We start from the raw sequence: 57671 nt of genomic DNA on the forward strand, positions 1-57671 counted from the left end.
GTATTTGGCATTTGACATTGTGCACGCTGTTGAGTTCTCAAGGATCGGATACACCAGAACCAGACCGTTAGGCCGCCGCTCTGGGCAACTTCTCTACCCTAGCACTCCGGCGCAGCTTGTCAAATCGACACGCTGCGGTTCCGAAGAGGAAGGGCTTAATCCTACGCTCCGATTCGACGGCGCTCAAGAAGAGAACCTGAAATTGGAGGAGGATCGATGTCCCGCTTGAGGCCGGGAAGCTCTTCGGCTTTCCCGCACCTGTGGGGTGACGAGGGATTACATTACGCGGAGGTTTCCGACCGGGCCAAATCCACCTCGCAGCCCGGGCGTGTCGCCGCGTGCTACTGCGGAACGGTGACGCCGGCGAGGGTTTTCTTGCCGCGCCGGAGCACGGCGATCCCGCCGGGGAGCAGGTGGTCCCCGACCAGGGCGGTGTCGGAGACCACCTTGGCGTTGTTCACGTAGACACCGCCCTGGGCGATCGCGCGACGTGCCTCGCTGAGGCTCGCGACCAGCCCGGTCGCGACCAGGGCCTCCACCACGGGGGTGTCGGCAGCGGCGGTCGTCGACGGCAGCTCGCCGATCGCGGCCGCCAGCGTCGCCGCATCCAGAGTCGCGAGGTCTCCCTGACCGAACAGGGCGCCGGCCGCGGCGATGGCCGCCTCGGTCGCGGCCACTCCGTGGACCAGTGCGGTCACCTCGAAGGCGAGGGTGCGCTGCGCCTCCCGCCGGAACGGGGACTCCGCGACCTCGTGCTCGAGCCGCTCGAGCTCGGTGCGCGGCAGGAAGGTGAAGATCTTGAGGCGCTGGATCACATCCGCGTCGTCGGTGTTAAGCCAGAACTGGTAGAACGCGTAGGGGCTCGTCAGCGCGGGATCGAGCCAGACGGCGTTGCCCTCGCTCTTGCCGAACTTCGTGCCGTCCGAGTTCGTGATGAGCGGGGTGCCGATCGCGTGCACGCTCGCGTGCTCGGCGCGATGCACCAGATCGGTGCCGCTGGTGAGGTTGCCCCACTGATCGCTGCCCCCGGTCTGCAGCACGCAGCCGTACGAGCGGTAGAGCTCGAGGAAGTCCATGCCCTGGAGGATCTGGTAGCTGAACTCGGTGTAGCTGATGCCGGCATCGGAGTTGAGCCGCGCCGAGACCGCATCCTTCTTCAGCATCGTGCCGACCCGGAAGTATTTGCCGATGTCGCGGAGGAAGTCGATCGCCGACAGCGGCGCCGTCCAGTCGAGGTTGTTCACCATCCGCGCCGCGTTCTCGCCCTCGAAACTCAAAAAGCGCGCGACCTGGTCCGAGAGGTAGCCCACCCACTCGGCGACCGTCTCCTTGGTGTTCAAGGTGCGTTCGGCGGTCGGCCTCGGGTCGCCGATCAGGCCCGTCGACCCGCCGACCAGCCCGAGGGGCTTGTGGCCGGCCAGTTGCAGGCGGCGCATCACGAGGATCTGCACCAGGTTGCCGAGGTGCAGGCTCGGCGCGGTCGGGTCGAAGCCGCAGTAGAAGGTGACGGGCGGGCCGGCCAGCAGCGTCTTGAGCGCCGCCTCATCCGTCGACACGTGCACCAGACCCCGATAGGTCAGCTCGTCCCAGACATCGTCGAACGAGGGGTCGTTCTGGGGGACGGTGACGCTTCTGCTCGGGGAGTCTGACACGAGTACGGATCTTATCAGTCCGCATTTTACCTGACACGTCAGAAGTGGTGCTAGAGTAACTGACATGTCAGAGAAAATGACCGAGCTCGAACTGGGCACGTGGGAACAGCTGCACGGGGTCGTCGAGATCCTGAAGCGCGAGGTGGGCCGCGACCTGTGGGCCGACGCCGGGCTGTCGGACACGGAGTTCACGGTGCTGGCCCACCTGCGCCTGGCCGCGAACGGGATGCGCCCGGGTGCCTGCGCCCAGGCGATCGGTTGGGACTCGAGCCGGCTCGCGCATCAGCTCGGCCGGCTCGAGAAGCGCGGACTCGTGCGACGCGACCCCGACCCGGAGGACGGCCGCGCATCCGTCGTCGCCGTGACCGAGGCCGGGCTCGAGGCGTACCGCCGGGCCATCGGGCCCCACCTGCGGTCGGCCCAGAAGTGGTTCGCCGCCGCACTCACCCCCACGCAGCTGGAGGGGCTGGCCGACGCGCTCGGAGCGCTCGAGGCCCATATCCGGCACCTATCGAAGGACGAGAAATGACCATCGCATCGGAAGCCATCAGCTGGACCGAGCCCCGCACCGACCTCACCGGGCGCACCGTCGTCGTGATCGGAGGCGGTGGCGGCGTGGGCGAGGGCGTCGTGCGCACGCTGCTGGCCTCGGGCTCCACGGTCATCGCGACCGGACGCGACGAACGACGACTGGAGGAGTTCGCGGAACGGATCGGGCACGAATCGCTGCACGTCGCCGTGATCGACGGACTCGGAGCCGACCTGGACCGGAGGGCGAAAGAGCTCGCGGAGCGCTTCGGGCCCTTCGACGGGGTCGTGGTCGCCATCGCCTCCTGGGGAGACCAGGGGCCCAAGCCCCTCCTCGGCCTCACCGACCACGAGTGGTCGACCCTGGTCGAGGACAACCTGACGGCCGTGTTCCGGGTGTACCGCGCCTTCACGCCCACCCTCGCACCCGGCGGCATCCTGCTGCAGCTCAACGGGCTGAGCGCCGACATCCCCTTCCCCGGCAACGCCGTGGTCGCCCTGGGCGCCGCGGCGGGCAAGTCGATGACCCGCACGCTCGCGGCCGAGCTGCGCGGCAGCGGGCTGCGCGCCTACGAGCTCATCCTCGGCGTCGTACGCACCCGGGCCCGGCAGCTCGCCGGCATCGACGACCGGCGCTGGATCGACGGCACGGCGATCGGGTCGCACATCGCCGCCCTGGTCGCCGGCACCTCGCCCCTCACGGGCGAGACCCTCCACTACTTCATCGACAAGGCCACCGGGCCGGTCGCCACCCCCCCACAGCTCTGAGGACACGCTCATGCTCGACATCGTCCACGCCGGCGATCGCGATTACCCCCTTCTCCAGCACGTCTACAGCTCCACGGGCGCGCCCGCGGAGCTCATCCGCCCCCGCAGCGCCGAGGAGGTCGCCGAGGCGCTCGCCCATGCGCGCCGCACCGGGGGCGAGCTCGCCATCCGCAGCGGCGGCCACGGCATCAGCAGCATCTCGACCAACGTCGGCGGCACCGTGATCGACCTCGGCCGGCTCGCGGGGATCGAGCGCACCGGCGACACCGCCGTGCGCCTCGGGCCCGGCGCGCACTGGGGGCACGTCGCGCGAGCGCTCCTGCCCTGGGGGCTCGCGATCAGTTCGGGCGACTCCGGCGACGTCGGGGTCGGCGGGCTCGCCACCACCGGCGGCATCGGTCTGATGGGCCGGTCGCAGGGTCTGACGATCGACCGCATCCGCTCGGCGGAGCTGGTGACCGCGGACGGCACCATCCATCACGTCTCGGCCGAGAAGGAGCCCGAGTTGTTCTGGGCCCTGCGCGGAGCGGGGGCGAACCTCGGGATCGTGACCTCGTTCGACCTCGAGGCGGCGACGACGCCCGTCGTCGCGCAGGCCACCTTCGCCTACCGGCTGGACGACCCCGCCGACTTCCTCGAGCGCTGGGGCGCCACGGTCGAGGCCGCACCCCGCGAGATCTCGGCCTTCCTCTACCTGGGCGGCGGCGCGGAACCCTTCGCGCAGGCCACGGTCGTGCACGCCTCCGACGACCCCGACGCGGCGATCGCCGCGCTCGGCCCCTTCGCCGCCCTGCCGGGGCTCGCCGGGCAGCGGGCCGAGATCGTGCCCTACGCCGCGGTTCCCCTCACGACGGATGCGCGGCACTCCGGTCAGCAGCGGGCGTTCACCCACACGGGGCTCGCCGACCACCTCGACGCCGATCTCTCCCGGCGGCTCGGTCGGCTGCTCGCCGAGGGCAGCACGCAGATGCTGCAGATCAGGTCGGCCGGCGGCGCGATCAACGACGTGCCCGAGGAGGCGACCGCTTACGCGCACCGGCACCAGAACTTCTCGGTGACGGCGATCGCGGCGGCCGACACCCCGCGGTTCGCCGCGGCCTGGGAGCCGGTGCACGAGCGGATGACGGGCATGTACCTGAGCTTCGAGTCCGGACACGACCCGCGGAGGATCGAGGAGGCCTTCCCGCCGGCGACGCTGCAGCGCCTTCGGGCCGTGAAGGCGGAATGGGACCCGGACGGCGTGTTCTCGCAGAACTTCGACGTGAGGGTTGTCGGCGGGCGGGCGGTCGACGGTCGGGCCGTCGGCGGGCGGGCCGTCGACGGGCGGGCGGTCGGCAGCGGAGTGGCCGGCTGAGGGCGGCTGCGGCGCGGGGCCGGTCGGCGGCGCGGGGCGGCGCGGCGCGGGTCAGGCGACCAGGGTGCGGAGACCGGTGGCGATCGCGAAGATCGCGACGCCCGCGATCGCCCCGACCACGGTGCCGTTGATGCGGATGAACTGGAGGTCGCGGCCCACCTGCAGCTCGATCTTCTGGGTGGTCTCCCGCGCATCCCACCGCTGCACCGTGTCGCTGATGATCGAGGCGAGGTCGTGCCGGTACTTCTGCACGGCGTAGCCGGCCGCATCGGTGATCCAGACGTCGATCTTGGCCGCGAGCACGCGGTCGCCCGAGAGCCGCACGCCGACGTCGACGAGGGCCGCGGTCGCGGCCGAGCGGAGCCCGCCGGCCGGGTCCGCGAGCGACTCCGTGAGCCGGGACCGGACCGCCTCCCACAGCTGAGCGGCGAAGGACCGCAGGCGCGGGCTCTCGAGGAACTCGGTCTTGATGGCCTCGACCCGCTCGGCCATCGCGGGGTCGTGCTCGAGCCGGTCGGTGAGATCGGTGAGGTAGCCGTCGATCGCCAGGCGCAGCGGATGCTCCGGATCCTCGCGCACCGCCTGCAGCAGGCCGAGCAGCTCGCGGTGGGCGCGATCGTCGGCGAGATCGCGGGCGAAACCGGGCACCCACCGGGGCAGGCGGGTGGAGACGACGTGACCCAGTGCATCCGGATGCTCGGTCAGCCAGGTCTTGGCCGCATCGACCAGGGCGTCGACCATCGCGCGCTGCTGGTCGGCGGCGACCAGCTCGCCGCCCAGGCGGCCGAGCGTCGGCGCCCACTCGCGGTCGAACAGGTACTCGCGGGCGAGTCGCTCGATCAGGTTCTCGACGTCGCTGTCGCTGAGGAAGCGCAGCACGCCCTGCGCCACCACCGCACCCTCGGCGCCGGCCCGCTCGGCGTTCGCGGGATCCGAGAGCCAGGAGCCCAGCCGGTCGGCCACGCTGAACGTGGCCAGCTTGCTGCGGACGACCTCGTCGGAGAGGAAGTTCTGCTCGACGAACTCGCCGAGGCTGACCCCGATCTCGTCTTTGCGGTTCGGGATGATCGCCGTGTGCGGGATGCGGAGGCCCAGCGGATGCCGGAACAGCGCGGTCACCGCGAACCAGTCGGCGAGCGCCCCCACCATCGCCCCCTCGGCGGCGGCGCGCACGTAACCCAGCCACGGGTAACGGTCTTCGAACGCGAACGCGAGGGCGAACACGATCGCCGAGAGCACCAGGAGGGCCGTGGCGATCAGCTTCATCCGCCGGAGGGCCGCCCGCCGCTCGAGGTCGGCCTCACCGAGCAGGGTGTCGCTCGTGCTGGTGGTCATCCTGTTCCTCCCGAGCCGCCCCAGTGACCACCGTAGGCCGGTTCTATGCTGGTGCGGTGGATGCAGCAGAGGAGACGGGCCCCTTCTATCACGGCACCGTCGCGGAACTCCAGGCGGGCGAGCTCCTGGCGCCCGGGTTCCCGTCGAACTACCGCCCCGAGGTGGTGATGAACCACATCTACTTCACGGCGCTGCGGGACGGCGCGGGGCTCGCGGCCGAGCTCGCCGCGGAGCTGCTGCCCGGCGATCGCGTGCCGCGGGTATACCTGGTCGAGCCGACCGGGCCGTTCGAGGACGACCCGAACGTCACGGACAAGAAGTTCCCGGGCAACCCGACCCGCTCGTTCCGGAGCGCCGCACCCCTGCGGATTCTCGAGGAGGTCGCGGACTGGACCAGGCTCACGCCGGAGGCGCTGGAGTTCTGGCGCGAGCGGATCGTCTCGCGTCCCTCCGAGGAGCGCGGCGAGATCATCAACTGACGGGTCTCCGGGACGGGCCTGCGGGACGGGTCTGCGGCGGGGGTCTCCGGCGGGAGGAGAGATCTGCGCAGGGGTGCAACAGTTGCTGTAGTACATTAGTTGCTTTGTCCGACGCAGGATACGCCGAACCGATCGCGGCCGCCTGTACCGGCGTCCGCTGGAGATGCCACCATGCCGCACGCCGAACATCCCACCCCCGAGTCCGAAGGACGCCCCAGCCGGAGCAGCCCGAAACGGATCCTGAACGAGGTCACCCATCCGGCGCTGATCCCGGGGATCGGGGTCGAGGACACCCCCCGATCCTTCGCCACGAACTGGGCCGTGTTCATCATCGCCGGAGCGCTCGTGCTCGCCGTGACCGTCTGGGGCTTCCTCGCGCCGGAGAGCATCAGCAGCGTGGGAGCGACCTCGCTCGACTGGGTCACGACCAACTTCGGCTGGCTGTTCTCGCTGCTGGCCGCGGCGACGATCGTCTTCATGCTCGTCGTGGGCTACGGGCGCACCGGGGGGATCCGTCTCGGCTCCGACGACGAGACCCCCGAGTTCTCGACCGTCTCCTGGATCGCGATGCTGTTCTCGGCGGGGATGGGCATCGGATTGCTGTTCTGGGGCCCCGCGGAGCCGCTCACCTACTTCAACGACGTGCCCTACGGTTTCACCTCCGAGGCCGGGAGCTCCGACGCGATGCTCGATGCCCTCGCGCAGTCGATCCTGCACTGGGGACCGATGGCCTGGGCCTTCTACGCCCTCGTCGGAGGGGCGATCGCCTACGCGGCGTACCGCCGGGGCCGCCCTCCACTGATCTCGGCGATCTTCAAGCCCATCTTCGGCGAACGGACCGAGGGGTGGCTGGGGTCGATCATCGACGTCTTCGCCATCATCGTCACCCTGTTCGGCACCGGCGTCACCCTGGGCATGGGCGCGCTGCAGATCGCCAGCGGTGTGGAGTACGTCGCCGGCATCGGCCCGCTGGGCAACGGCGCTCTGGTCGTGATCGTCACGGTGCTCACCGCGGCCTTCGTCGTGTCGGCGGTCTCGGGCATCAAGCGGGGCATCCGCATCCTGTCGAACATCAACCTGGTCCTCGCCGCGGTGATCGGGGTGTTCATCCTGATCGCCGGGCCGACGCTGTTCCTGTTCAACCTGATCCCTGCCAGCGTGTCGGCCTTCTTCGGCGACCTCTGGACGATGCTCATGCGGAACCCCGCGCAGGGTGAGGACGCAGCGACGTTCATGTCGAGCTGGACCAACTACTACTGGGCCTGGTGGATCTCGTGGACCCCGTTCGTCGGGATGTTCATCGCCAAGATCTCCCGCGGCCGCACGCTCCGGGAGTTCGTGACCGTCGTCATCGTCGTGCCCTCGGTGGTGTGCGTCGTGTGGTTCGGCATCCTCGGCGGCACCTCGATGCTCTTCGAGTCGCAGGGGCTGGGCATCAGCGAGGCGGGATCGAGCGAGGCGATGCTGTTCGCGCTGCTGGACAACCTCCCGTTCGGCGCGATCCTGTCGGTGTTCGCGATGCTCTCGATCGTGCTCTTCTTCGTCACCTCGGCCGACTCCGCCGCGATCGTCATGGGCTCGGTGAGCCAGCGCGGGAAGCCGGAGCCGAGCACCTGGGTGACGATCACCTGGGGCGTGCTGCTCGGCGCCGCGGCGCTCGCACTGCTGCTGGCGGGAGGAGAGACCGCCCTCTCGGGCCTCCAGTCGATCATGGTGGTGTCGGCGCTGCCGTTCGCTTTCGTGGTGATCGGCATCATGATCGCCTGGACGAAGGAGCTCAGGACCGACCCGTACCTGCTGCGGAGGCGGTTCGCCCGGGCGGCGATCGCGCAGGGGGTGCGCCGCGGCATCGCCGAGCACGGCGACGACTTCGTCTTCGGCGCCACCGGGGTCGAGGCGGCCGAGGGGGCCGGTGCGGACATCGACACGGACGACCCGGCGCTCAGCGACTGGTACGAGACCGCCACCGGGCAGATCACTCTGCCCGACGAGGCGGGCGCGGGCTCCCGGGCCACTCAGGCCTCCCGGCCCGAGTGACGGCCTCACACTGCGCGACGTCGCCCTCCGGGTAGAGGCGCCCCCTTCCCAGCCTTCACCGTCGCCGCCCTCGACGCGATCATCACCAAGGACCAACAGCACGGCAAGATGGTCAGAGTCGAAGGGCTCGGTAGAGACTACGACCGGGCACCGATCGAAAGCGGAGGAGGTGGGACGGATCATGTCACACGCACGACGACCGTCCCGGGCACGGAACCTCACCTGGTGGGCGACGTTCTCCGAGTCGGTGCAGTCGCGGCTCTGGCCGCTCCCCGTCGCAGCCGTCGTCGCCGCCGTCGCCGTGGGGATCGTGTTGCCTCGCGTCGACCTGGTGGTGGACAGCGCTCTGCCCACCGATGTGGACTCCCTCCTCTTCAGCGGCGGCGCGGAGACGGCGAGGTCCGTGCTCTCCTCCATCGCGGGTTCACTGATCACGGCGACATCGCTCACGTTCTCGCTGACCGTAGTGGCCTTGCAACTGGCGAGCAGTCAGGCGTCTCCCCGGGTGCTCCGCCTGTTCGCACGAGACCGCCAGGTGCACGCGACCCTCGCCCTCTTCCTGGGGACGTTCGCCTACTCCCTGACCGTCCTGCGCTCCGTCCGCGCGGAGACGGAGACGGTTCCCGAGTTCGTTCCTCGGATCTCGGTGACGACCGGCTTCGTGCTCACCCTGGTCAGTGTCGTGATGCTGGTCTTCTTCCTCGCGCACCTTGCCGCACAGCTGCGCGTGGAGACCATGCTGAAGGACATCCACGCCGACACGGACCGTGTCATCGACCGCGTCGGGCAGAGCAATGACGCCGCTCGAGGCCACTCCGGCGGGTACACGGTTCCCGAGAAGGTGGAGCTGGTCGAGGTGACCACGAACGGCTTCATCACCGGTCACGATCATGCAGGCCTGATCGAGGCGGCGGAACGACACTCGATCGTCATCCAGGAGAGACGGCGCATCGGCGAGAACGTCGTCGCCGGCACCCCGCTCGCCGCCTGGTGGCCCTCCGACATCTCGGGATCCGATCCCGACCGCGAATCGATCGAGAACGCCGTCCGGGCGGCCTACACGACAGGCTACGAGCGCACCGCGGCCCAGGACATCGGCTACGGCCTGCAACAGATCGTGGACATCGGAGTGCGCGCACTCTCCCCCGGCGTCAACGACCCGACGACCGCTGTCAACGCCCTCGGGCACCTCAGCGCCCTGCTCACCCGGGTCATCACCATGCCCGCGCTCCCGGCCGGCCTCGACGGGTCCGACGGTCACCTCCGCCTCATCCCCACTCCCGCCAGCCCGGCGGTCACGATAGACGAAGTGCTCTCGCCCGTGCGGCACCATGGAGCCGGCGACCCCGCCGTGGTCCGCCGGTTCCTGAACGTCGTCTCCGAAGTCCACTCGACATGTTCCGACGCTGCCGTCGACGACGCACTCCGCGGCCAGCTCGATGCGTTGGACGGTCAGCTGCGGGCGGAGACCGCCGATCCGTCGGCCGTCGCCGAGCAGACCGCCGCGGTGGCGCGCCTGAAAGCCCGCATCGACGGACGCTGAAGCGACGCCGAGTGCCGGCGCCCAGGCCCGCCCGGGGTCGGTGTGGCGCCTCGAGACACTTGTACGATGGCACGTGTTGTGCGGGCTTGGGCGCTGAGGAGGTGACGGAGGTGGGCGAGCGGACGGCTGGGGTGGCCCCTGCTGGTGCGGGTGCGGCTGGCGCGGCCTCTGCCGTCGACGCGGCTGCGGTCGAGGCGACGCTCGTGTCGTCCCGCGCGCTGCTCGGCGTGATCGCCCGCTCGGTCGCCGACGTGCTGCCCGATGTGACGCTGCCGCAGTTCCGGGTGCTGGTGGTTCTGGCGACGACCGGCACCCTGCGGATCGGTGCGCTGGCGGAGCGGATGAGCGCCAACGCGTCCACCTTCTCCCGAACGATCGACCGGATGGTGATCAACGGCTGGGTGGATCGGGCGACCAGCACCGACAGCCGTCGCGAGGTACTGATCCGGATCACGGAGAAGGGCCGCGCGCTCGTGGACCAGGTGACCGCGCGGCGCCGTCGTGACATCGCCGAGATCCTCGGCCGGCTCGCTCCCGAGGAGCAGCGCGCCGTGGCCGCCGCGCTCGCGTCGTTCGCCGAGGCGGCCGGCGAGCCGTCGAGCGGCGACCTCCTCGTCCTCGGCCTCTGAGACGAGGCGGCACCCCGGGGTTCGGGACACGCGGCTCGGCGCCGCCGTTCAGCGGCCGAGGAACTCGACCGCGCGGGGCGCGAAATCGCTGTGGTACTGGAAGATGCCGCCGTGGCCGGAGTCGGGGTAGACGATCAGTTCCGACCCGGCGATGCGCTGATGAAGGTCGGTCGACAGCACCGAGGGCACCATGCGGTCGTTGTCGCCGTTGGCGATCAAGGTGGGCATCGTGAACACCGAGAGGTCGGAGGGTGTCGAGCGGCCGTAGCGCTGGATCGCGCGCAGCTGGGTCTGGAACGCCTTCAGGCCGATCGACGCGTCGCGGTCGGTCGTGCGCTCCTTCAGCCGCTCGATGAACGCCTTGCCGGCGCGCTTGCCGACGGCGTCCCGGTTGAAGAACAGGAACTCCTTCACGTCGGAGCGCGTGAGCGACGCCCGGAGCAGGTCGTAGTAGGTGGTGCGAAGCACCTTGTCCATGTCCCTGCCGCCGCGCGGCCCGGTTCCGGTGAGCACGAGACGGCGTACGAGCCCGGGATGCGCGACGATCAGGTCCTGCGCGATCATCCCGCCCATCGAGAACGAGAACACGTCGATCTCGTCGTGGCCGAGGGCGGTGATGAAGCGGTACGCCGCTTCGGCGGCCTGCTCGATGGTGGGAGGCACCGTGCCCGACGAGCCGCCGACACCGACGTTGTCGAAGGCGATGACGTGCCGGTTCTTCGCGATCGGATCGATGATCCGCGGATCCCAGTTGTCGAGGGTCGCGGCGAGGTGCACGAAGAAGACGACCGGCACACCGCCCTTCGGCCCGAGCTCGCGGTAGGCGAAGGTGGTGCCGCCCGCGGTGACGGTGCGGTTCGGCGCGTCGGCGTAGGAGGTGATGACGGGTTCGCTGGTCATGGTGGATGCTCTCGAGCTTTCGGTTCGGAGGATAGAGGCGGGGCGGTCGTCCGGATCAGTCGAGGGTGATGACGACCTTGCCCCGCAGGCCGCCGCGGTCGAGGGCGGTGAGGGCCGCGGGCGTCTCGGCGAACGGGAACACCCGGCCGATCACGGGATGCAGCACTCCCGCATCCACGAGGGTCGCGATCTCGGCGAGCTGACCGCCGTCGGCCCGCACCCAGAGGAACGAGTAGTCGACGCCGAGCCGCTTGGCCTGGCGGCGGATCTTCGCGCTCAGGCCGGTGACCGCCAGGCGCACCGCGACGTTGGCCCCGATCGAGCGGGCGAACGCCGGATCCGGCGGCCCGGCGATGCCGATCGCCCGCCCGCCGGGCCGGAGCACGTGGAGGGACCGCTCGAGGTTCTCGCCGCCGATCCCGTCGACGACCACGTCGTAGCCGGAGAGCACGGTCTCGAACCGCTGCGAGCGATGGTCGATCACCTCGTCGGCGCCGAGCTCGCGGACGAACTCCGCGTTCGATCCGCTCGCGGTGGTGGCGACGTGGGCGCCGAGGTGCTTCGCGAGCTGGATGGCGATCGAGCCGAAGCCGCCGGCTCCGCCGTGGATCAGAACCCGCTGCCCGGGCCGCACGTCGGCCCGCTCGACCAGCGCCTGCCAGGCGGTGAGGGCGACCAGTGGCAGCGATGCCGCCTCGACCATGCTCGTGGTCGCGGGCTTCAGGGCGAGGTCGGCCTCGGCGAGGGCGATGCGCTCGGCGAAGGTGCCGATGCGGAGGTCGGCGGCCCGCGCGAACACCTCGTCGCCGACCGCGAACCGCGTGACGGAGGAACCGACGGCCTCGACCACGCCGGCCACGTCGTGACCGAGGGTGAGCGGCATCCGGTAGGGCAGCATTGCCTTGAACTCGCCCGCGGCCAGCTTGAGGTCGAGCTGGTTGACGCCGGCCGCGTGCACCCGGACGAGCACGTCGGCGTCGCCGGGCACCGGCTCGGCGACCTCCGTCTCGACGGGCTCGCCCTGGTAGCGGTCGATCCTGAATGCCTTCATCGGTCTGTCTCACTTCGGTGGGTCGGATGGGGGTGGGTTGCGGTCTTCTTTTACTGAGCGTAGTCATTTTTGACTCTGGTCGCAAATGATCGTCTAAGAAAAATGCGATAACGTGGCTAACCCATGACATCCAGTGACCCCTCCCCCGCCCCGCTCGGTCGCCGCGAGCGGAACAAGCAGCAGAAGCTCGACCGCATCACCGCCGCCGCCGCGGAGCTCTTCAGCCGGCACGGGGTCGACGAGGTGACCACGCAGCAGATCGCCGACGCCGCCGACATCGGCACCGGCACGCTCTTCCTGTACGCGAAGAACAAGGCCGAGCTGCTGCTGCTCGTGCAGAACTCGCACTACGCCGAGGCGATCGAGGTCGGTGCCCGCGCCGCGGCGTCGGCCTCGACCCCGCTCGACGCCATCATGGCGATGGTCGAGCCGATCGTGGCCTGCAACCGGCAGCAGATCGACAACGGGCGCGCCTATCTGCGCGAGCTCGTCTTCGGAGACCCCGAGGAGCCGCATCACCGCGCCGGCCTCGAGCTGATCGCTCAGGTCGATCGGGCCTTCGTGCAGATCCTCCGCGACGGGCCCCGGATCACCGCAGGCGACGCCGAGCTGCTGGCCCGGGTGATCTCGGCGAGCATGTTCGTCAGCCTCGCGTCGCCGATCCATCTGCGCTCCGACGACGCGACGATCTGCGCCGACATCCGCGCCCAGGTGGGCGTGCTCCTGCACGGCAGGTCGCGTGCCGATGCACCGGCGGAGGAGCCACGAGGGCACGAAAAAACCGCCAGGTCGCGGTGACGTGGCGGTTGCGGTGACGATGCGGTGGGTCTCGACGGACCTCGGGTGCGGAGACGGTGGGATTTGAACCCACGGTACCCTTGACGGGTACTCCACCTTAGCAGGGTGGTGCACTAGGCCGAACTATGCGACGTCTCCTTGGCTTTCGCCTTGGCCATCATAGCCGATCGTGGGATTCGTTCTCGACGCCGAGGAACGCGGCCACTGCATCCGCCGCTTCGATCAGATTCTGCAGGTGCGTGCGACCAGAGATCTTCAGCCGGGGCTTGAACTCGTGCTCGCCGTCACCGAGCCAGTGGATGCGGACGGCGGGCGACAGCGGGTAGGTCGCGACCTCGGCGCGCGTGCCGAACGGGTCGCGCTCGCCCTGGCAGATCAGCGTCGGGGTGGCCAGGTGTTCCAGGTGGGCGGTGCGGAGGTTCTCGGGCTTGCCGGGGGGATGGAAGGGGTAGCCCAGGCAGACCAGGGCGTCGATCTCGCCGGCCTCGTGCAGCTCGTCGGCGACGAGGCTCGCGACCCTGCCGCCCATCGACTTGCCGCCGATCGCGATCGGCCGCGCGACGGCCGCTCGGGCGGCGGCGACCGCGGCACGGTACTCGTCGGCCAGTGTCTCGGCCTTGGGCGGCGGCCTGCGCGATCCGGAGCGGCGGGCCGCCATGTAGGCGAACTCGAACCGGGCAGTGCGGATGCCGCGGTCGGCGAGCAGGGCGGCGAACCGGTTCATCCAGTCCGAGTCCATCGCGGCGCCGGCACCGTGGGCCAGGAGGAGGACGGGACCGGCGGGCGGGCCGGTCCAGAGCAGGTCGGTCGACATCGTCCCACGGTAGCGCGGCGGGTGGGCGCTGCTACTGCTCATTGCCCTTCGAGCAGGTGTACTCGGCCGCGGTCTGGCCCTTCACGGAGGGCGGGAGGGCGGTGACCGTCGAGCTCGGGCCGGTGCCGGTCGAGTCGGTGGCGGTCGAGTCGGCGCCGGTCTGGTCGGCGCCGGTCGGGTCGGTGCCGGTCTGGTCTGTACCGCTCGGGTCGCCGGCGGACGCGGTCGGCGCGGGGGATGCATCCGTCGTCCCGGCCGCGGCCGGTGCGTTCGGGTCGGCGACCGCACCGACTCCCGTGTTGCCGGGCTGGGCGGTGACGACGGGGCGATCGGCGGCGATCGCGTCGAAGAGCACCGCCGCGTCATCCGTCAGCGGCTGCACCTTCCCGGCGTAGACGCCCTCGCCGCCCGTCGTGCCGGGGTACGCGACGAAGCTCACGCGGTCGAGGTCGATGTCCTTCAGCGCGAGGGCGATCGAGACCAGGGTGTCGGGCGAGGCGAGGCTCTTGGAGAGCACCATGTTGCCCGAGGCCGCGCGGGCGAGCCCGTAGAGCTTGCCGAAGTCGCCGAGGGTGTCGCTGGACTTGATCGTGCGCACCAGCGACGACAGGAACACCTGTTGCGACGAGATCCGCCCGAGGTCGCTGCCGTCGCCGACGCCGTGCCGGGTGCGGAGGAAGCCGAGCGCATCCGCCCCCTGGAGGGTGTGCGTGCCGCTGTCGAGCACGACACCCGTGTAGGCGTCGTCGATCGGATCGATGACGCAGACCGGCACGCCGCCGACCGCGTTCGACATCTCGATCACGCCGTTGAACTGGATCTCGGCCGCGTACGGGATGTGCAGACCGGTCAGCGCCTCGACCGTGAGCACCGTGCAGGGCAGGCCGCCGTAACTGAGGGTGACGTTGATCGGCTGCGCGCTCATGGCGTCGAAGCTGCCGCCGTCGGGGTCGGGGCACGACGGGATCGGCACGACCATGTCGCGCGGGAAGCTGACGACCGTGGCGCTGGAGTGGTCTTGAGCGATGTGCAGGAGCATCGTCACGTCGTTGAGGTTGCCCTCGGTCTCGCCGTAGGCGTCGCCCTGACCCTCCCGGCTGTCGCTGCCGACCAGGAGCAGGTTGACCCCGCCGTCGATCGCCGAGACCTCGGGTACGGATGCGGCGGCGAGCGACCCGTCGGCGGTGTCGCCCGCGAGATCGACGGTGCGCACCTCGCTCGAGACGCTCCAGGTCGCGAAGCCCGCGAAGGCTGCCCCGCTGACCGTGAGCACCGCGGCCGCGAGTGCGACGGATCGGCCGACGAGCCCCCAGCGCGAGGGGGTCTTCAGCCGGCCGTGACGGGCGACGGGGTGGAGGGAGGCCATGACAACCATCCATTCTCACGAATGAAACTGTGAGTCTCATCGGCATTGCTGGCGGGATGCGGGTTGACGTGCGTGCGGGTCGGTCCTATATTCAACTCACTGATTGATTAACTGATTGGTTGAACATGGACGACGCTGAGCTCGACCGGGCTTTCCTGGCCCTGGCGGATCCGGTGCGGCGCACGATCATCGCGCGTCTGAGCACCGGGCCGGCGGGGGTCACCGAGCTCGCCGAGCCGTTCGCGATCACCGTGCAGGCGGTCTCGAAGCACATCGCCGTGCTCGAGGCCGCCGGGCTCGTGACGCGCACCCGGGAGGGCCAACGCCGACCGGTGCACCTGGCACCCGCCGCGCTCGAGCAGCTCACCGGCTGGATCGACCGCTACCGGCTGCTGCACGAGCAGCGGTTCCGGCGGCTCGACGGCGTCCTCGACCGGGCGACCAGCAGCACACCGCATCCGACACACGACAACGAAGACGAGAAGGAGAAGGACCGATGACCAACCCCGTCACCATCACCGCCCCCGAGGGGCTTCCGTTCGCCGAGATCTCCCGGGAGTTCGAGGCCCCCGTCGACGCCCTGTTCGAGGCGTACCGCGACCCGGACCTGGTGCGCCAATGGCTGGGGCCGGACGGCTACGACATGGAGATCGAGGAGTACACGCTCGAGACCGGCGGGAGCTACCGGTACGTGCACGTGAACCCGGCGGGCGACCGCTTCGGTTTCCGCGGCGTCTTCCACACCGTCCGGCCCGGCGAGCTCATCGTGCAGACCTTCGAGTGGGACGGCATGCCGGATTCGGTCTCGCTGAGTCGGTGCGCTTCGAGGCCCTGCCCGGCGGGCGCAGCCGGGTCGCCGGGCACAGCGTGTTCCCGCGCGTCGAGTGGCGCGACGGGATGCTCGAGAACGGGATGGAGCGCGGCGTCACCGAGGGCTACGCCCGCCTCGACACCCTCCTCGCCTGACCGCCCTCGCCGGGCCGCCGCGGGTGGCCCCACCTGTCGCCGATCCGTCAGTTGTTGCCGCTATCGGCCCGGAATAGCGACAACAAGTGACGGGTCGCGGACAGTCGGCGGGGCGGGACGGGGGCGGGGGCGGGGACGGACGGGGGCGCCGGCTAGCGGAGGCCTCGGGTGAGGGCGATGAGGCGGCCGAGGAGGGCGGCGCCGTCGGTGCGGAGGCCGTTGTGCAGGTGCTCGTTCGAGAGCCAGGGGCGGAGGCCCGGCAGGAGTTCTGCGGTCTCGAGCGAGAACTCCCGGTCGACGAACGGGTCGTCGGCGTAGATCGCTGCGGCGGCCGGGACATCGCCGGCCGACAGCACCGCCGGATCGTAGAGCCGCGGCCAGTCCGTCTGGGCCAAGAGCTCTGCGACGGGCGCGAACGGCCGGAGCGACGGGATCTCGTCGAACTCCCGCCGGAAGAGGTGCTCCCCGGTGAACAGCTCCGTGTCGCCGCGGAAGTCCTCCGGCGCCACCCGCTCCGCGGCCCAGCCTGTGACCCCGCCGTCGGCGTAGCTCGACTCGTGCAGCACCGCGTACAGCGGGTTGCGGCCCGAGAACGGCACCAGCGCCTGGAGGTCGTAGGCGAGGGAGGCCGACCCGGGGTCGCGCTCGAGCAGGAAGTGGATCAGCTCGGCCCCGCCGTCCATCCCGAGGTGCTGGCCGATCGAGCGCACCAGCGTGGGGCCGATCGAGCTGCCGTCGGGCGCCCGCACGTCCCCCGCCGCCGCGGCCGCCAGTAGTCGCGCGAGCCGCTCGCGGTCGCCCGGAAACCGGGCGTGGTGCCGGCGGTTCAGGATGCGCATGGCGTCGTAGGTCGCCGCATAGACCTCGTCGACCGGCCGGCCCACCGGAGGCAGCCCGCCCGTGAAGAAGACCTCGCGCAGGCTGTCCGGCGCGACCGACAGGTAGTTGAGCGACGTGAACCCGCCGAACGACTGACCCAGCAGGCTCCAGCGTCGCGCACCGAGGTGCTCGCGCAGCAGCTCCGCATCCTGCACGATCGCATCGGCCCGGAAATGCCGGAGCCGCTCGGCGTCGGCCACGGGATCGGATCCCGCCCGGTCGTACGGCGTCGAGAGCCCGGTGCCGCGCTGATCCAGCAGCACGACCCGGAAGTCCTGCAGCGCCCGGCCCAACCAGCTCGGCCCGAGCGGCGAGGTGGGGCGCGGCGACTCCTGACCCGGGCCGCCCTGGAGGAACAGCAGGAACGGCCGGTCGAGGCCGTCGGGCGCGGCCACCTCGCGCGCGAAGACCTCGATCGTCTCGCCCTGCGGCTCGGCGTGGTTCAACGGCACCCGGATGCGGTGGTCGGTCAGCCGGGCACCCGGCAGGAAGACGGATGCGCTGGTACTCATGCGGAGGGCGCGAGATTCGAACTCGCGAGACATTTCTGCCCACCAGTTTTCAAGACTGGCTCCATCGGCCGCTCGGACAGCCCTCCCGATCGCCGGAGCGATCGGGGTCGAGATTACCAGGGACCGGCCGGGAGCGCGGGTCAGAGCGTGGCGAGGGTGACCGCGACGCCGTCGTCGTAGACCGAGGCGGTGGTCTCGGTAGCCGCCTCGATCACGTCCTCCGGCGCCTGGGCCATCGCGACCGCGCGCCCCTCGGCACCGGCCCAGCGGAACATCTCGATGTCGTTGCGGCCGTCGCCGATCGCCATCACCCGGGTGCGCGGGATGTCGAGCTCGGCGCGGACGCGCTCGAGGCCGGTCGCCTTGTTCACGCCGTCCGGCGCGATGTCGAGCCACGCGGTCCAGCCGATCGAGTAGGAGACCCGGTGCAGCCCCATCCGCTCGACGACCTTGAGGAAGTCCTCCATGTCGTGGTCGGGCGAGACGACGACCACGCGGGTCGCATCCAGGCCCAGCAGGCTCTCGAACGGCACCTTCTCGCTGCCGTCGCCGAGCACCGAGTCGGGGAACTCGCCGGTGTAGAGGAAATGGCCCTCGTCGTCCTCGACCGCGAACAGGGCCTCGGCAAGGTGGGCGCGGATCGTGGTCAGCACGGGCCCGGGGTCGAAGATCTCGACGTGCTCCTGGCGGTAGCCGAGCGGCGCCGAGGGGTCGCGGCGCAGGGTGACCGCGCCGTTGGCGCAGACCACGTACTCCGGGGCGATGTCCAGCAGCGCGAGCACCGGCAGGGTGTGCGCGGCCGACCGGCCCGTGGCGAGCATCACCTGATGGCCCTCGGCGGTCAGCCGGCGCACCTCCGCGCCGACCGCCTCGCTGAGCGAGCCGTCTTCGTGGAGCACCGTGCCGTCGATGTCGAGCGCGACGAGCCAGGGGGTCGGGGTCACGGGGCGACGATCCGCTCGAGGCCGCCGAGGTAGGGCCGGAGCACCTCGGGGACCACGACGGAGCCGTCGGCCTGCTGGTGGGTCTCGAGCAGCGCCACGATCCACCGCGTGGTCGCGAGGGTGCCGTTGAGGGTCGCCACCGGGGCGGTCTTGCCCGACTCGGTGCGGTAGCGCGTGTCGAGCCGGCGCGCCTGGTAGGTCGTGCAGTTCGAGGTGGAGGTGAGCTCCCGGTAGGTCTCCTGCGACGGCACCCAGGCCTCGGTGTCGAACTTGCGGGCGGCGCTGGACCCGAGGTCGCCGGCGGCCACGTCGATCACCCGGTAGGTCAGGCCCAGGTCGGTGAGCATGCCCTCCTGGTACGACAGCAGCGCCTCGTGCTCGGCCTCGGCGTTCTCGGGCAGCACGTAGCTGAACATCTCGAGCTTGTTGAACTGATGCACCCGCAGGATGCCGCGGGTGTCTTTTCCGTGCGAGCCCGCCTCGCGGCGGTAGCAGGTCGACCAGCCGGCGTAGCGCATCGAGGTCGGAGCGGTCGCGGAGGCCGCAGTGCCCCCCTCCGGCGCGATGTCGAGGATCTCGCCCATGTGGAACCCGGCGAGCGCGACCTCGCTCGTGCCGGTGAGGAACAGGTCGTCGGCCGGGAGGTAGTAGACCTCGTCGGCGTGCTCACCGAGGAAGCCCGTGCCGTCCATCGTCTCGGGGCGCACCAGCGTCGGGGTGATCAGCGGCGTGAACCCCGCGGCGAGCGCGCGGTCGAGCGCCAGGTTCATCAGCGCGATCTCGAGCCGCGCGCCGACCCCGGTGAGGAAGTAGAAGCGGGCGCCCGAGACCTTCGCGCCACGGGCCAGGTCGAACAACTTCAGGCTCTCGCCGAGCTCGACGTGGTCGCGGGGCTCGAAGTCGAAGACGGGCTTCTCGCCCACCTCGCGGAGGGTGACGAAGTTCTCCTCGCCCCCGGCAGGAACCCCGTCGATCACGATGTTCTGGATCTGGCGGGCGGTCTCGAGGAAGGCGTTCTCCGCATCCGTCGCCCGCTGGTTCGCGGCCTTCACCCGCGCGGCGAGCTCCTGGGCCTGGGCCACGAGCGCCTTCTTCTCGTCTTTCGGCGCGGCCGCGACCTGCTTGCCGAAGGCGTTCTGCTCGGCGCGCAGGTTCTCGAACTCGAGGATGGCGGCACGGCGCTCGAGGTCGGCCGCGATGGCCACGTCGACGAGTTCGACCGAGGACCCGCGGGCGCGCTGCGAGTTGCGGACGACGTCGGGGGATTCACGCAGGAGCACTGGATCGATCACGGGTCCATCCTACTTAGGCGCTACGGTGAACCCGTGGGAGACCGAACGGGTGCGGGGGCGCCGCCTTTCGCGGCCATCGTCGTGAATCCGATCAAGGTGGATGCGGCACGGTTGCGCGGAATCGTGGCCGCCGCCGAGAAGGCGGCCGGCTGGGGCGAGACGCTGTGGTTCGAGACGACGGCGGAGGACGGCGGCGGCGGCGCGACCCGCACGGCTCTCGAGCAAGGAGCGGCTGTGGTCATGGCGGCCGGCGGCGACGGAACCGTGCGCGCGGTGGCCGAGGCGCTCCGCGACACCGGAGTGCCGATCGGCCTGCTGCCTGTGGGCACCGGCAACCTGCTCGCCCGCAACCTCTCGATGACGCTGACGAACGTCGAGCAGGCGGTCTCGATCGTGTTCAGCGGCACGGATCGGGCCATCGACCTGGGTCTGGTGACGATCACGCGATCGGATGAGAGCACCGAGGAGCGCGTCTTCCTGGTGATGGCGGGCCTCGGCCTCGACGCCAAGATGATCGCCAAGACCAACGCGAGGCTGAAGCGCGCCGTCGGCTGGCTCGCCTACGTCGACGGCATCGGTCGCGCACTCCCGACCCTGAAGCCGGTGCGGCTCCGGTTCCGGCTCGACGGCTCGTCGTGGAAGAGCACGAGCGTGCACACCGTCATCGTCGGCAACTGCGGGCTACTGCCCGGCGGCTTCCTGCTGATCCCGGATGCGCGGCCGGACGACGGCCGTCTGGACATCGTCGCGCTGCGACCCGAGGGACCCTTCGGCTGGCTCAAGGTCTGGAACAAGATCGCCTTCGAGAACGGCGTGCTGCGCAAGTCGGCCGCCGGTCGCAAGATCATCGACCTCAACAACGACGTGCGCTCGGTCTCGTACAGCACCGGTCAGGATTTCGAGCTGCGGCTGGACGGCGAGCAGGAGATCCAGCTCGACGGCGACGAGTGGGGGATGGCGACGGCCGTGCACTGCTGGGTCGACCCGGGCGCCCTGCTCGTGCGGGTGCCGGCCTAGCGCGGCTTCCTGGTGCGGCGCGGCACGAAGGTGATCGCCTTCTTCTTGGTGGGCTGCTTCTTCTTCGCCGCCGCCTCCCGGGCCTCGCGGGCCTTGGCCTTCGCAGCGGCCGTGGCCTTCGCCTTGGGCGCGTGCGGGTCGGTGTCGGCGCGGGAGCTGTTGGCGGTGCGTCCGCGCACGATCCCGATGAACTCCTCGACCAGCGCCTGGCGCTCCTCGTCGAGGTCGGTGCGCCAGACGACGGCGATGCGGGTCTCCTCGGCCCCGGTCAGCGGGCGCGACTCGACGTCGCGGCGGCTCCAGAGGCGGGCGAGCGACTTCGGCAGCATCAGGGCGCCGACCCCGGCCGAGACCAGCTCGACCGCGTCGGGGCCGCCGGTCGGCGTCGCGGCGACCTCGAGCATCCGTTCGCCGGCGATGTCGGCGCGCGAGAGCTCCTCGTGCAGGGTGAGGTCGTGGTCCTTCGGCAGCACCACCACCGGCACCTCGCTGTAGAGCGGGATGGCGTTGACGCCCTCACCCGCGATCGGGAACCGGGCGAACACGACGTCGGCCGCATCCTGGTGCAGCACCTCGAGGGCGTCGGGTTCGCCGAGGGCGACCGTCTCGAGCGGCACCACCTCGAGCGGGGTGCGCGGGAACCGCTCGTCCCAGATACGGAACCACTTGGCCGGGGTGACGCCCGGTACGAAAGCCACACGCAGCGTCATGGCCCCATGATAGGGCGGGATACCCTGGGCAGATGAGCGCCGACGAGAAACCCCGCACCGGGACCGTGCAGACGATGAAGCCGGCCACGGCCGCCAAGAAGCTCGGCATCTACCTGCCGGCCGCGCCCGCCGATTTCCAGGATGCTCCGGTCACCCGCGAGCAGCTCAACGCCCTGCTGGCGAGCCCGCCGGAGTGGCTGGTGCAGCTGCGCCTGAACGGCCCGCACCCGCGCGACATCGTCGCCCGCAAGCTCGGCGTCTCGATCTCCGGGCTCGCGCGCGCCGGGGTCACCGAGGCGCTGACGACCGAGGAGATCGGCGAGCTGCTGCAGTCGCCGCCGGAGTGGCTGGTGACCGAACGCCGCATCCAGGCCGAGGTGCGCGCCGAGAACCGCCGGGTCAAGGACGTCGCCCTCGGGAAGGCCGCCGCGGCGGCCGAACAGGACTGACGGCCCCGACCGCGCCCTAGTGGATCGGCCCCCGTCGGCGTAGGGTCCGAGCATGAGCGTCTCTCCAGTGAGTCTCCCGTCCACTCGAGAAGTACGACCCGCGCTGGCCGAATGGATGGCCTCGCAGCGCTGGTTCGCATCCGGCCCCGGCGAACCCCGGCTGAGCCGCGTCGGGATGTGGTCGCTCGTCGACCACAAGCACCAGGTCGGCCTCGAGACCCACCTGATCCTCGACGAGGCGGCCACGCCCCCGGTGCTGTACCAGGTGCCCCTCAGCTTTCGCTCCTCGAACCTGCTCGGCGGCGATCGCGCCCTGATCGAGCGCGCGACGGTCGACGGCCGGACGGTCTACGTCTACGACGGCCCGCACGACCCGGCCTTCACCCGGGCGCTGCTCGGACTGATGCTCGACGACGAGGCCGAGGCGGGCGAGGGCGACGAGACCGAGGCGGTCGGCCATCACGCGCTGACCAGCTCGGAGGTGCGCGTCACCGACTCGCACGTGCTGCGCGGCGAGCAGTCGAACACCTCGATCGTCTTCGACCTGGTGCACCTGAACGGCAAGCCGGCCCAGCCGGTGATCTGCAAGGTCTTCCGCGCTCTCGCCGACGGGCCGAATCCGGATGTGGTGGTGCAGTCGGCCCTCTCCGACGCGGGCTCGCGGCTCGTGCCGCGGGCGGTCGGCATGGTCAGCGGCGCCTGGAACGACCCGCGGCTGCCGGGCGGCCAGGCCACCGGGCACTTCGCCTTCGCGCAGGAGTTCATCCCCGAGGTGGAGGACGCCTGGCGGGTGGCCCTGCGCTCGGCCGAGACGGGGGAGTCGTTCTCGGCCCTGGCCCGCGCCCTCGGCGAGTCCACCGCCCAGGTGCACACCGAGCTCGCCCAGCTCTTCCCCGTGCGCTCGCCCGAGGCCGCCGACGTCGGCGGGATCATGGCGAGCATGCGCGAGCGCGCGGCCCAGGCCGTGCTCGAGGTGCCCGAACTGGCCGAGCGGCAGGATGCGGTCGAGACCGTCTTCCGCCTCGCCGAGTCGGCCGAGTGGCCGGTCTTCCAGCGCATCCACGGCGACTACCACCTGGGTCAGGTGCTCGGCGTGCCCGGCCGCGGCTGGATCATCCTCGACTTCGAGGGCGAACCGCTGCGCCCGCTCGCCGAGCGCAGCGAGCCCGACGTGACCCTGCGCGACGTCGCCGGGATGCTGCGCTCCTTCGACTACGTCGCCGGCACCTTCGCCGCCGCCCCCAACGCCCAGGCCGTGCGCGACTGGGCGCTCGAGGCCCGCGAGGCCTTCCTTGACGGCTACGTCACCCGCGCGGGCAACGACCTCCGGGCCCAGCGGGCGCTACTGGATGCGTTCGAGCTCGACAAGGCGCTGTACGAGGTGAGCTACGAGGCCCGCAACCGGCCGGACTGGCTGCCGATCCCGGTGGCCGCCATCCGGTCGCTGACCGAGGGCGCGCAGGGCTGAGCCGGGAAGGCTCGGGGCCCAGGGCTCAAGGCTTAGCGCTCTGGGCTCAGGGCTCGTGGCTCAGGCCCCGGGCTCGCCGGCGATCAGGCCGCGCAGCCAGTCGCGCGCCTCGACGAACACCTCGTTGTCGTAGCGCGCGGTGTACTCCACGGGCGCGTGGTCGGCGCGCGGGTACGAGCCGAGGAAGAGCACCTTCGGGCTGAACCGGCGCACGCCGAGCAGCGCGTCGGCGACGCGCTCGTCGGAGATGTGGCCGTCGGCGTCGATCACGAAGCGGTAGCGGCCGAGGGCGTCCCCGATCGGGCGCGACTGCAGCAGCGAGAGGTTGACCCCTCGGGTCGAGAACTGCTCGAGCAGCTCCAGCAGGGCACCCGAGCGGTCGGAGGGCAGCTCGGCGATGATGCTCGTCTTGTCGGCGCCGGTCGGGGCCGGGAGGTTCGTGCTTCGCGAGACGAGCACGAAGCGCGTGACGGCGTTCGCGTTGTCGGCGATGTCGCTCGCCAGCACCTCGAGGTCGTGGTGCTGCACGATCTGGGGCGGGGCGACCGCCGCATCCGCCAGATCGTTCTCGAACAGGGCGAGGGCGGCGGCGACGTTGGAGGTCGACGGGATGTGGCCGTGGGTCGGCAGGTTCGCGTCGAGCCAGCTGCGGGTCTGCGCGTAGGCCACCGGATGCGCGTTGACGACCCGCACCTCGTCGAGCGCGGTGCCCGGGCGCGCGACGAGCACGAACTGCACCCGCACGAGGTACTCCCCCACGATTCGGAGCCCCGGGATGTTCGCCAGTGCGTCGAGCGTCGAGGTCACCCCGCCCTCGATCGAGTTCTCGATCGCGATCATGGCGGCGACGCTGCGGCCGGAGACCACGTCGTCGAAGGCCTCGCCGACGTTGTTGACCGAGCGCCACTCCTTGCCGGCGGCCTCGGGGACCTGGGCCAGCGCGGCCTCCGTGAAGGTGCCCGAGGGGCCGAGATAGCTGTACGTCTCCGACATGGACCCGAGCCTAGCGAGCACCCGGCCCGGAGTTCTCCGGAGTTCTCCACGGAAAGGCGAGCAGTGCCAGACTTGGGGCATGCATGAGCGTGCCGGCACCGTAGCCCTTCCCGAAGACCTGATCGACCCCGAGGCGCTGGTCGCGGCGTACTACGACCTGCATCCGGATGTGAACGACCCCGAGCAGAAGGTGATCTTCGGCACCTCGGGCCACCGCGGCTCGTCGTTCAACACCGCCTTCAACGAGGACCACATCGCCGCCATCACCCAGGCGATCGTGGAGTACCGCGCCGCGCAGGGCATCACCGGGCCCCTGTTCATCGGCCGCGACACGCACGGCCTCTCCAAGCCCGCTGAAGACACGGCGCTCGAGGTGCTGAACGCCAACGGCGTGACGGTCTGGACCGACTCGCGCGACAGCTGGACCCCGACCCCCGCCGTCTCGCACGCCATCCTCGCCTACAACAAGGCCGGCCACGACGACCAGGCCGACGGCATCGTCGTGACGCCCAGCCACAACCCGCCGGGCGACGGCGGCTTCAAGTACAACCCCCCGCACGGCGGCCCGGCCGACTCGGATGCGACGGGCTGGATCGCGAACCGCGCCAACGAGCTCATCGCGGCGGGCCTGGTCGACGTCAAGCGGGTGGGCCGGGGCGAGGGCGCCCCCTCGGGCACCTACGACTTCCGCGAGCACTACGTGGCCGACCTGGTGAACGTCATCGACCTCGACGCGATCCAGAAGTCGGGCATCCACATCGGCGCCGACCCGCTGGGCGGGGCGAGCGTGGAGTACTGGGAGCTGATCCGCGACCGCTACGGCTTGAACATGGACGTGGTGAACGAGACCGTCGACCCGCGCTGGGCCTTCATGACGCTCGACTGGGACGGCAAGATCCGGATGGACTGCTCGAGCCCGTACGCCATGGCCTCGCTCGTGGCCCGCCGCCACGACTTCGACATCTCCACCGGCAACGACGCGGATGCCGACCGGCACGGCGTGGTCACCCCCGACGCCGGCATCATGAACCCGAACCACTACCTGGCCGTCGCCATCCAGTACCTGTACTCGCGGCGCGAGGGCTGGCAGCCGGATGCGGCGATCGGCAAGACCCTGGTCTCGTCGTCGATGATCGACCGGGTCGCCGGATCGCTCGGCCGCACGCTGTGGGAGGTGCCGGTCGGGTTCAAGTGGTTCGTGCCAGGGCTGATCGACGGCTCGGTCGGGTTCGGCGGCGAGGAGTCGGCCGGGGCGTCGTTCCTGCGCTTCGACGGCTCGGTGTGGACGACGGACAAGGACGGCATCCTGCTCGCCCTGCTGGCGTCGGAGATCCTCGCCGTGACGGGCAAGACCCCGTCGCAGCTCTACGCGGAACTGACCGAGGAGTTCGGTTCACCCGTCTACGAGCGGATCGACGCGGCCGCGACCAAGACGCAGAAGGCGGCGCTGGCGAAGCTCGACGGCGACGCCATCCAGGCCACCGAGCTCGCCGGCGACCCGATCATCGCCAAGCTCTCGCACGCGCCCGGCAACGGAGTGGCGGTGGGCGGCGTCAAGGTGGTCACCGACAACGCCTGGTTCGCGGCGCGGCCCTCGGGCACCGAGGACGTGTACAAGATCTACGCCGAGAGCTTCGTGGGCGAGGAGCACCTCCGCCGCGTGCAGGCCGAGGCGAAGTCGATCGTCGACGCCGCCCTCGGCGGCTGACACCTGACGCCCTCGCCCGCAGACTGTCGCCGATCCGTCAGTTGTCGTCGCTATTCCGCCGGTTCAGCGACAACAACTGACGGGTCGGCGACACTCAGGCGAGGAGGGTCGCGAGCTCGGCGAGCTGCGCCGCCAGGGCCCGGTCGTGGCGGTCGGTGGGCACGAAGGCCCCGTCGATCAGGTGCTCGGCGACCCACGCGAGTTCGACGTTCGCGTGGATCCCGCGCATCCCGAGGTTGGCCAGCACCGGCTGCAGGGCGACGACCGCCCTCGCCCCGCCGGCGAGCCCGCCGTAGCTGACCAGGCCGACCGGCTTGCCGTCCCACTCGTGCACCAGGTAGTCGAGCGCGTTCTTGAGCGGCGCCGTGAAGCTGTGGTTGTACTCGGGCATCACGATCACGAAGCCGTCGGCCGAATCGACCAGCGCGCTCCAGCGCCGGGTGTGATCGTGCCGGTAGTCGCGAAGACGCGGATGCGCGGGCTCGTCCAGGAGCGGCAGCGCCAGCTCCTGCAGGTCGGCCACCTCCACCGCGAACCGGGAGGAGACCCGCGCGGCCTCGACCACCCACTCGCCGACCGCGCCGCCGACCCGGCCGGGGCGCGTGCTTGCGATGATCACGAGCAGCGTCGGGAGGCCGCCGTCTCCGAGCGTGGATTCGGCGCTCATCGGGCCAGCTCCGCGAGCGGGCGGCTCTCCCAGCGCGCCCAGTCGCTGCTGATCGCGCTCGCCGCCGTGAGCAGGTGCGGCAGATGCCGTTCGACGAGCGTCTCCACGCTCGTCTCGGCGGCGTGCGCGTTGACGTTGACCGCGGCGACGACCCGACCCGATCCGTCGCGCACGGGCGCGGCGACCGAGCGGATGGCGGGGCCGAGCTGCTGGTCGGTGAGCGCCCAGCCGGCCGCACGCACCTCGCGGAGCGACTCGCGGACCTCGTCCTGCTCCGGCCGCGACGCCGGGAGCACCCCCGAACGGCTCGGCAGCGCCAGCACCCGGTCGAGCTCGGCCGGGGAGAGGGCGGCGAGCAGAACCTTGCCGAGCGAGGTGACGGCGGCCGGGAAGCGGGTGCCGATCGAGACCTGCAGGGTGACGAGTTTGGGCACGGCGACCCGGGCGACGTAGACGATGTCCGACCCGTCGAGCTGCGCGAGCGAGCAGGACTCGCCGGTGCGGCGGCTCAGCTCGGTGAGGTGCGGGCGGGCGATCTCCCAGAGGCTGCTGGCCGAGACGTACGCCATCCCGAGGTCGAGCACGCGGGCGGTGAGTGAGAAGGTGCCGTTCTCGGCCCGCACGTACCCGAGCTCGGCGAGTGTCAGCAGGATGCGCCGCACGGTCGGGCGGGCCAGCCCCGTCGCGGCCGAAAGCTCGGCGAGGCTCAGGTTCTGGCCGGTGGTGCCGAACGCCGTGATGACGTCGAGCCCCCGGGCGATGGCCTCGATGAACTCGGGCCCTGTGGCGTCGCGCATGACCCTCCCGGCCGTTGGTCCGTTTTCGTGTACCCCATTCCTACCGCATCCGACCGCACCCTGAGAAGCCGAGAAGACTCTCTTGACACGTCGATACGGATGCATTTAGCTGTGCTCATCCGCACAGCGGACAGTTGACCGCATTCAAAGAGGAGTTCGATGGTCACCCCTTCCGGCCCGCTCGACGGACTCGTCGTCGCCGACTTCTCGCGCGTGCTCGCCGGCCCCTTCGCCACGCAGCAGTTCGCCGATCTGGGGGCCACGGTCGTCAAGGTCGAGAGCCCGGGCGGAGACGAGACCCGCTCCTGGGCCCCGCCCGAGCGAGACGGCGTCTCGACCTACTACCTCGGCATCAACCGCAACAAGTTCGACGTGGTGCTCGACTTCCGCGACGAGGGCGACCGCGCGGTCGCGCAGGAGCTCGCCCGTCGCGCCGACATCGTGATCGAGAACTTCAAGCCCGGCGGCCTCGCCAAGTTCGGGCTCGACTACGACTCGGTCGCCGCGGCGAACCCGGCCGTGCTCTACGCCTCGATCAGCGGCTTCGGCAGCGCCGGCGGCGCCTCCCTCCCCGGCTACGACCTCATCCTGCAGGCGATGTCGGGGCTGATGAGCCTGACCGGGTCGCCCGACGGCCCCGCCTACCGAAGCGGCGTCTCGGTCTTCGACGTGATGACCGGGATGCAGGCCACGATCGGCCTGCTCGCCGCGCTCGACCACCGGCGCCGCACCGGCGAGGGTCAGCACATCGAGGTGAACCTGCTCTCGACCGCCCTCGCGGCGATGGCCAACCACAGCTCGACCTACGTCGCCGGCGGGTCGGTGCCGTTTCGGATGGGCAACGCGCATCCGAGCCTGTTCCCCTACGAGCCGCTGCCGGCCAGCGACGGCGAGATCGTGGTGGTCGCCGCCAACGACGGCCAGTTCGCCCGGCTCGCCGAGGCCCTGGGCCGACCCGAGCTCGCGGACGACCCGCGGTTCGCCCGCACCGAGGACCGCAACCGCAACCGCGAGCTGCTGCGACCCGAACTGGTCTCAGCGCTCGCGCGGCACACCATCGCCGAGTGGTTCGACATCCTCACCGACGCCGGGATCGCCTGCGGGCCGATCAACACCATCGACGGCGGTGTGGCCCTCGCCGAACGGCTCGGGCTCGAACCGGTGGTCGAGGTCGGCGAGGGCGAGCGGGCGGTGCCCGTCATCCGCAACCCGATCCGCTTCTCGCGCACGCCCGCCCGGTACGACTCCCCGCCGCCCACGCTCGGTGAGCACGACGCCCAGGTGCGCGCCTGGCTCGCGGGGCCCGCATCCGCATCCATCGTCGACGCCTCCGGAGGACACCGTGGCTGAGTACCCCACCGCGATCGGCACGAGCGACACGGAGTCGATCTCGCTGCTCGGCCACGACCTGGCCGGCGAGCTGCTCGGGCAGATCTCGTTCGGCGAGCTGGCCTACTGGCTGGCGACGAAGCGCCGGCCCACCCCGGGCCAGCTCCGGGTGTTCGAGGCCGTGCTCGTCTCGCTCGCCGACCACGGCTTCACCCCCACCGCCATCGCGGCACGCCTGACGTACTACAGCGCGCCCGACTCGTTGCAGGGCGCGATCGCCGCGGGCCTGCTCGGCGGCGGCTCGCGCTTCCTCGGCGTGACCGAGGACACCGGGTTGTATCTGCACGGCATCATCTCCGGGCTCGGCGACACGAGCGACTGGGGAGACGGGGACTGGGATGCCGCCGCACTTGCCGCCCTGGAGGAGACCCGATCCCAGGGCGGCAAGATCCCCGGTCTCGGGCACCCGGTGCACAAGAACGGCGACCCGCGCACGCCGGTGATCATCAGGATCGCGGAGGAGAGCGGCGTGAAGGGCCCGCACCTGCGGTTGTTCGAGGCGATCGGCCGGGTGCATCCCGATCTGCTCGGCCGCACGCTCCCGTTGAACGGCGCCGGCGTCGCCGGAGCCGCCCTCGCGGATGCGGGTCTCCCCGTCGACCTCCTGCGCGGCTTCGCGCTGCTCGCCCGCACCGCGGGGCTGATCGGTCACCTCGCCGAGGAGCGGGAGAACCCGATCGGCCCGGCCGTCTACGCCGAGGTCGACCGCAACGCCGTCTACACCCCACCGGCCGAGAACGAATAGGACCCGACATGGCAGAACTCGCCGCCGTGCTCGCCACGACGCACCATCCCTTCTTCCTCAAGGCCACCGAGCTCACTCCCCCCGAGGAGCGGATGCCGCAGGCCGCCGAGTGGAAGAGCAAGGTCGAGGCCTACCGCGAGACGCTCACCGCGGCCGAGCCCGACATCCTGGTGATGGTCGGCGCCGACCACTTCCACCAGTTCTTCCAGGACAACTACCCGACCTTCCTGATCGGCAAGCAGCCGAGGTACGACGCCACCTTCTACAACGAGGAACGCGAGTTCGGCCTCCCGAAGTACCTGCTGGAGGGGCACGAGGACCTGTCCGGGTTCATGTTCCAGGGGCTGCTCGACCGCGGCTTCGACTTCTCGATCAGCCACGAGCTGAAGATCGACCACTCGATCATCTGCCCGATCATCACGACGCGGCCCGAGGCCGACCTGCCCGTCGTGCCGATCTACACCAACATCTTCGCCCCGCCGCTGCCCAGCCCGAAGCGCTTCTACGATCTGGGCCGGGCCATCCGCTCGATCATCGACGAGTACCCCTCGGACAAGAAGATCGCGGCGGTCGGCAGCGGGCACCTCTCGCTCGAGCTCGGCGGGCCCCGGCAGTTCGGCGAGACCGGCCCCGACCCCGTGTTCGACCGGAAGGCCATCGACTGGCTGGCCTCCGGCGACATCGAGGCCATCCTCGAGAACGTCACGCACGCGAGCATGGCGGGCGCCGGGAACGCGACCCACGGCTTCATGGACCTGATCCTGATGCTCGGGATCGCGGGCCCGATCGACGCCTCCTACGTCGACGAGCTCGACCTGTTCCACACCCGCGAGATGTACCTGACCTGGTACCCGGGAGGGGATCCCCGATGAGCGTCTACTACGTCAACAAGTTCCTCTACCAGGTCGACGGCGACCCGGGTCTGCTGGCGGCCTACAAGGCCGACCCGTCCGGGCTGATCGACCGCTGGGAGGCCGACTACGGCCGCCGGCTCGGCACGAACAACAGCGTCGAGACGACCACCTGGCTGCACTTCACCGAGGCCGAGCGCATCGCACTGGTCGAGCACGACTACGTGGCGCTGTTCGAGCTCGGCGCCCACTTCTTCCTCACCCTCACGATCTTCATCGCGATCTACGACGACGACTACAGCGCCGCCAGCGGACCGCTCTCGTTCCAGCGCGAGTACGCGGCCAAGCTCTCGCACTGGATGGGCAAGGACTACCCGACCGTCGCCCTCTGACCGCCCCTATCCCCTACTTCTCGTCTTCCCACCCGGCAAAGGAGCCGAACATGGCTGAAACAGCTCTCCCCACCGACGACCGTCCGGTCGTCTTCCGCGACGCCCTCGTCCTGACCATGGACGACCGGCACGAGATCATCCGGCACGGCGACGTGCTCGTCGCGGGCGACACGATCGCCGCGATCGGACCGGCGCTGACCGTGCCCGACGGCACCTTCGAGATCGACGCGGCCGGCGGCATCCTGATGCCCGGCATGATCGACACACACCGGCACATGTGGCAGACGGCGATGCGCGGGTACGGGGCCGACTGGACCCTCACCCAGTACTTCGTCTGGTACTACCTCGAGTACGGCACCCACTTCCGGCCCCAGGACATCTACGCCGGCAATGCGCTCTCGGCCCTGGACGCCATCGACGCGGGGGTGACCACGACGGTCGACTGGTCGCACGGCCTGCGCACGATCGAGCACGCCGAAGCCGCGTTGCAGTCGCTGCGGGACTCGGCGGGGCGCTTCGTCTTCGCCCCCGGAAACATCTTCGGCGCCCCGTGGGAGTGGGCGGCGAACCCCGACTTCGCCGCGTTCGTGAGGCGGGCCGACACCGGATCCGACCTGCTCCGGATGCAGCTGGCCTTCGACGTGACCGGCGACCCCGCCTTCCCCGAGCGCGGCGCCTTCGAGGTCGCCCGCGAGCTCGGGCTGCCGGTCACCACGCACGCCGGGGTGTGGGGTGCGACGAACGACGACGGCATCCGCCTGATGTACGAGAACGGCTTCATGACACCGGAGACCGTCTACGTGCACGCCGCGACCCTCAGCGACGACTCGTACCAGCGCATCGCCGCGACCGGCGGCTCGGTCTCCCTCTCGACCGAGAGCGAGCAGAGCTGCGGGCAGGGCTACCCGCCGTCGTGGGCGCTCCGCGAGCACGGCATCCCGATGTCGCTGTCGGTCGACACGAGCGTCTGGTTCTCGAGCGACCTGTTCACCGCGATGCGCTCGACCCTCGGCGCCGACCGGTCGTGGGAGCACGTGCAGGCCCACGAGAAGGGCGAGACCGTCACGCACTCGCACCTGCGGGCGGAGAACGTCGTCGACTGGGCCACCCGCGGGGGCGCCAAGGCGCTGGGGCTGGATGCGGTGACCGGCAGCATCGAGGTCGGCAAGAAGGCCGACCTGGTGCTGCTGAAGAACGACGGCTCGCCCTCGATGTTCCCGATCATGAACCCGTACGGGCACGTCGCGCTGCAGGCGGGGCGGGCCGATGTGCACACCGTGCTGGTCGACGGGCGGATCGTGAAGTTCGACGGCGCGCTCGTCGGTCAGGACCTCGCGAAGGCCCGGGCGGCGGTGGAGGACACGGTCGAGCACCTGCAGAGCGAGCTCGGAGACGCGGTCTGGGAGGCGGGGATGAATCCCGAGATCCCGGAGACGAAGGTGCTCGACAACCCGTACATGTACACCGAGTTCCGCACCGCGGCGACGCACACGGCGACGGAGGCCTAGGGCGGGAGGGATTCGCTAAGCAATCGACCAGAAGTGGGCGGTGCCACCGGGCTTCTCGACCGTGATGGCGTTGTCGAGGTCGCGGTACTGGGCGTCGAGGGTGTGACCGACCATGCCGATCGAGATCGTGCCGTCGGCGTTCGGGGTGACCTTGGAGACGATCATCGTGTGGTCGACGCCGTTGTCGTTCTGGGGATCCCAGTCGAACATCACAACGTCTCCGATCTTCACCTTGTCGCGCTCGTCGATCGACAGGCGCGTGGTGTCGGGCCGGGAGGCGTAGTAGGCATCCATCTCGTTGCCCCGGATCCAGCTGAAGCTGTAGTCGCCGGTGGTGGCGTAGTCGCTGTACCAGTCCGCGTCCTGCTGCCAGCCCCGGGCGAGCATGGCCTGGTTGACGAAGTTGCCGCAGTCGTTGTCGCTGAAGATCCCCCACTCGTCGAGGTTGTAGTCCTGCCAGTAGGTGAAGGCGTAGTTCATCTGGGCGTCGACCGGGGTCTGGATCTCGTAGGTGTAGCCGGCGGCATCCGTCGAGACCTCGGACCCGTCGGCCAGGGTCACGACGATCGGCACCTGGCCGGGCATGAAGTCGGTCGCCGAGGGGGCCACGACCTCGAGCGTGCCGTCGTCGACCACCGAGAAGGACGGCGCCGGAGTGGTCGCGAACGCCACGGCCGAGACGCCCTCGAAGCCGGAACCGGAGAGGGTGACGGTCTCGCCGCCGACGAGCGAGCCGGTCGCCGGAGCGACCGCGGAGACCCCGCCGGAGGACTGCGCCACGGTGATCTCATCGCGGGCTCCACCGGCGCCGGAACCGTCTCCCGCCGCCGAGCAGCCCGAGAGCAGGAGGGTCGCCGAAGCGGCGACGGCGGTGAGGAGGACGGTGACGCGGCGCATGCGGAGGGGCATGACTCCATGTCAGCACGGGAACATTTGTGCCCTCTATGAGGGACAGGACCCCAAAGGAAAGAGAGGGCTCTCCAGGACGCTCAGGGCTCAGCCGGCGTAGTCCGGCGCGGCCGGCAACCCGAAGAACTCCTCGAGGGTCGGGATGCCGTCCTGGTGCAGCTCGGTCGCGAGCGGCACGCCGACCCAGCGCCAGTGCCAGGGCTCGAACTCATACCCGGTCACCGGGGTGCCGCCGTCGGGGTACCGCAGTACATAGCCGAAGCGGTAGGCGTTGGCCTGGAGCCAGGCGTAGGCCGCCGTGCCGGCGAAGCAGCGGCCGTCGGTCGAGCAGCCCGAGACGGTGTCGAGGATGTCCATGGCGAAGCCGGTCTGGTGCTCGCTGTACCCGGGCCGCGCGCTGGTGAGGTCGGCGCCGGCCACTCCGAGCGAGTTGACGTAGTAGTTGTAGGCCTTCACCTGCACGCCGTACGAGCGATAGCCGCTCTGAGCGACCAGCTGCACGCCGATCTCGGTCTTCGCCGCGTGGAACATGTCCTCGAGCGCGGTCGCCGCCGCATCCCGCAGCTGGTACCCGTTCGGGTTCGGCATGTCGGCGGGCAGGTCGACGAGATCGGGCGGGGAGTAGTCGGCGCCGTTCTGGATCGGGCGGAGCTTGTTCACGATCACCCAGGGGCTCAGCGGGTCGTCGATCGAGTTCGCGCTGCGGTCGAACCCGGCCGGGGTCGTCGCGGCGGGCTCGGGGGCTGCGGGCACGGGGTCCTCCGTCGGCTGGGGGGAGAAGGAGGGGGCGGGCAGATCCGGCGACGCGGAGACGGGGCTGCGCGAGGAGGAGACCGGCGCCGAATCCGGCCCGTCGCCCGGAGACCACACCCCGGCGGCGGCCAGCGATCCCGCTCCGACGACCGCGGCCACCGCGAGCACCGCGGCTGCCGACCAGAGGGCGCGGACGCGGCGGGCCCGGCGTCGCTCGGTCGCGCGCACCATCCGCTGACTCGTCCTCGACACCGGGCCAGCCTACTGGGGAGGCGCTTCCGACCCTGGATGCGCAATGGGGAGTTCTACCCCCCGAATCGGGCACGGATGATTTGGGCCATCCGGCCGATCATGCTTGAATTGCGGATGTGCGGGGCTCCTTCCACCCGAAGGTCGGAGCCGCCGGTTCGCAGTGACCACCCAGGATCTGCCGACCCCGCTCAGCCTTACCCACACCGTATGAATCCGTTCTGAATGAATCCGTTCTGAATCCGTTCGACGATCCGGAGACCGTGTGAGGCTGTTCCAGGCGATCCGCCGCCATAAAGCGACCACTGCATCCGTTGCGACCATCGCCGCGCTCGCCGTGGGCGTCACGACGATGGCGTTCGTGTACGAGGGCGTCAAGACCGCCGACGTCGATCTGAACGACGGCGGCGTGTGGGTGACGAAGCCGGCCGGGCTGCTGCTCGGTCACCTCAACCACCCCGCCCAGGTCATCGACGGCGGCCTGCGCACCTCCTCGACCGACTTCGACGTGCTGCAGCACGCGGACACCGTGCTGCTGCTGGACAGCACCGGGGCCTCGCTCACGCCGGTGAACCCGCGCACCGTCGCGCTGGAATCGCCGCTCAACCTCCCGCCGCAGGCCTCGGTCTCGCTCGGCGGCCAGTCCGTCACCGTGCTCGACCGCGAGACCGGCAACCTGTGGGCCGGTCCGTCGAACCAGGCCGGCTCCATGCTCCTCGACCCCGACGAACCCCTGGCGGGACTCGGCGGCGGTGCCGCCGCGGTGGCCGACGTCGACGGCAATGTGCACGCGCTCTCCCGCTCGACCGGCCGGCTCGAGACCTTCCCGCTCGACGAGGCGGGCACCCTCCCGGAGGAACCCGAGACGGAGGCCTTCCCGGAGGTCGCCGACGACGCCCAGCTCACCCTGACGACCGTGGGCGACGACGCCGTGGTATTCGACGCGGCCACCGGCACGCTGCACCTCCCGGGCGGCGCCACGACGGTGCTGCCGGATGCGGAGGGCGGGGTCGTGCAGGCCTCCGGCCCCGCGTCCTCCGACGTGCTCGTCTCCACCGCGAGCGCCCTGATCCGTCAGCCCCTCGCGGGCGGCGACCCCACGGTCATCAGCACCACCGGTGAGCCGGGCGTGCCCGCCGCCCCCGTCTTCCTGAACGGATGCGCCTACGCCGCCTGGTCCGGCTCCGGCACCTACGTGCGCGACTGCTCCGGCGACCAGAACGACGTCGAGTCGACGATCGACGGCCTGGCGGCCAACGCCGAGCTCCGGTTCCGGGTGAACCGCGACGTCGTCGTGCTGAACGACCTCTCGACCGGAGTCGTGTACCTGGTGAACCAGGACATGAAGAAGGTCGACAACTGGGACGACATCGCTCCCCCGCCGCAGCAGAGCGACTCGAACGAGGAGGAGGACTCCACCCAGGAGGAGCTCCAGGTGCTCCTGCCCGACCGCACCGAGGAGAACAACCCGCCGACCGCGGTCGACGACCAGTACGGCGTGCGGCCCGGCCGCACCGTCATCCTCCCGGTGCTGGAGAACGACAGCGACCCCGACGGCGACGTGCTCACCGCGCAGCTGAAGAGCAGCCAGCCCTCGATCGGCGAGGTCCAGCGCATCCTGAACGGCGTGGCCCTGCAGATCGTGGTGAAGCCGGATGCGACGGGCACCGCGAACTTCGTCTACCAGGTCGACGACGGCCGGGGCGGCAGCGCCGAGGCCACCGTCTCCCTCACCGTGCGCAGCCCCGAGCAGAACTCGCCGCCGCGCCAGAACGCCGACCGGGCCCGGGCGGATGTGCTCGTCGAAATGGGCGCGACCGTCACCCACAATGCCCTCCCCGACTTCACCGACCCCGACGGCGACGACATGTACGTCGTCTCCGCGACCACCGGCACCGCCGACCAGGTGCAGTTCCGGGCCGACGGCGAACTCACCTTCACGAGCATCGACCCGAACGCCGGCCCGAAGGACGTGACGGTCACGGTCTCCGACGGCCGCTCGGAGGCCGAGGGCACCATCCGCTTCATCGTGCGCGACAAGGGTTCGCTCGCGCCGATCACGAACCCCGACCACGTCGTGACGCCCGCCGGCGAGCGCGTGACCGTCGCGCCACTGGACAACGATCTCAGCCCCTCGGGGGCGCCACTGCGGCTGGCCAAGGTGAACGAGGTGCCTGGCGCCCTGATCGAGCCCGACTACACCACCGGCACCTTCGGCTTCACGGCCCAGGCCGTCGGCGTCTACTACGTGCCCTACCTCGTCTCGGACGGCCCCAAGACCGCCGAGGGACTGGTGCGCGTCGACGTCATCCAGCGCGACAACACCGAGGCACCCCCGATCGCCGTGCGCGACACGGCCCAGCTGCCGGCCGGCCGCTCGACCCTGGTGAACGTGCTCGCCAACGACACCGACCCGAACGGCGGCATCCTCGCGGTGCAGTCGGTGCAGGTGCCCGCCGACGCGGGCATCAGCGTCGAGGTGCTCGAGCACGAGATCCTCCGCATCACCGACCGCCCCGGGCTGACCTCGCCGGTCACCATCACCTACACCGTGTCCAACGGCGCGGCCTCCGCGCGGGGCGAGGTCTTCGTGACCCCGATCCCGGCGCCGGCGCGCCTGCTGCCGCCGGTCGCGGTGGACGACGAGGTGACCGTGCGCGCCGGTGACGTGGCGACCATCCCGGTGCTGAAGAACGACTACCACCCCAACGGCGACGCCATCTCGCTCTCCGACACCCTGATCGACCCGCTCGTCGACCCCGCCGACGGCGAGATCTTCATCGCGCAGGACACCGTGCGCTTCAAGGCCGGTCCGGTCGCGAAGACCGTCTACGCCACGTACGAGGTGGTGGACTCCCAGAACCAGAAGGATGCCGGCTACATCACCATCCGCATCGTCGCGCCGGACGCCGGCACCAACTCGCCGCCGCGGCCGAAGGACGTGACGATCCGCGCCCTCCAGGCCACGAGCGTGCGCATCCCGATCCCGCTCGACGGGATCGACCCGGACGGCGACTCGGTCTCCCTGGTGGGTCAGAACTCCGCGCCCACGAAGGGCCGCATCACCGAGGTCGGCGAGTCTTGGCTGGTCTACGAGGCCTATCCGTCCTCCACGGGGACCGACACCTTCACCTATGTGGTGCGCGACAAGCTCGGCGCCACGGCGACCGCGACCGTGCTCGTGGGCATCATCCCGGCCAGTGAGGCCAACCAGGCGCCGTACGCCGTGAAGGACATCGTCTCGGCGCGACCGGGACGCACCCTCGCCGTCGACGTGATGGCCAACGACAACGACCCGGACGGCGACCCGCTCTCGATCCGCTCGGACGGCCTCGAGGCCCCCGACGGCATCACGGCCTCGGTCGAGGGCGGCCGCGTGATGGTCACCGCGCCCGACGAGGCCGGCGACTACACGCTGCAGTACACGATCGTCGACCGCTGGGGCGCCTCGGCGACCGGAGCCCTGCTGCTCCAGGTGAGCCCGCAGGCCCCGCTCGCGGCGCCGATCGCCCGCGACGACGTCGTGCCCGTGCCGGACGCGCTCGACCGCCCGTACGTCGACGTGAACGTGCGCGAGAACGACGACGACCCCGACGGCACGATCGACGGCCTCACGGTCTCCTCGGCCGACGCCGCCGCGACCCCGCTGCCCGACGGCAACCTGCGCATCCAGCTGCTGCCGACCTCGCAGATCATCACCTACACCGTCACTGATCAGGACGGCCTGACGGCGTCGGCGTTCGTCTTCGTGCCGGGGCTCGACGACCTGCCGCCGGTGCTGAAGCCCGGCATCGAGCCGATCGTCGTGCACGACGGCGAGACGGTCGACGTCGAGCTCTCCGACTACGTGCTGGTCGGCGAGGGCAAGACCGCCCGCCTGACCGAGGCCGACAAGGTGCGGGCCTCGAACTCGAACGGCGACCCGCTGCTGGTCGACGAGAACACCATGCGCTACACGCCGAAGCCGCGCTACGACGGCCCGGATGCGCTGAGCTTCGAGGTGACCGACGGCACCAGCGTCGACGACCCGAACGGCAAGAAGGCGACCCTCGTCATCCCGATCACCGTCATCTCGGACTACAACACGCCGCCGACCTTCGTCGGCGCCACCGTCGACGTGGCCGCGGGCGACGGCGAGGGCACGGTCGACCTGCGCTCGAAGTCGGTGGACCCGGACGAAGGCGACCTGGAAGCCCTCACCTTCGCGATCGCCGGCGCGCTGCCCGCCGGGGTCTCCGCGCGGATCGACGGTGCGAACCTCGTGGTCACCGCCGCGCCGGACGCCCCGAAGAACACCTCCAACCTCGAGATCGACGTCTCGGACGGCGTGAACTCCCCCGTGCGCGGTCTCGTGACGGTCAACGTGCTCTCGAGCGTGCGGAACCCCCCGAGCGCCACCGACGACGTGGTGGATCGGGCCGACCAGGGCAAGACGGTCTCGGTTCCCGTGCTCGCGAACGACTACAACCCGTTCCCCGACAAGGCGCTGACGATCACCCGCGCGACGGTGGAGACCGGCTCGGGTCAGGCCGCGATCTCGGGCGACTCGATCGACGTCACCCCGGACGCGAGTTTCGTGGGCACGATGGTGGTCAAGTACTCCGTCATCGACGCGACCGGCGACCCGGCCCGCACGGCCGAAGCGCGCATCCGGCTCACGGTGCAGGGCCGACCCGACACCCCCGCGACGCCGACGGTGACGAGCATCCAGGACCGCACGGTCGTGCTCTCCTGGACCCCGCCGGTGAACAACGGCGCCGAGATCACCTCGTACACGGTCGCGAGCCCGCAGGGCTACACCAAGCAGTGCGCCTCGACGACGTGCACGCTCGACGGGCTGACCAACGACGTGGAGTACACCTTCACGGTCACCGCGACCAACGCGGTCGGCACCTCGGACCCGTCGCCCTCCTCGGGCGTCGCCCGCCCGGATGCACGGCCCGACCAGCCGCAGCCGCCGACCCTCGTGTTCGGCGACAAGAGCCTGACCGTCAACTGGGTCACCCCGCCGACGCACGGCTCCGCGGTGATCGCGTACAACCTCGAGATCTCGCCGGCTCCTGATCGCGGTGCCGCCTCGCGGTACGGCGTGACCGGCAACACCCTGGTCTGGGACGGCCTCGCGAACGGCACCTCGTACACCGTGCGGGTACAGGCCGTGAACAAGGCCCCCGAGCCCAGTGACTTCAGCGCCTTCTCGGCGGCGGAGATCCCCGCCGGGGTGCCGGACGCCCCGGGCGCGCCGACCACCTCGCGGGTGGAGTCCGTCGGCTCCGAGGCGCAGATCCAGGTCAACTGGAACGCGCCGGCCGCGAACGGCGACGCGATCTCGGGCTACACCCTCGTGGTGCAGGGCGGTGCGGAGTCCCGCACCATCCCGGTGCCCGCGGGCACGACCTCGCAGACGGTGAGCCTCAAGACCTCGGAGGCCGGCTACACCTTCACGGTCGCGGCGACGAACAAGGCCGGAACCGGATCGCCCTCACCGGCCTCCGCCCCCCGGCGCGCGTTCAACGCACCGGAGGCCCCGGTGCTGACCTCGGCACAGGAGGGCGACAACGCGATCGTGAACATCGCCTTCACCAAGGGCGCGCGCAACGGCGCCTCCGAGGGCGAGATCACGTACCAGTACCGCTTGAACGGCGGTGGGTGGGCCACCCTCAGCGGCACGAGCGTGTCGGCGTCGAACAACACGACCTACACGATCGACCTCCGCGCGGTCGCCACGGCCGACGGATCGACCTATGCCAGCGGGGCCAGCAACCAGATCGGCAACCTGCGGCCCAACGGCACCCCCGGCGCGCCTAAGGTCTCGAAGGACGCGGGCACGACGAGCGTGTCGTTCAGCTGGACCCCGCCGGGCCCGAACGGCCGGGCGGTCACCGGATCGCAGTACCGGATCAACGGTGGCGGCTGGACCGACGCGGGCCCGAGCGGCAGCGTCTCCGCGGGCAACGACTACGACCAGACCTTCACGATCGAGGTGCGCGCGGTCGACGAGGTCGGCCGGACCGGGCCCACCGACTCGGCCACCGCCTCGACCTCGGCACGCCCGCAGCCGAAGGTCTACGTCTCCCGCGGCAGCGCCTGCAGCTCGGCCGACCAGGGCTCCGGCGGCGTCAAGAACTGCTACCGGCTCTACATCACGACGTCGGGCTGGACGGGTGGCGGCAACGTGACCTGCCGGTGGGGCGGCAGCGGATACAGCGAGTCGATCCCGAAGAACGGTGGCAAGGAGACCCTGTGGTGGTCCGAGGACACCCCGGGCACCGGCTACTCGCTGGAGGACAACGCCGCGCGGATCACCTGCGACGGCGTGCAGGCCCAGGCACGACGATGAACCAGACCGAACACCCGAGAGGCAAGCGATGACAATGACCCCCGAGCAGGCGACCTGGTTCGCCGGCACCTTCGACCGGCTCGTGCAGAACGTCGGCCTCGCCGTCCTCGGCAAGGACCACGTGGTGCGGCTGACGATGATGGCGATGATCTCCGAGGGCCACGTGCTGCTCGAGGATGCTCCGGGAACGGGCAAGACCAGCCTCGCGAAGGCGATCGCGGCGACCGTGCAGGGCACGCACCAGCGCATCCAGTTCACGCCCGACCTGCTGCCCTCCGACGTCACCGGCGTCACGATCTACGACCAGGACACCCGGAAGTTCGACTTCCACAAGGGCCCGATCTTCGCGTCGATCGTGCTGGCGGACGAGATCAACCGGGCGAGCCCGAAGACCCAGTCGGCCCTCCTGGAGGTCATGGAGGAGTCCCGCGTCTCGGTCGACGGCGTCGCCCACGAGGTGGGTCGCCCGTTCCTCGTGATCGCGACCCAGAACCCGATCGAGCAGGCCGGCACCTACCGCCTGCCCGAGGCGCAGCTGGACCGCTTCCTGATCAAGACCAGCATCGGCTACCCCGACCTGGCCTCGGCCGAGCAGATCCTCGCCGGCTCCGCGAACCGCAACCCCTCGTCGGCGCTGTCGCCCGTGATCACGACCTCGGCCGTGGCCGACATGGCCGATCTGGCCGCGACCGTGCACGTCGACCCGGCCATCCTGCGCTACACCGCGCAGCTGGCCGAGGAGACCCGCTCGGCTCCTGAGTCGCGCCTGGGCGTCTCGGTGCGTGGCGCCATGGCGCTGATCCGCGCCGCGAAGGTCTGGGCCGCGTCGCAGGGCCGCCACTACGTGCTCCCCGACGACATCCGCGAACTGGCCGGCCCGGTCTGGACCCACCGGTTCGTGCTCGACGCCGAGGCCGAGTTCTCCGGCGCCACCGCCGAGGGCGTGCTCGCGCGCGTGCTGGCCGACGTCGCGGCTCCGCAGTCGAGGCAACCCGCTGCATGAGCCGGGTCGAGGAGAGGATGCGCGCGGTCACCCGCACCGCACCGGTGCGCTGGGTGTCCGAGAAGGGCTGGCCCGTCGTCGCCGACGGCGCCGGCACGGCCTGGAAGACGGTCTGGGGGGTCGCCGGCCCGGTCGTGCTCACCGTGTCGGGCTTCGGCTGGGCGGTGCTCGCGACCACGATCGCCGCGATCGTCGCCGGAGCCGTGCTCGGCTGGCGTGAACTGCTGGTCGTCGGCTTCGCGCTGCTGGCCGCGCTCGTCATCGCCGTGGGCTTCGCGATCGGCCGCTCGGCCTACGCGGTGCGCCTGGACCTCGCCCTCAACCGGGTCGTCGTCGGCGAGCGCGCCGTCGGGCGCATCGCGGTCACCAACACCTCCACGCGCTCCCTCCTCCCCGCCCGCATCGAGCTGCCGGTCGGCTCCTCCTACGCCTCGTTCCACCTGCCGCGCCTGGCGCCGCAGGCCGAGCACGACGACCTCTTCGGCATCCCCACCCACCGCCGCGCGGTCATCGTGGTCGGACCGGTGCGCTCGGTGCGGGGCGATCCGCTCGGCCTGATGCGGCGCGAGATCCTCTGGACCGACCCGACCGACCTCTACGTGCATCCGAAGACCATCTCCCTCGGCGGCTCCTCCTCGGGCTTCCTGCGCGACCTCGAGGGCGTGGAGAGCCGGGTGCTCTCCGACAACGACGTCTCGTTCCACGCGCTCCGCGAGTACGTCCCCGGCGACGACCGCCGGTACATCCACTGGAAGACCTCGGCCCGCACCGGCAAGCTCATGGTGCGCCAGTTCGAGGAGACCCGGCGCTCGCACCTCGCGATCGCCCTCTCGACGAACCGCTCCGACTACGCCGAGGGCGAGGCCGGAGAGGCCGAGTTCGAGCTCGCCGTCTCGGTCTGCGGCTCGCTCGGCGTGCAGGCGCTGATCGAGGAACGCGACCTCACGGTGCTGAGCCAGACCGCCACCTTCCACACCGAGACCGGCCGGTTGCTGCTGGACGACCTCTCCGGCGTCGAGCAGACCGACCGCCGCGAGACCGTGGTGCAGCTCGCGAAGACCACGGGAGCCGCGGTGCCCCAGGCCTCGGTCGCGTTCCTGCTCTTCGGCAGCGCCGTCACCCCGACGCAGCTGCAGGCCGCCAGCGTGCACATCCCGCTCGGCGTCCGCGTGATCGCGATCGCGTCCAAGCCCGGAGCCGCCCTCTCGCTCCGCCAGCTCGGCGACATCGCCCTGCTCACGATCGGCGAGCTCTCCGAGCTCCCCCTGGCCCTCCGGAGGGCGAACAGCTGATGAGCACCCCTCTGCTCCCACCCCTTCCCGCCGGTTCGCGCCCGCTCTGGGCCGTCGCCACCGACGCCCTCGTGCTGGCCGTGCTGATGTTCGTCTCGGTGCTGAGCCTCGGCCCCGCCTTCGGCGGCGTCGGCTACCTGATCGCCGCGATCGGCGGCATCGTGCTCGGCAGCCTGATCGGGCTGGCCGGATGGCGCCTGTCGTGGAACATCGTCGTCATCGCCGCCGTCACGATCGTGGTCTACCTGCTGTTCGGCGGCGCGCTGGCCGCGCCCGGCACCACGATCATCGGCGTCATCCCGACCTTCGACACGCTCCGCACCCTCGTGCTCGGGATCGTCTTCTCCTGGAAGGACGTACTCACCCTGGTCACGCCTGTCGGCCAGTTCGACGGCGTGCTCGTGGTTCCGTTCCTGGCGTCGCTCCTGACCGCGGTGCTCGCGACGAGCTTCGCCACCCGGTTCCGCCGGCAGCGGGTGCTCTGGGCGCTCGTGCCGGTGCTCGCCCTGTTCGTCACGGCCATCGCCTTCGGCACCCGCGAGGCGGCCTTCCCGCTGGTGCAGGGCATCCTGGTCGCGGGCATCGGGCTCGCCTGGGCCGCCTGGCGCCGGCACGAGGCCCGCGTGGCCGCCGCCGCCGGCACCTCGCTCGCGTCCTCCTCCTCGAGCATCGACCCCGAGACCGCCCGGCGGCTGCGGACGACGCGGCTCGCGACCGCGGCCGGTCTGGTCGTCGCCTCGCTCGGGGTGGGCCTGGTCACCGGCGGCATCCTGGTGCCGGCCTCGGCGCGCGAGGTCATCCGCGACCAGATCGTGCCCCCGCTCGACCTCCACGACTACGCGAGCCCGCTCGTCGGCTTCCGCAGCTACGTGCGCGACCACAAGGACGACACGCTCTTCACCGTCACGGGTCTCCCGCAGGGTGCCCGCGTGCGGCTGGCGACGCTCGACACCTACGACGGCATCGTCTACAACGTCGCCGGTGACGGCTCGGCCGGTTCGGGCACCTTCGTGCGGGTCGCGAACGAGATCTCGAACCCGACGACCGGCACCCCCGCGACCCTGGACTTCACCATCACCGACCTGAACGGTGTGTGGATGCCGGATGCCGGCTACATCGACTCGGTCTCCTTCGCCGGCGACCGCGCCGACGAGCTCAGCGGGGCCCTGCACTACAACACCGCGACCGGCGTCGCCCTGGACACGCTCGGTGTGGAGCCGGGCGACTCCTACTCGATGGACGTCGTCATCCCGCCCACCTTCAACGACGAGCAGCTCTCGAACCGGCCGATCAGCAAGATCGCCCTGCCCCGGGCCACCGGCGTGCCGGACGCCGTCGCCGCCCTGGCCACCGAGTACCTCGGCGAGGCCGACACCCCGATCGAGGAGGTGCGGAACCTCGCCAACGGGCTGAGCCAGAACGGCTTCTTCAGCCACGGCCTCGAGGGCGAGGCGGTCTCCCGTGCCGGGCACGGCGCCGAACGCATCGCCGCCCTCGTCTCGGCCGACCAGATGGTGGGCGACGACGAGCAGTACGCCGTGGCGATGGCCCTGATGGCGCGCTCGGTCGGCATCCCGGCCCGCGTGGTGATGGGCTTCTACCCCAAGGACTACGCCGGTCAGGACGCGGTTCAGGACCTCACGGGCGACGACCTGCACGCCTGGGTCGAGGTGCCGTTCGAAGGGGCCGGCTGGGTCGCGTTCGACCCCACGCCCCCCGAGGACCAGATCCCGCTGGAGGAGGCCCCGAAGCCGAAGTCGGACCCCAAGGCCCAGGTGCTGCAGCCGCCGCCCCCGCCGCAGGCGCCCGCGGAGCTGCCGCCGGACATCCGCACCGAGGACACCCAGCAGGACGAGGTGAAGAACGACGGCTTCGACTTCGGCGCCCTGCTGCTGATCGGCGGCGGCATCCTGCTGCTCCTGGTGATCGTGTTCGGCCCGCTGCTCGTGATCGCGCTGCTGAAGCTGCGGCGCCGGAAACGGCGCCGGCTCGCCGAACGCCCGGCCGACCGCGTGAGCGGGGGCTGGGACGAGATCGTGGACCGCGCCGGCGACCTCGGCACCCCGGTGCCTCGCGGGTCGACGCGGCGCGACAACGCCGCGGTGCTGGCCGCCGCCTACCCGGCCGCCCCCGTGCTCGAGGTCGCGACGAAGGCCGACACGGGCGTGTTCGGCCCGGGCGACCCGAGCGAGCAGGAGATCGACGAGTACTGGACCGAGGTCGACGTCGTCGTGGCGCAGATGACGAAGTCGCGCTCCTGGTGGCAGCGGGTCCGGGCAGGATGGTCGGTGCGGTCGTTCTTCCGGCGATCGGGCAACGGGCGATCGGGCAACCGGCGCCGCGTCGGATCGGATCCGGCGGGACGAGGGAGAGATCGATGACGGATTCCACGTACCCCTGCGTGCAGTGCGGCTCCCCCGTGCCGCGCAACGCGCAGTTCTGCCTGGTCTGCGGCACCCCCGCCTCCACCCGCAGTCAGTCGGCCGCCCTCGGCACCGTCGCCGGATCGGCCCCCGCGGCCGGCCACGGGTCGGGCTCGGGCACCGCGACCGGGGCGTCGTGGAAGCCGGCCCCCGCCGTCACCCCGATCCGGCGCAGCGAGCTGATCCGCGCCAACTACGGCCGACGGGTCTTCGCGTTCCTCCTCGACAGCGTCTTCAACGGCGCGCTCTGGCTCCTGATCGTGCTTCCGCTGACGGCCGTCGGCGCCATCCGGCTGCAGGTCACCGCCGGGGTCGTCTCGACCTCGGGGCTGAGCGCGGTGCTGCTGCTCGTGGCCGGGCTGCTCTACCCGCTCGCGAACCTGTTCCTCCAGTCGTTCCTCGGCTTCTCGCCCGGCAAGGCCATCATGGGCCTCAGGATCGTGCGGTTCGAGACGCTCACCCGCCCGGGCCTGGGCCGGATGCTGCTGCGCGGCCTGATCGTCTGGGCCGCCTCGCTCGTCTTCGGCATCGGCCAGCTCGTGGTCTGGCTCTCCCCGCTCTGGGACGCGACCGGGCTCAGCCGCGGCTGGCACGACAAGGTCGCGGGCACCTGGGTCATCGACGTGAAGGCGGGCCCGAACCCGCTGACCGCGGCGCCGGGGCAGGTCGTCGTGGATGCGCCGCCGACGCGCGAGGCCGCGACCGGCCGAGCGGGTGGCGGGGCCGGTGGAGACGGGAGCGGTGCCGGGGGCGACGGGCAGTACGCCGGGCCGCCGGTTCCCGGCGCGTACCTCACGGCGGGGCAGGGCTCCGGGCCGTTCTCCGGGGTCGTGGCGCCGGCTCCGGCCGGGGCTCCGGCTCCCGGCGGGCCTCCGGCTCCGATCGGCGCTCCGGTGGGTGCCCCGGCCGGAGATGCACCGGGCCAGGCCGCGCCGCCGGCCCCTCCCGCGGCCGCGCCCGCACCGGCGTTCGGCCCGCCGCCCGGCGGTGCGCCCGCTCCCCTGCCGCCGCTCGCCGAGCCGATCTCGATGATCCCCGGGTTCTCCGCGCCGGTGATCACGCCGGCCGAGCTCGCGGGCGCCGAGGCCGGCTCTCCGGTCGGGACCGGTGCTGTCGGGGCCGGTGCCGCTGAGGTCACTGACGCCGACGCCGAGAGCACCCGGTTGTCGACGCCCGGGCCGGCGGTGCTGCCCCCCGGCACCACCGCGTTCCGCCTCGACTCCGGTCAGGTCGTGCCGATCACCGGGCACGGCGTGCTCGGCCGCGCCCCGGTCTCCCCGGCGAACGACCCCGCCGACCTCCTGTTCACCCTCCCCGGCGACACCCTGTCGATCTCGAAGACCCACCTCGAGTTCGGCCTCGACGCCGGTCGGGTCTGGGTGAGCGACCGCGGCTCAACGAACGGCTCCGTGCTGCTGCGCGGCGACGGCGTCGAACTGCCGCTGCTGCCCGGGCAGCGGTTCACGGTCGCCCGCGGCGACCGCATCCGGGTCGGCGCACGCCTCCTCACCGTCGAGGGCGGCGCATGAGCGGCGAGGCGGCCGACGGCGTGCGCTACGCCGACCTCCGGCTGAGCGTCGGCACCGAGACGCACACCGGGCTCCGTCGTCGCGCCAACGAGGACGCGTTCTTCGCGGCGCCCCCGATCTTCCTGGTGGCCGACGGCATGGGCGGGCACGAGGCCGGCGAGGTCGCGAGCGCTCTCGCCGTCGAGGCCTTCGCCAGCCTCGAGGGCCCGGGATCGCTCGAACCGAGCGACGTGCGCGCCGCCTTCGACCGCGCGTACACGGCGATCACCGAGCTCGCGCACGCCGGCCCGCGGCGGGCCGGGACGACGGTGTCGGGTGTCGCGGTGGCGCAGCAGGACGGGCGCGCCTACTGGCTGGTCTTCAACCTCGGCGACTCGCGCACCTACCGCTGGGCCGCGGGTGAGCTCGAGCAGATCAGCGTCGACCACTCGGTGGTGCAGGAGCTCCTCGACGAGGGCGAGCTCGATCGCGCGGCCGCCGCGACGCATCCGGGCCGCAACGTCATCACCCGGGCGCTGGGCGCCGGCGGGCAGTACCAGCCCGACTACTGGCTGGTGCCGATCGAGCCGGGCGACCGCATCCTGATCTGCTCGGACGGCGTCTCGGGCGAGATCGACGACGAGGTCATCGCCCACGTGCTCGACGACGAGCGGCGGGCCCAGGATGCGGCGACCCGGCTCGTGCACGAGGGCCTGCTGCGCGGGGGCCGGGACAACCTGACGGCGGTCGTGATCGACGCGTTCGACTCGGTCTCGGCCGAGCACGCGGCGAGCGGGCCGGCCGGAGACGACAGACGGGACGACGCCCGGGACGACGAGGACACCATTCCCCGCGGACCGGTCGAAGTCGGCGGAAGGAACTGAGATGACCGCTGTGCGCTACACGCCCGGAACCTGGCGGGCCGTGGTCTCGCCGCTCGGCGCGGCCGTGCTCCCCGAGAGCGTCGACTCCGCCCTGCTCGACCGGATCCGGGCCGCGCTCGACGAGGGCCAGGGGCTGGGGGCCGTGCTGGAGTCGCTGGCCGGATCCTTCGGGACCAGCCTGAGCGCGCTGCCGCCCTTCGCGGTGGCGACGGTCGCCGAGAACGGCGGGCTGCGGCTGGCCGTGCGGGGCGAGCCCTCGATCGATCTCCTCGACGCCGACGGCACCACCGTCTCGGTCTCGGGCGCCGACGTCACCACGTGGAACGAGCGCGCGGTCTCGCAGCCCCGCCGCGCCACGGTGCGCACCCCGGGCGGGCCCGCAGGTGCCGAGATCCCCGGCGGCGAGTGGTTCGGCATCACCGCCGGCGTCGTGCTGTGCGCGGCCCTCGACCTCGTGCTCGACGCCGCTCCCGGCGCCATATCGGTCCCGTCGGCGGCCTCAACCGCTGCGGATGCGGAGGCGGAACCCTTCGCGGCACCCGCGGCACGCTCCGACGAGCCCCTGTCGTCTCCCGCGGAGCCGGCCCCGGTGGCGGCGACCGAGCACGTCTCGGCCGGGATCCCGGAGGCGACCCTGCTCCCGGACGCCGTCGCGGACCAGGCCGCCGTCGCACCGGCAGCCGAGGATCAGGCCGCCGTGGCGCAGGCCGACGAGGGTCAGGTCGCCGTGGCACCGGCCGCCGCGGCGCCGGCCACAGAGGCACCGGCCGCCGAGGAGGCCGTCTCGCCTGGCACCGAAGAGCGTGCCGCCGAGGAGCCCACCGCCGGAGACGCCCCTGCGGAACCCCAGGCCCCCCAAGAACCGGCGGTCGAACCCGAGACCCCGCTCGGCGACATCGAGTACACGCAGACCGAGCTGCCCGACGACGCCTACGACCACCTCTGGGGCGCGACCATCGTGAAGTCGGTCGAGGATGCGGCCGTCCGCGACCTCGACGACGAGGACGAGACCGAGTCCGGGGCCGCAGCCGCCGGCAGTTCCTCCTCCCCGTCGGACCCCCACTCCGCGAGCCGCCCCTCGCCGGAGGCGCCGGCGGCCCCCGCGGCACCCGCGGCACCCGCAGCGTCCGCGATCCCTCCAGCAGCGCCCGCGCTGCCCGTGCAGACCGGCGGACTGATCGACAGCGTGCCGGGCTTCGGCACGCTCGGCGCCGCGTCGGGCAGCGAGAGCCTCACCGGCCACACCGTGCCGCCGATGAACGCAGCGGCAGCCGCAGCCTCGGCCACCCCCGCCTCCGCGCCTCCCGAAGCGGCGGGATCCGCGGCCCCCGACACCGATCACGACGGCCTCACCATCTCGGTCTCCGAGCTCGACGCCATGCGCCGCCTCGAGTCGGCCGCCGGCCCCGCCGCGACGACCGGCTCGGGCCCCGCCGGCGCGGGCGGCTCCCTCGGCCGCGTGCTGCTCTCGACCGGCGAGCGCTACGAGCTCGACCGGCCGATCATCATCGGCCGCCGCCCCCGGGTCAACCGGGTGCAGGCCGACCAGGTGCCCGTGCTGGTCACCGTCGCCAGCCCCGAGCAGGACATCTCGCGCAACCACCTCGAGGTGCGCCTCGAGGGTCGGCACGTGCTGGTGGTCGATCTCGCGACCACGAACGGCTCGGTGCTGCACCGCGACGGTTCGCCGCCCCTCCGCCTCGGCCCGAACGAGCCCGTGCTCGTGCTCTCCGGCGACGTCGTCGACCTGGGCGAGGGTGTCACCGTGACCTTCGAGGAGATCCGATGAACGCCCGCCGGCCCCCGTCCGCGCCGCCGGACATCCCGGGCTTCTCCTACCTGCAGCTGCTCGGCTCGGGCGGGTTCGCCGACGTCTTCCTCTACGAGCAGCGGATGCCGCGCCGTCGCGTTGCGATCAAGGTCCTGCTCTCCGAGGCCCTCACCGAGGGTGCGCGCGAGAGCTTCGACGCCGAGGCCAACCTGATGGCGCAACTGTCCACGCATCCCTCGATCGTCACGATCTACCAGGCCGACATCGCCGGAGACGGCCGGCCGTACCTCGCGATGGAGTACTGCCCGAAGCCCAACCTCGGTGCGCGCTACCGCCGGGAGAAGATCAGCGTCGCCGAGGCGCTCCGGATCGGCATCCAGGTGGCCGGCGCGGTCGAGACCTCGCACCGCGCGGGGATCCTGCACCGCGACATCAAGCCGGCCAATATTCTCGTGACGGAATACAACCGACCCGCCCTCACCGACTTCGGCATCTCGGTCGCCCTGGTGGGCGGCGGCGAGCAGGAGTCGGTCGGGATGTCGATCCCCTGGTCGCCCCCGGAGGTCTTCGGCTCCGAACCCTCCAGCGGCACCGGCGCCGACATCTACTCCCTCGGCGCCACGGTCTACACGATCCTCGCCGGCCGCTCGCCGTTCGAGGTCGCCGGCGGTTCCAACTCCGGGCTCGACCTGATCGCCCGCATCCAGGGTTCGACCCTGCAGCCCACGGGCCGCGCCGACGTGCCCGCCTCGCTCGAGGAGGTGCTGGCGACCTCGATGGCGAAGGACGAGCGGGCGCGCTACTCCTCGGCCCTCGAATTCGCCCGGGCGCTGCAGAAGGTGCAGCTCGAGCTCAGCCTCTCGGTCACGCCCGCCGACGTGCTCGACGACCAGCTGCCCACCGACGACCTCGAGGAGGAGGACGACGGCAACACCCGCATCCGCGGGATCGTCACGATCGACCCGACCGGTCCGGCTCCCGGCCGTACCTCCCCGGCCGGCGGGAGCCGCGCGCCGAGCTTCTCGACTCCCCCGGCACCCGCACCGGTCACCTCGCGCGGCGGCGCGCCGGCCGGGGGTGCCCTCCCCGACGTGGTCGAGCGCACGCAGCGGCGGGGCGCGGCCCCGACCGCACCGCCGGTGGGCCCGGGTGCCGCCCCCGGAGCAGCCCCGTACGGCTCTCCCGCCTCGACGCCCGCCGGCGTCCCCGCCCCAGCCCGCGGCCAGGGTCAGGGACCCCGCGGCCGCACATTCACCGTCGACGCCCCTCCGGTCGAGCAGACCGTGCAGCGCGCCCCCACCGGGCCCGACTCCGGCGACCTGCCCGCCGCATCCTCGTCGCGCCGCCGTCTGCTGCCCTACCTGCTCGGCGGCGGGGCCCTCGTGGTCGTCATCGCCGTCGGCGCGATCGTCTTCGCCCTGAACGGCGGCGCGGGGAGCCCTGCGCAGCAGGACGCGACCGAGACCGACAGCCCCGTCGACCAGATCCAGATCACCAACTCAACGGTCGCGGGCCCGAGCGCCGTCACCGGCGCCGTGGGAGCCGACGGCAACGCCGTGTTCACCTGGGACAACCCGGCGCCCGAGCCGGGCGACACCTTCCGCTGGGCCCTCGTCACCCCGGGCGCGACCAACCAGGCGGTGCGGATCGACCAGCCGACCGTGACCGTGCCGACCGGGGGCGCCGCCTCGGTCTGCATCGAGGTCAGCGTCGTACGCAGCGACGGCAAGGGCTCCGAGCCGACGATCGGCTGCACGCCATGACGAACGGATGCACGGCATGACCATTGACCAGACCGCCCCCACGGCGGCCCACCACTCCGACGCCAGCGTCGAGTTCTGCGGCGAGTGGTTCCCGCTCGACCGCGAGAAGCCCTTTGAGATCGGCCGCGACGCGGATCTCGACATCGACGACAACCAGTACCTGCACCGCCGCTTCCTCCAGATCGCGAACGTCGACGGCATGTGGTGGCTCTCGAACGTCGGCTCGCGCCTGTCGGCCACCGTGTCGGACGCCTCGCGCACGATGCAGGCCTGGCTCGCACCGGGCGCGCGGATGCCGATCGTCTTCGGCCTCACCACCGTCGTGTTCACGGCGGGCCCGACCAGCTACGAGTTCACCGTGCACACCTCGGCCCCCACCTTCGTCGATGCCAGCCCCGCGCCCAGCGGCAGCGGGGCGACCACCGTCGGCGCGGTGAGCTTCACCGCCTCGCAGAAGCTGCTCATCCTCGCCCTCGCCGAGACCATGCTGCGGCGCGACGGCACGGGCACCAGTGAGATCCCCTCCTCCCAGGCCGCGGCCGAGCGGCTCGGCTGGGCCCTCAGCCGGTTCAACCGCAAGCTCGACAACGTCTGCGACAAGCTCAGCCGCACCGGGGTCGAAGGCCTCCGCGGCGGGGTGGGCGCGCTGGCGACGAACCGACGTGCCCGGCTGGTCGAGTACGCCGTGCTCTCGCGTCTGGTCACGAAGGCCGACCTGCCCTTGCTCGACGAACCGCACGACGACGGAGCCGAATGACCGCGTCCCCGGGCCGCCGGCCCGCCCCGACTCCCCCACCGATCGACAGGTAGTACCGGATGCGCATCAAAGCCACCCTCCGCCGCCCCGGCGGCAGCACCAGCAACCTGGTGATCACCGCCGACGCCACGGCGAGCGTCGGTGACATCGCCGACGCGATCTACGTCGCCGACCCGCAGCGCTCCGGCGAATCACCGAGCCAGCGGCTGACCCTGCAGATCAGCGCCTCCACGGGCGAGCAGCGCGTGGCCGACCCGGCCTCGAATCTGCTCGACGCGGGCGTGCGCTCCGGGTCGGTGCTCGACCTGGTGCAGGCCAGCGACGGCTACGTCGCGCCCGGTTCGGCGGGCCCCGCCGCAGCGACGCTGCGGGTGCTCAGCGGGCCGGATGCGGGAGCCGAGTTCCCGCTCCCCTTCGGCTCGAGCTACATCGGCCGCGAGCGCGGGATCGACGTGCGCCTGTCGGACAGCCTGGTCTCCAAGCGCCACGCCCGCATCAACATCGGCGAGCAGGTCGAGATCATCGACATGAAGTCGGCGAACGGCCTCCTGATGGGCGGCGAGCAGGTCTCCCGCACCGCGCTGACCTCGGCCGACGTCGTCGTGCTCGGCGACACCGCGATCTGCGTGGTGCCGCTGCAGCGACTGGGCGGGGCGGCTCCGTCGACCCCGGTGATCGAGTTCAACCGCTCGCCGCGGGTGATCGCACGCTACCCGGGCGACGAGTACCCCGCGCCCACCCCGCCGAAGAAGCCGACCCCGCTGCGCTTCCCGATCGTGGCCCTGATCGCCCCGCTGATCATGGGTCCGGTGCTGTTCCTGGCCACCGGGTCGCCGCTCAGCCTGATCTTCATCGCCCTGAGCCCGATCCTGATGATCGGCACCTGGGTCGACCACAAGCTCCAGACCCGCGGTCAGCTGCGGGATGCGATCAAGCAGTTCACCGAGTCGCTCGACGCCTTCGTCACCTCGATGCACGAGAAGCAGCGGGTGCAGCGCGCGGTGCGGGTCTCCGAGGCCCCGCCGGTGTCGGCGACCATCGACGCGGTGCAGCGGCTCGGCCAGCTGATGTGGACGAACCGGCCCGAGCATCCGACCTTCCTCACCGCGCGGCTCGGGCTCGGCACCGCGCCCAGCCGCGACGTCGTCACCACGCCGAACGAGAACGACGCGCTGCCGGAGTACTACGCCCAGGTCGAGGAGGTCGCCGACCGGTTCTCGCGGATCGACGGCGTGCCGATCGTGGTGGAGTTCCGCCGGGCCGGCGCCCTCGGGGTGGCCGGCGGTGCGACCGAGCGTCAGGGAGTGGCCCGCGGCATCCTGACCCAGCTCGTGGGGCTGCACTCGCCCGCCGAGCTCGTGGTCTGCGCGCTCGTGTCGCCGACCTCCCGGGCGACCTGGGAGTGGCTGGAATGGCTGCCCCACACCTCGTCGCCGCACAGCCCGCTCGCCGGCGACCACCTCGCCGACAACCCCGGCAGCGGCGCCTCGCTGCTCGCCCGCATCGAGGAGCTGATCGACGCCCGCACCGCAGGGGCGCCGAGCCCCCGCGGCCCGATGGAATCCCCCAAGGCGAAGGCCGGCGGCCGGGCGGGAGCCGAGGGCGAAGAGCTCCTGCACCCGATCACCCCGTCGGTGCTGCTCGTGATCGAGGACGACACGCCGCTGGATCGCGGCCGCCTCACCCGGATCGTCGAGCGCGGGGCCGACGCGAACGTGCACGTGGTCTGGTCGGCGCCCTCGATCGCCCACCTCCCGGCCGCCTGCCGCAGCTTCGTCAGCATCGACCAGGATCCCGCTGCCGGCACGGCCGGGCAGGTGCGGCTCGGCGAGCACACCTTCCCCCTCGAGTGCGAGACGGTCGACGCCGACACCGCCCACCGGCTGGCCCGCCAGCTGGCGCCGGTCGTCGACGTCGGGGCGCCGGTCGACGACGACTCCGACCTGCCGCGCCAGGTCTCCTACCTGTCGCTGGTCGGCAGCGAGCTCGCCGAGGTGCCCGAGGCGGTCATCGACCGCTGGCGCGAGAGCAACTCCATCGCCGTGAGGGACGGATCGCCGTTCCAGCGCCGCAAGCACGCCGGCTCGTTGCGCGCGCTCGTCGGGCACTCCGGCACCGAGCCGTTCTACCTCGACATCCGCAACCAGGGCCCGCACGCGCTGGTCGGCGGCACGACCGGTGCCGGCAAGAGCGAGTTCCTGCAGTCCTGGGTGCTCGGCATGGCCGCAGCGCACAGCCCCGACCGCGCCACCTTCCTGTTCATCGACTACAAGGGCGGGGCGGCCTTCGCCGACTGCGTCGCGCTGCCGCACACCGTGGGCCTGGTCACCGACCTGAGCCCGCACCTGGTGCGCCGGGCGCTGACCAGCCTCCGGGCCGAGCTGCGCTACCGCGAGCACCTGCTGAACCGCAAGAAGGCCAAGGACCTCGTCTCGCTCGAGAAGACGGGCGACCCCGACACCCCGCCGAGCCTGCTGATCGTCGTCGACGAGTTCGCGGCGCTCGTGCAGGAGGTGCCCGAGTTCGTCGACGGGGTCGTCGACGTCGCCCAGCGCGGCCGCTCGCTCGGGCTCCACCTGATCCTCGCCACCCAGCGCCCCGCCGGTGTCATCAAGGACAACCTGCGCGCCAACACCAACCTGCGCATCGCGCTCCGGATGGCCGACGCCGACGACTCCAGCGACATCCTCGGCGACCCGATGGCCGCCTACTTCGACCAGTCGATCCCGGGTCGTGGTGCCGCGAAGACCGGCCCGGGGCGGATCGCACCGTTCCAGACCGGGTACGCCGGAGGCTGGACGACGAACGAGCCCGCGCGCCCCCGGATCGACCTGACCGAGATGGACTTCGGCTCCGGCGCGACCTGGGACATCCCCGAGACCGAGACCCCGGAGTCGGTCGAGCAGGGGCCGAACGACATCGCCCGGCTGGTGTCGAGCATCCGCACCGCCGCCTCGATGGCGAACATCCCCGAGCCCCGCAAGCCCTGGCTCGACGAGCTGGCCGCGGTCTACGACTTCTCGCTGCTGCCGAACCCGCGCACCGACGAGCGACTGCTGCTCGGGGTGATCGACGACCCGGCCACCCAGAGCCAGCCGACCGTCTTCTACGAGCCCGACCGCGACGGCAACATGGCCATCTACGGCACCGGCGGTTCCGGCAAGAGCGCGACCCTCCGCACGATCGCGGTCTCGGCCGCCGTCACCCCGCGGGGCGGCCCGGTGCACGTCTACGGCCTCGACTTCGGCTCGAGCGGTCTGACGATGCTGGAGGACCTCCCGCACGTCGGCGCGATCATCTCCGGCGACGACGAGGAGCGGGTCATCCGGCTGCTCAGGATGCTGCGCGACCTGGTCGACGACCGGTCGATCCGGTACTCGGCGGTGCGGGCCGGCTCGATCGGCGAGTACCGCCGGCTCGCCGGGGCGCCGGAGGAGCCGCGCATCCTCGTGCTGGTCGACGGCATCGGCGCGTTCCGCGACCAGTACGAGTTCGGCGGCCACTCGGCCTGGTTCACCACCTTCTCGCAGATCGCCACCGACGGCCGCGGCGTGGGCGTGCACATCGTGATCACCGGCGACCGCCCCAACTCGGTGCCCGCGTCGCTGGGCTCCACCATCCAGCGCCGGTTGATCCTCCGGATGGCGAACGAGGACGACTACTCGCTGGTCGGCGCCCCCAAGGACACGCTGAGCGCCGTCTCGCCCCCGGGCCGCGGCGTGATGGACGGCGACGAGGTGCAGGTCGCCGTGCTCGGCGCCGACTCCAACGTGGCGATCCAGGCCCGCGAGATCGCCAAGCTCGCCGAGGCGATGCAGCGGCAGGGCGTGGCGCCCGCGGCGCCCATCCTCACCCTCGGCGACGCGATCCCGCTCGGCACGCTTCCGGCCGTCTCCTCGGGCACCCCCGTCATCGGTGTGCGGGACGACACCCTCGGGCCGTTCTCGATCACGCCGAGCGGGGCCCTGCTGGTGGCCGGAACCGCCGGCAGCGGGCGCTCGACAGCCTTGGCGACGATCGCGACCGCCCTGCGCCGGGCCGACCCCGGCATCCGGCTCGTGCACGTCTCGCCGCGCCGGACGAGCCTCACGCCCCTGCCGATCTGGAGCCTGTCGCTCTCGGACCCGGCGCAGATCTCCGCCTTCGCGGACGACGTGACGGCCCAGCTGGACGCCGAGACGCTGAGGCCGAGCCAGTTCGCGATCTTCGTCGAGAACGTCGGGGAGCTCAACGGCTCGCCGGCCGAGGCCGACGTCGACCGGCTCATCAAGCGCGCGCTCCGGGACGACGTGTTCGTCATCGGCGAGAGCGAGTCCTCGACCTGGTCGGCGGCCTGGACCCTCGCGGGGCCGTTCAAGAACTCCAAGCGCGGGCTGCTGCTCGTGCCGGGAGAGCTCGACGGGGACTCCCTGCTCGGCACCTCGCTCGGCCGGTTCAAGCGAGCGGATCTGCCGCCTGGCCGGGGATTCTTCATCCAGGGCGGGCGACTGACGAAGGTGCAGCTCGCCACCAGGGACGACTGACGGGAGGGGATGGGGAGCCATGGGTAGTTCTCCCCATCGACGTTCGTCGGAAGGCTCAATAGTGTCTTTCTCGTGAGGACGAACTCACGAGAAGTAGCGGAACCGGACAGCCCGGGCCGCGGAACGAAAAGGAGAGAACAATGGCCGTATGGGGTCTTGATGTCGAGCAGGTTCGCGGGCTCAGCAAGCAGCTCAACACGCAGTCGCAGCAGGTCCAGCAGATCCTGACCACGCTCACCAGCGCTCTCCAGAGCGTGCAGTGGACCGGTCCGGACGCCGAGGGCTTCCGCAACGAGTGGAACACCACGCACACCGCCGCCCTCAAGCAGGTCATCACCGCTCTCGAGGACGCGTCGCAGAAGGCGTCGAAGAACGCCAGCGACCAGGAGGCCACCTCCAACGCCTAGTCGGATCCGGCGGGGGCCCGACCGGGTCCCCGCCTTCCGTCGTCCCGTCCGATCCACGCGCTGAGAGGGAGCCATGCCTGGGGGATTCTATGGAGCGGATGTCGCCGCGCTCCGAAAACTGGCGAAGCAGTTCGAGACTGCCGCCGATCAACTGAACACGGTCACGTCCACCTTGACCTCCAGCGTCAACCAGACGCAGGCCTGGAAGGGTCCGGATGCGACGAGCTTCCGCGCCGACTGGAACGGGACGTACACCTCGCAGCTCAAGGCCGCGGTCAGCGCCCTCCAGGGCGGCAGCGGTGACCTCCTCAAGAACGCCGACGAGCAGGACGCGGCCTCGACCGACACCATGGGTGGCGGCGGGGGCGGAACCGGCTCCGGCGCGGGAGCGGGAGCAGGAGCCGGCGGTGCGGCCGGGACCGGCGGAAGCGGCGGTTCGTCCGGCTCCGGGGGCTCCTCGAGCGGATCGAGCAACGCGCACGGCTTCGAGGCGGACGGCTCGGCCTCCGCCGGAACCGAGACGGGCCCCACCTCTGCCAGTGCCAACG

Annotated in this window: 46 protein-coding genes, 2 tRNA genes and 1 pseudogene (1 of these 49 running past the window's edge); 32 read left to right on the forward strand and 17 right to left on the reverse strand. The window is 71.3% G+C overall.

The window, feature by feature from the left end:
• Positions 1 to 341: 341 nt before the first annotated feature.
• Entirely contained in the window at positions 342 to 1652 is a 1311-nt protein-coding gene (tyrS, locus tag AC59HU_RS15395) for a tyrosine--tRNA ligase (RefSeq protein WP_497224306.1), read from the reverse strand.
• Positions 1653 to 1716: 64 nt separating this feature from the next.
• Here tyrS and AC59HU_RS15400 point away from each other — a divergent pair, with 64 nt between their 5' ends.
• Genes AC59HU_RS15400 through AC59HU_RS15410 form a run of 3 tightly spaced genes read left to right on the forward strand, consistent with a single transcriptional unit; the run spans position 1717 to position 4302 of the window.
• A complete protein-coding gene (locus AC59HU_RS15400; protein ID WP_497224307.1) occupies positions 1717 to 2181 on the forward strand; it encodes a MarR family winged helix-turn-helix transcriptional regulator in 465 nt (154 codons plus the stop codon).
• Positions 2178 to 2948, forward strand: a complete 771-nt coding sequence (locus AC59HU_RS15405) for an SDR family oxidoreductase (protein ID WP_497224308.1) — start codon at positions 2178 to 2180, stop codon at positions 2946 to 2948. The genes AC59HU_RS15400 and AC59HU_RS15405 overlap by 4 nt, the downstream gene beginning before the upstream one ends.
• 10 nt (positions 2949 to 2958) lie before the next feature.
• Positions 2959 to 4302, forward strand: a complete 1344-nt coding sequence (locus AC59HU_RS15410) for an FAD-binding oxidoreductase (RefSeq protein WP_497224309.1) — start codon at positions 2959 to 2961, stop codon at positions 4300 to 4302.
• A 51-nt stretch (positions 4303 to 4353) separates the two neighbouring features.
• On the opposite strand, the gene AC59HU_RS15415 is transcribed toward AC59HU_RS15410, so the two are convergent.
• Positions 4354 to 5637 (reverse strand): DUF445 domain-containing protein, encoded by a 1284-nt coding sequence (locus tag AC59HU_RS15415; protein WP_497224310.1) that lies wholly within the window; start codon positions 5635 to 5637, stop codon positions 4354 to 4356.
• A 56-nt stretch (positions 5638 to 5693) separates the two neighbouring features.
• On the opposite strand from AC59HU_RS15415, the gene arr reads away from it, so the two are divergent.
• The 4 genes from arr to AC59HU_RS15435 all read left to right on the forward strand — a co-directional run bounded on the left by arr (position 5694) and on the right by AC59HU_RS15435 (position 10325).
• Positions 5694 to 6116, forward strand: a complete 423-nt coding sequence (gene arr, locus AC59HU_RS15420; protein ID WP_497224311.1) for an NAD(+)--rifampin ADP-ribosyltransferase — start codon at positions 5694 to 5696, stop codon at positions 6114 to 6116.
• 171 nt (positions 6117 to 6287) lie between these two features.
• Complete coding sequence (locus AC59HU_RS15425; protein ID WP_497224312.1) at positions 6288 to 8153, forward strand: BCCT family transporter; 1866 nt, start codon at positions 6288 to 6290, stop codon at positions 8151 to 8153.
• 181 nt (positions 8154 to 8334) lie between these two features.
• Positions 8335 to 9696, forward strand: a complete 1362-nt coding sequence (locus tag AC59HU_RS15430) for a DUF2254 domain-containing protein (RefSeq protein WP_497224313.1) — start codon at positions 8335 to 8337, stop codon at positions 9694 to 9696.
• Positions 9697 to 9806: 110 nt separating this feature from the next.
• Positions 9807 to 10325, forward strand: coding sequence for a MarR family transcriptional regulator (locus AC59HU_RS15435; protein ID WP_497224314.1), 519 nt, complete (start codon positions 9807 to 9809; stop codon positions 10323 to 10325).
• A 48-nt stretch (positions 10326 to 10373) separates the two neighbouring features.
• Here the strand turns inward: AC59HU_RS15435 and AC59HU_RS15440 are convergent, their stop codons facing one another.
• Positions 10374 to 11225 carry an alpha/beta fold hydrolase gene (locus tag AC59HU_RS15440; protein WP_497224315.1) on the reverse strand — a complete coding sequence of 284 codons (852 nt, stop codon included), beginning with the start codon at positions 11223 to 11225 and terminating at the stop codon, positions 10374 to 10376.
• Between the two features lie 55 nt (positions 11226 to 11280).
• Positions 11281 to 12276, reverse strand: coding sequence for an NADP-dependent oxidoreductase (locus tag AC59HU_RS15445; protein ID WP_497224316.1), 996 nt, complete (start codon positions 12274 to 12276; stop codon positions 11281 to 11283).
• A gap of 123 nt (positions 12277 to 12399) precedes the next feature.
• On the opposite strand from AC59HU_RS15445, the gene AC59HU_RS15450 reads away from it, so the two are divergent.
• Complete coding sequence (locus AC59HU_RS15450; protein ID WP_497224317.1) at positions 12400 to 13074, forward strand: TetR/AcrR family transcriptional regulator; 675 nt, start codon at positions 12400 to 12402, stop codon at positions 13072 to 13074.
• A gap of 48 nt (positions 13075 to 13122) precedes the next feature.
• Here AC59HU_RS15450 and AC59HU_RS15455 read toward each other — a convergent pair.
• From AC59HU_RS15455 to AC59HU_RS15465, 3 genes are all read right to left on the reverse strand, one after another.
• A tRNA-Ser gene (locus AC59HU_RS15455) sits at positions 13123 to 13212 on the reverse strand.
• 19 nt (positions 13213 to 13231) lie between these two features.
• Positions 13232 to 13888 carry an alpha/beta family hydrolase gene (locus AC59HU_RS15460; protein WP_497224318.1) on the reverse strand — a complete coding sequence of 219 codons (657 nt, stop codon included), beginning with the start codon at positions 13886 to 13888 and terminating at the stop codon, positions 13232 to 13234.
• A gap of 31 nt (positions 13889 to 13919) precedes the next feature.
• A complete protein-coding gene (locus AC59HU_RS15465; RefSeq protein WP_497224319.1) occupies positions 13920 to 15254 on the reverse strand; it encodes an LCP family protein in 1335 nt (444 codons plus the stop codon).
• 125 nt (positions 15255 to 15379) lie between these two features.
• Here AC59HU_RS15465 and AC59HU_RS15470 point away from each other — a divergent pair, with 125 nt between their 5' ends.
• The 3 genes and pseudogenes from AC59HU_RS15470 (at position 15380) to AC59HU_RS15480 (ending at position 16220) form a co-directional block, all read left to right on the forward strand.
• Positions 15380 to 15754 (forward strand): ArsR/SmtB family transcription factor, encoded by a 375-nt coding sequence (locus AC59HU_RS15470; RefSeq protein WP_497224320.1) that lies wholly within the window; start codon positions 15380 to 15382, stop codon positions 15752 to 15754.
• Positions 15751 to 15990 (forward strand): annotated as a pseudogene (locus AC59HU_RS15475) (SRPBCC domain-containing protein); the annotation flags it as partial. The gene AC59HU_RS15470 and the pseudogene AC59HU_RS15475, both read left to right, overlap by 4 nt.
• Before the next feature lie 44 nt (positions 15991 to 16034).
• A complete protein-coding gene (locus AC59HU_RS15480; protein WP_497224579.1) occupies positions 16035 to 16220 on the forward strand; it encodes an SRPBCC family protein in 186 nt (61 codons plus the stop codon).
• A 152-nt stretch (positions 16221 to 16372) separates the two neighbouring features.
• Here AC59HU_RS15480 and AC59HU_RS15485 read toward each other — a convergent pair whose 3' ends face one another.
• The 4 genes from AC59HU_RS15485 to serS all read right to left on the reverse strand — a co-directional run bounded on the left by AC59HU_RS15485 (position 16373) and on the right by serS (position 19847).
• Positions 16373 to 17611, reverse strand: coding sequence for an alpha/beta fold hydrolase (locus AC59HU_RS15485; protein ID WP_497224321.1), 1239 nt, complete (start codon positions 17609 to 17611; stop codon positions 16373 to 16375).
• A 1-nt stretch (position 17612) separates the two neighbouring features.
• Positions 17613 to 17697: transfer RNA gene (locus AC59HU_RS15490), tRNA-Ser, on the reverse strand.
• Positions 17698 to 17751: 54 nt separating this feature from the next.
• Complete coding sequence (locus tag AC59HU_RS15495; protein ID WP_497224322.1) at positions 17752 to 18555, reverse strand: HAD family hydrolase; 804 nt, start codon at positions 18553 to 18555, stop codon at positions 17752 to 17754.
• Entirely contained in the window at positions 18552 to 19847 is a 1296-nt protein-coding gene (gene serS, locus AC59HU_RS15500; RefSeq protein ID WP_497224323.1) for a serine--tRNA ligase, read from the reverse strand. The genes AC59HU_RS15495 and serS overlap by 4 nt, the downstream gene beginning before the upstream one ends.
• A 33-nt stretch (positions 19848 to 19880) precedes the next feature.
• Between serS and AC59HU_RS15505 the strand changes: the two genes are divergently transcribed.
• Complete coding sequence (locus AC59HU_RS15505) at positions 19881 to 20864, forward strand: diacylglycerol/lipid kinase family protein (protein WP_497224324.1); 984 nt, start codon at positions 19881 to 19883, stop codon at positions 20862 to 20864.
• Here the strand turns inward: AC59HU_RS15505 and AC59HU_RS15510 are convergent.
• Positions 20861 to 21574 (reverse strand): substrate-binding domain-containing protein, encoded by a 714-nt coding sequence (locus AC59HU_RS15510; protein ID WP_497224325.1) that lies wholly within the window; start codon positions 21572 to 21574, stop codon positions 20861 to 20863. The two genes, AC59HU_RS15505 and AC59HU_RS15510, sit on opposite strands and share 4 nt — an antisense overlap.
• 74 nt (positions 21575 to 21648) lie before the next feature.
• Here AC59HU_RS15510 and AC59HU_RS15515 point away from each other — a divergent pair, with 74 nt between their 5' ends.
• Together AC59HU_RS15515 and AC59HU_RS15520 are read left to right on the forward strand one after the other, a co-directional pair.
• Complete coding sequence (locus tag AC59HU_RS15515) at positions 21649 to 22023, forward strand: DUF5997 family protein (RefSeq protein ID WP_497224571.1); 375 nt, start codon at positions 21649 to 21651, stop codon at positions 22021 to 22023.
• 52 nt (positions 22024 to 22075) lie between these two features.
• Entirely contained in the window at positions 22076 to 23491 is a 1416-nt protein-coding gene (locus AC59HU_RS15520; protein WP_497224326.1) for a maltokinase N-terminal cap-like domain-containing protein, read from the forward strand.
• 60 nt (positions 23492 to 23551) lie between these two features.
• Here the strand turns inward: AC59HU_RS15520 and pheA are convergent, their stop codons facing one another.
• Positions 23552 to 24484 carry a prephenate dehydratase gene (gene pheA / locus AC59HU_RS15525; RefSeq protein ID WP_497224327.1) on the reverse strand — a complete coding sequence of 311 codons (933 nt, stop codon included), beginning with the start codon at positions 24482 to 24484 and terminating at the stop codon, positions 23552 to 23554.
• A 79-nt stretch (positions 24485 to 24563) separates the two neighbouring features.
• Between pheA and pgm the strand changes: the two genes are divergently transcribed.
• Positions 24564 to 26192 carry a phosphoglucomutase (alpha-D-glucose-1,6-bisphosphate-dependent) gene (pgm, locus tag AC59HU_RS15530; RefSeq protein ID WP_497224328.1) on the forward strand — a complete coding sequence of 543 codons (1629 nt, stop codon included), beginning with the start codon at positions 24564 to 24566 and terminating at the stop codon, positions 26190 to 26192.
• A gap of 94 nt (positions 26193 to 26286) precedes the next feature.
• Here the strand turns inward: pgm and AC59HU_RS15535 are convergent, their stop codons facing one another.
• Positions 26287 to 26859 carry an NADPH-dependent FMN reductase gene (locus AC59HU_RS15535; protein WP_497224329.1) on the reverse strand — a complete coding sequence of 191 codons (573 nt, stop codon included), beginning with the start codon at positions 26857 to 26859 and terminating at the stop codon, positions 26287 to 26289.
• Positions 26856 to 27656 carry an IclR family transcriptional regulator domain-containing protein gene (locus tag AC59HU_RS15540; protein ID WP_497224330.1) on the reverse strand — a complete coding sequence of 267 codons (801 nt, stop codon included), beginning with the start codon at positions 27654 to 27656 and terminating at the stop codon, positions 26856 to 26858. Before AC59HU_RS15540 ends, AC59HU_RS15535 begins: the two co-directional genes overlap by 4 nt.
• A 159-nt stretch (positions 27657 to 27815) precedes the next feature.
• Here AC59HU_RS15540 and AC59HU_RS15545 point away from each other — a divergent pair, with 159 nt between their 5' ends.
• From AC59HU_RS15545 to AC59HU_RS15565, 5 genes are read left to right on the forward strand one after another with little or no spacing between them, the layout of a single operon-like run.
• Positions 27816 to 29006, forward strand: coding sequence for a CaiB/BaiF CoA transferase family protein (locus AC59HU_RS15545; RefSeq protein ID WP_497224331.1), 1191 nt, complete (start codon positions 27816 to 27818; stop codon positions 29004 to 29006).
• Complete coding sequence (locus tag AC59HU_RS15550; protein WP_497224332.1) at positions 28999 to 29790, forward strand: citryl-CoA lyase; 792 nt, start codon at positions 28999 to 29001, stop codon at positions 29788 to 29790. Before AC59HU_RS15545 ends, AC59HU_RS15550 begins: the two co-directional genes overlap by 8 nt.
• 8 nt (positions 29791 to 29798) lie before the next feature.
• Positions 29799 to 30662 (forward strand): DODA-type extradiol aromatic ring-opening family dioxygenase, encoded by an 864-nt coding sequence (locus AC59HU_RS15555; RefSeq protein WP_497224333.1) that lies wholly within the window; start codon positions 29799 to 29801, stop codon positions 30660 to 30662.
• Positions 30659 to 31033: a hypothetical protein gene (locus AC59HU_RS15560; protein WP_497224334.1), complete on the forward strand. Its 375-nt coding sequence runs from the start codon at positions 30659 to 30661 to the stop codon at positions 31031 to 31033. Before AC59HU_RS15555 ends, AC59HU_RS15560 begins: the two co-directional genes overlap by 4 nt.
• 50 nt (positions 31034 to 31083) lie before the next feature.
• Positions 31084 to 32541, forward strand: coding sequence for an amidohydrolase family protein (locus AC59HU_RS15565; RefSeq protein ID WP_497224335.1), 1458 nt, complete (start codon positions 31084 to 31086; stop codon positions 32539 to 32541).
• A gap of 15 nt (positions 32542 to 32556) precedes the next feature.
• Here AC59HU_RS15565 and AC59HU_RS15570 read toward each other — a convergent pair whose 3' ends face one another.
• Both AC59HU_RS15570 and AC59HU_RS15575 read right to left on the reverse strand, forming a co-directional pair.
• The gene (locus AC59HU_RS15570; protein WP_497224336.1) at positions 32557 to 33450 is read right to left on the reverse strand and encodes an amidase domain-containing protein; all 894 of its coding nucleotides are present in this window, start codon (positions 33448 to 33450) and stop codon (positions 32557 to 32559) included.
• 87 nt (positions 33451 to 33537) lie between these two features.
• The gene (locus tag AC59HU_RS15575) at positions 33538 to 34455 is read right to left on the reverse strand and encodes a M15 family metallopeptidase (protein WP_497224337.1); all 918 of its coding nucleotides are present in this window, start codon (positions 34453 to 34455) and stop codon (positions 33538 to 33540) included.
• Positions 34456 to 34717: 262 nt separating this feature from the next.
• Between AC59HU_RS15575 and AC59HU_RS15580 the strand changes: the two genes are divergently transcribed.
• The 12 genes from AC59HU_RS15580 to AC59HU_RS15635 all read left to right on the forward strand — a co-directional run.
• Positions 34718 to 40792, forward strand: coding sequence for an Ig-like domain-containing protein (locus AC59HU_RS15580; RefSeq protein WP_497224338.1), 6075 nt, complete (start codon positions 34718 to 34720; stop codon positions 40790 to 40792).
• A gap of 28 nt (positions 40793 to 40820) precedes the next feature.
• Complete coding sequence (locus AC59HU_RS15585; RefSeq protein WP_497224339.1) at positions 40821 to 41795, forward strand: AAA family ATPase; 975 nt, start codon at positions 40821 to 40823, stop codon at positions 41793 to 41795.
• Positions 41792 to 43087 carry a DUF58 domain-containing protein gene (locus AC59HU_RS15590; protein ID WP_497224340.1) on the forward strand — a complete coding sequence of 432 codons (1296 nt, stop codon included), beginning with the start codon at positions 41792 to 41794 and terminating at the stop codon, positions 43085 to 43087. Before AC59HU_RS15585 ends, AC59HU_RS15590 begins: the two co-directional genes overlap by 4 nt.
• The gene (locus AC59HU_RS15595) at positions 43087 to 45468 is read left to right on the forward strand and encodes a transglutaminase TgpA family protein (RefSeq protein ID WP_497224341.1); all 2382 of its coding nucleotides are present in this window, start codon (positions 43087 to 43089) and stop codon (positions 45466 to 45468) included. The genes AC59HU_RS15590 and AC59HU_RS15595 overlap by 1 nt, the downstream gene beginning before the upstream one ends.
• Entirely contained in the window at positions 45465 to 47039 is a 1575-nt protein-coding gene (locus AC59HU_RS15600) for an RDD family protein (protein WP_497224342.1), read from the forward strand. Before AC59HU_RS15595 ends, AC59HU_RS15600 begins: the two co-directional genes overlap by 4 nt.
• The gene (locus AC59HU_RS15605; RefSeq protein WP_497224343.1) at positions 47036 to 47902 is read left to right on the forward strand and encodes a PP2C family protein-serine/threonine phosphatase; all 867 of its coding nucleotides are present in this window, start codon (positions 47036 to 47038) and stop codon (positions 47900 to 47902) included. The genes AC59HU_RS15600 and AC59HU_RS15605 overlap by 4 nt, the downstream gene beginning before the upstream one ends.
• Before the next feature lies 1 nt (position 47903).
• The gene (locus AC59HU_RS15610; RefSeq protein ID WP_497224344.1) at positions 47904 to 49691 is read left to right on the forward strand and encodes an FHA domain-containing protein; all 1788 of its coding nucleotides are present in this window, start codon (positions 47904 to 47906) and stop codon (positions 49689 to 49691) included.
• Positions 49688 to 51436 carry a serine/threonine-protein kinase gene (locus AC59HU_RS15615; protein WP_497224345.1) on the forward strand — a complete coding sequence of 583 codons (1749 nt, stop codon included), beginning with the start codon at positions 49688 to 49690 and terminating at the stop codon, positions 51434 to 51436. The genes AC59HU_RS15610 and AC59HU_RS15615 overlap by 4 nt, the downstream gene beginning before the upstream one ends.
• A 16-nt stretch (positions 51437 to 51452) precedes the next feature.
• Positions 51453 to 52193 carry an FHA domain-containing protein gene (locus tag AC59HU_RS15620; protein ID WP_497224346.1) on the forward strand — a complete coding sequence of 247 codons (741 nt, stop codon included), beginning with the start codon at positions 51453 to 51455 and terminating at the stop codon, positions 52191 to 52193.
• Positions 52194 to 52252: 59 nt separating this feature from the next.
• Positions 52253 to 56716, forward strand: coding sequence for a type VII secretion EssC family protein (locus AC59HU_RS15625; RefSeq protein ID WP_497224347.1), 4464 nt, complete (start codon positions 52253 to 52255; stop codon positions 56714 to 56716).
• Between the two features lie 140 nt (positions 56717 to 56856).
• The gene (locus AC59HU_RS15630) at positions 56857 to 57123 is read left to right on the forward strand and encodes a WXG100 family type VII secretion target (protein WP_497224348.1); all 267 of its coding nucleotides are present in this window, start codon (positions 56857 to 56859) and stop codon (positions 57121 to 57123) included.
• A gap of 73 nt (positions 57124 to 57196) precedes the next feature.
• A protein-coding gene (locus AC59HU_RS15635) for a WXG100 family type VII secretion target (protein ID WP_497224349.1) crosses the window boundary here: on the forward strand, positions 57197 to 57671 show its beginning. Its footprint extends 578 nt past the window's final position; only the first 475 of its 1053 coding nucleotides appear in the window; its start codon is at positions 57197 to 57199; its stop codon lies beyond the right edge, outside the window.

This window comes from Herbiconiux sp. 320_LB (assembly GCF_059691755.1).

Coding starts and splice junctions, on each gene's coding strand:
- AC59HU_RS15400 (WP_497224307.1), top strand. CDS start 1,717: ATGTCAGAGAAAATGACCGAGCTCGAACTGGGCACGTGGGAACAGCTG.
- AC59HU_RS15405 (WP_497224308.1), top strand. CDS start 2,178: ATGACCATCGCATCGGAAGCCATCAGCTGGACCGAGCCCCGCACCGAC.
- AC59HU_RS15410 (WP_497224309.1), top strand. CDS start 2,959: ATGCTCGACATCGTCCACGCCGGCGATCGCGATTACCCCCTTCTCCAG.
- AC59HU_RS15415 (WP_497224310.1), bottom strand. CDS start 5,637: ATGACCACCAGCACGAGCGACACCCTGCTCGGTGAGGCCGACCTCGAG.
- AC59HU_RS15425 (WP_497224312.1), top strand. CDS start 6,288: ATGCCGCACGCCGAACATCCCACCCCCGAGTCCGAAGGACGCCCCAGC.
- AC59HU_RS15430 (WP_497224313.1), top strand. CDS start 8,335: ATGTCACACGCACGACGACCGTCCCGGGCACGGAACCTCACCTGGTGG.
- AC59HU_RS15440 (WP_497224315.1), bottom strand. CDS start 11,225: ATGACCAGCGAACCCGTCATCACCTCCTACGCCGACGCGCCGAACCGC.
- AC59HU_RS15445 (WP_497224316.1), bottom strand. CDS start 12,276: ATGAAGGCATTCAGGATCGACCGCTACCAGGGCGAGCCCGTCGAGACG.
- AC59HU_RS15450 (WP_497224317.1), top strand. CDS start 12,400: ATGACATCCAGTGACCCCTCCCCCGCCCCGCTCGGTCGCCGCGAGCGG.
- AC59HU_RS15460 (WP_497224318.1), bottom strand. CDS start 13,888: ATGTCGACCGACCTGCTCTGGACCGGCCCGCCCGCCGGTCCCGTCCTC.
- AC59HU_RS15465 (WP_497224319.1), bottom strand. CDS start 15,254: ATGGCCTCCCTCCACCCCGTCGCCCGTCACGGCCGGCTGAAGACCCCC.
- AC59HU_RS15470 (WP_497224320.1), top strand. CDS start 15,380: ATGGACGACGCTGAGCTCGACCGGGCTTTCCTGGCCCTGGCGGATCCG.
- AC59HU_RS15485 (WP_497224321.1), bottom strand. CDS start 17,611: ATGAGTACCAGCGCATCCGTCTTCCTGCCGGGTGCCCGGCTGACCGAC.
- AC59HU_RS15510 (WP_497224325.1), bottom strand. CDS start 21,574: ATGACGCTGCGTGTGGCTTTCGTACCGGGCGTCACCCCGGCCAAGTGG.
- AC59HU_RS15515 (WP_497224571.1), top strand. CDS start 21,649: ATGAAGCCGGCCACGGCCGCCAAGAAGCTCGGCATCTACCTGCCGGCC.
- AC59HU_RS15520 (WP_497224326.1), top strand. CDS start 22,076: ATGAGCGTCTCTCCAGTGAGTCTCCCGTCCACTCGAGAAGTACGACCC.
- pheA (WP_497224327.1), bottom strand. CDS start 24,484: ATGTCGGAGACGTACAGCTATCTCGGCCCCTCGGGCACCTTCACGGAG.
- pgm (WP_497224328.1), top strand. CDS start 24,564: ATGCATGAGCGTGCCGGCACCGTAGCCCTTCCCGAAGACCTGATCGAC.
- AC59HU_RS15535 (WP_497224329.1), bottom strand. CDS start 26,859: ATGAGCGCCGAATCCACGCTCGGAGACGGCGGCCTCCCGACGCTGCTC.
- AC59HU_RS15540 (WP_497224330.1), bottom strand. CDS start 27,656: ATGCGCGACGCCACAGGGCCCGAGTTCATCGAGGCCATCGCCCGGGGG.
- AC59HU_RS15545 (WP_497224331.1), top strand. CDS start 27,816: ATGGTCACCCCTTCCGGCCCGCTCGACGGACTCGTCGTCGCCGACTTC.
- AC59HU_RS15555 (WP_497224333.1), top strand. CDS start 29,799: ATGGCAGAACTCGCCGCCGTGCTCGCCACGACGCACCATCCCTTCTTC.
- AC59HU_RS15560 (WP_497224334.1), top strand. CDS start 30,659: ATGAGCGTCTACTACGTCAACAAGTTCCTCTACCAGGTCGACGGCGAC.
- AC59HU_RS15565 (WP_497224335.1), top strand. CDS start 31,084: ATGGCTGAAACAGCTCTCCCCACCGACGACCGTCCGGTCGTCTTCCGC.
- AC59HU_RS15570 (WP_497224336.1), bottom strand. CDS start 33,450: ATGCCCCTCCGCATGCGCCGCGTCACCGTCCTCCTCACCGCCGTCGCC.
- AC59HU_RS15585 (WP_497224339.1), top strand. CDS start 40,821: ATGACAATGACCCCCGAGCAGGCGACCTGGTTCGCCGGCACCTTCGAC.
- AC59HU_RS15590 (WP_497224340.1), top strand. CDS start 41,792: ATGAGCCGGGTCGAGGAGAGGATGCGCGCGGTCACCCGCACCGCACCG.
- AC59HU_RS15595 (WP_497224341.1), top strand. CDS start 43,087: ATGAGCACCCCTCTGCTCCCACCCCTTCCCGCCGGTTCGCGCCCGCTC.
- AC59HU_RS15600 (WP_497224342.1), top strand. CDS start 45,465: ATGACGGATTCCACGTACCCCTGCGTGCAGTGCGGCTCCCCCGTGCCG.
- AC59HU_RS15605 (WP_497224343.1), top strand. CDS start 47,036: ATGAGCGGCGAGGCGGCCGACGGCGTGCGCTACGCCGACCTCCGGCTG.
- AC59HU_RS15610 (WP_497224344.1), top strand. CDS start 47,904: ATGACCGCTGTGCGCTACACGCCCGGAACCTGGCGGGCCGTGGTCTCG.
- AC59HU_RS15615 (WP_497224345.1), top strand. CDS start 49,688: ATGAACGCCCGCCGGCCCCCGTCCGCGCCGCCGGACATCCCGGGCTTC.
- AC59HU_RS15620 (WP_497224346.1), top strand. CDS start 51,453: ATGACCATTGACCAGACCGCCCCCACGGCGGCCCACCACTCCGACGCC.
- AC59HU_RS15625 (WP_497224347.1), top strand. CDS start 52,253: ATGCGCATCAAAGCCACCCTCCGCCGCCCCGGCGGCAGCACCAGCAAC.
- AC59HU_RS15630 (WP_497224348.1), top strand. CDS start 56,857: ATGGCCGTATGGGGTCTTGATGTCGAGCAGGTTCGCGGGCTCAGCAAG.